The sequence below is a fragment of the Galbitalea sp. SE-J8 genome, assembly GCF_030345695.1.
Classification (GTDB): Bacteria; Actinomycetota; Actinomycetes; order Actinomycetales; family Microbacteriaceae; genus JAUASV01.
Window position 1 is genome coordinate 1 of record NZ_JAUASV010000007.1, and the last position, 56479, is coordinate 56479.

General features: G+C 72.2%; 55 protein-coding genes and 1 tRNA gene (1 of these 56 cut by a window edge). 18 read left to right on the top strand and 38 right to left on the bottom strand.

The window, feature by feature from the left end:
• Positions 1–410: 410 nt before the first annotated feature.
• Positions 411–818 carry a DUF5997 family protein gene (locus tag QT381_RS06470; protein ID WP_353889757.1) on the bottom strand — a complete coding sequence of 136 codons (408 nt, stop codon included), beginning with the start codon at positions 816–818 and terminating at the stop codon, positions 411–413.
• Positions 819–842: 24 nt separating this feature from the next.
• Between QT381_RS06470 and QT381_RS06475 the strand changes: the two genes are divergently transcribed.
• Positions 843–1376, top strand: coding sequence for a LysR family transcriptional regulator substrate-binding protein (locus tag QT381_RS06475; protein WP_289247998.1), 534 nt, complete (start codon positions 843–845; stop codon positions 1374–1376).
• Between the two features lie 64 nt (positions 1377–1440).
• Here QT381_RS06475 and QT381_RS06480 read toward each other — a convergent pair whose 3' ends face one another.
• A complete protein-coding gene (locus QT381_RS06480) occupies positions 1441–1662 on the bottom strand; it encodes a hypothetical protein (RefSeq protein ID WP_289247999.1) in 222 nt (73 codons plus the stop codon).
• Positions 1663–1817: 155 nt separating this feature from the next.
• On the opposite strand from QT381_RS06480, the gene QT381_RS06485 reads away from it, so the two are divergent.
• The 6 genes from QT381_RS06485 to QT381_RS06510 all read left to right on the top strand — a co-directional run bounded on the left by QT381_RS06485 (position 1818) and on the right by QT381_RS06510 (position 8826).
• A complete protein-coding gene (locus QT381_RS06485; RefSeq protein ID WP_289248001.1) occupies positions 1818–2582 on the top strand; it encodes a ribonuclease H family protein in 765 nt (254 codons plus the stop codon).
• Positions 2583–2759: 177 nt separating this feature from the next.
• A complete protein-coding gene (locus tag QT381_RS06490) occupies positions 2760–3191 on the top strand; it encodes a DoxX family protein (protein ID WP_289248002.1) in 432 nt (143 codons plus the stop codon).
• A gap of 81 nt (positions 3192–3272) precedes the next feature.
• Positions 3273–3683 carry a hypothetical protein gene (locus QT381_RS06495; RefSeq protein ID WP_289248003.1) on the top strand — a complete coding sequence of 137 codons (411 nt, stop codon included), beginning with the start codon at positions 3273–3275 and terminating at the stop codon, positions 3681–3683.
• Between the two features lie 749 nt (positions 3684–4432).
• Positions 4433–5305, top strand: a complete 873-nt coding sequence (locus QT381_RS06500; protein ID WP_289248005.1) for a 3-methyladenine DNA glycosylase — start codon at positions 4433–4435, stop codon at positions 5303–5305.
• Between the two features lie 66 nt (positions 5306–5371).
• Positions 5372–8329, top strand: coding sequence for a DEAD/DEAH box helicase (locus QT381_RS06505; RefSeq protein WP_289248006.1), 2958 nt, complete (start codon positions 5372–5374; stop codon positions 8327–8329).
• A gap of 95 nt (positions 8330–8424) precedes the next feature.
• Positions 8425–8826, top strand: a complete 402-nt coding sequence (locus QT381_RS06510; protein ID WP_289248007.1) for a four-helix bundle copper-binding protein — start codon at positions 8425–8427, stop codon at positions 8824–8826.
• A 56-nt stretch (positions 8827–8882) separates the two neighbouring features.
• Here QT381_RS06510 and QT381_RS06515 read toward each other — a convergent pair whose 3' ends face one another.
• On the bottom strand, positions 8883–9164 hold the full coding sequence (locus tag QT381_RS06515; protein ID WP_289248008.1) for a hypothetical protein: 282 nt from the start codon (positions 9162–9164) through the stop codon (positions 8883–8885).
• Positions 9165–9303: 139 nt separating this feature from the next.
• Between QT381_RS06515 and QT381_RS06520 the strand changes: the two genes are divergently transcribed.
• Positions 9304–10287 carry a glycoside hydrolase family 6 protein gene (locus tag QT381_RS06520; RefSeq protein WP_289248009.1) on the top strand — a complete coding sequence of 328 codons (984 nt, stop codon included), beginning with the start codon at positions 9304–9306 and terminating at the stop codon, positions 10285–10287.
• Positions 10288–10572: 285 nt separating this feature from the next.
• The gene (locus QT381_RS06525) at positions 10573–10812 is read left to right on the top strand and encodes a hypothetical protein (protein ID WP_289248010.1); all 240 of its coding nucleotides are present in this window, start codon (positions 10573–10575) and stop codon (positions 10810–10812) included.
• 251 nt (positions 10813–11063) lie between these two features.
• Here the strand turns inward: QT381_RS06525 and QT381_RS06530 are convergent, their stop codons facing one another.
• From QT381_RS06530 to QT381_RS06560, 7 genes are all read right to left on the bottom strand, one after another.
• Positions 11064–11393, bottom strand: a complete 330-nt coding sequence (locus QT381_RS06530) for a hypothetical protein (RefSeq protein WP_289248011.1) — start codon at positions 11391–11393, stop codon at positions 11064–11066.
• 304 nt (positions 11394–11697) lie between these two features.
• Entirely contained in the window at positions 11698–12723 is a 1026-nt protein-coding gene (gene ilvC, locus QT381_RS06535; protein WP_289248012.1) for a ketol-acid reductoisomerase, read from the bottom strand.
• An 88-nt stretch (positions 12724–12811) separates the two neighbouring features.
• Complete coding sequence (gene ilvN / locus QT381_RS06540; RefSeq protein WP_289248013.1) at positions 12812–13321, bottom strand: acetolactate synthase small subunit; 510 nt, start codon at positions 13319–13321, stop codon at positions 12812–12814.
• Positions 13318–15108 (bottom strand): acetolactate synthase large subunit, encoded by a 1791-nt coding sequence (locus tag QT381_RS06545; RefSeq protein WP_289248014.1) that lies wholly within the window; start codon positions 15106–15108, stop codon positions 13318–13320. Before QT381_RS06545 ends, ilvN begins: the two co-directional genes overlap by 4 nt.
• Positions 15109–15149: 41 nt before the next feature.
• Positions 15150–16790 (bottom strand): dihydroxy-acid dehydratase, encoded by a 1641-nt coding sequence (ilvD, locus tag QT381_RS06550; RefSeq protein WP_502877468.1) that lies wholly within the window; start codon positions 16788–16790, stop codon positions 15150–15152.
• A 459-nt stretch (positions 16791–17249) separates the two neighbouring features.
• The gene (otsB, locus tag QT381_RS06555) at positions 17250–18062 is read right to left on the bottom strand and encodes a trehalose-phosphatase (protein ID WP_289248016.1); all 813 of its coding nucleotides are present in this window, start codon (positions 18060–18062) and stop codon (positions 17250–17252) included.
• Positions 18062–19588, bottom strand: a complete 1527-nt coding sequence (locus tag QT381_RS06560) for an alpha,alpha-trehalose-phosphate synthase (UDP-forming) (protein ID WP_289248017.1) — start codon at positions 19586–19588, stop codon at positions 18062–18064. Before QT381_RS06560 ends, otsB begins: the two co-directional genes overlap by 1 nt.
• 78 nt (positions 19589–19666) lie before the next feature.
• Here QT381_RS06560 and QT381_RS06565 point away from each other — a divergent pair, with 78 nt between their 5' ends.
• On the top strand, positions 19667–20635 hold the full coding sequence (locus QT381_RS06565) for a magnesium transporter CorA family protein (RefSeq protein ID WP_289248018.1): 969 nt from the start codon (positions 19667–19669) through the stop codon (positions 20633–20635).
• A gap of 25 nt (positions 20636–20660) precedes the next feature.
• On the opposite strand, the gene QT381_RS06570 is transcribed toward QT381_RS06565, so the two are convergent.
• The 3 genes from QT381_RS06570 to QT381_RS06580 are packed head-to-tail and all read right to left on the bottom strand — an operon-like array spanning position 20661 to position 26185.
• Positions 20661–22667, bottom strand: a complete 2007-nt coding sequence (locus QT381_RS06570; protein WP_289248019.1) for a YhgE/Pip family protein — start codon at positions 22665–22667, stop codon at positions 20661–20663.
• A complete protein-coding gene (locus QT381_RS06575; protein WP_289248020.1) occupies positions 22664–25600 on the bottom strand; it encodes an MMPL family transporter in 2937 nt (978 codons plus the stop codon). The genes QT381_RS06570 and QT381_RS06575 overlap by 4 nt, the downstream gene beginning before the upstream one ends.
• A 3-nt stretch (positions 25601–25603) precedes the next feature.
• Positions 25604–26185 (bottom strand): TetR/AcrR family transcriptional regulator, encoded by a 582-nt coding sequence (locus QT381_RS06580; RefSeq protein ID WP_289248021.1) that lies wholly within the window; start codon positions 26183–26185, stop codon positions 25604–25606.
• Between the two features lie 108 nt (positions 26186–26293).
• Between QT381_RS06580 and QT381_RS06585 the strand changes: the two genes are divergently transcribed.
• From QT381_RS06585 to QT381_RS06595, 3 genes are read left to right on the top strand one after another with little or no spacing between them, the layout of a single operon-like run.
• Positions 26294–26509 (top strand): hypothetical protein, encoded by a 216-nt coding sequence (locus QT381_RS06585; RefSeq protein ID WP_289248022.1) that lies wholly within the window; start codon positions 26294–26296, stop codon positions 26507–26509.
• A gap of 35 nt (positions 26510–26544) precedes the next feature.
• Positions 26545–27165 (top strand): hypothetical protein, encoded by a 621-nt coding sequence (locus QT381_RS06590; protein WP_289248023.1) that lies wholly within the window; start codon positions 26545–26547, stop codon positions 27163–27165.
• Positions 27165–27782, top strand: a complete 618-nt coding sequence (locus QT381_RS06595; protein WP_289248024.1) for an FHA domain-containing protein — start codon at positions 27165–27167, stop codon at positions 27780–27782. The genes QT381_RS06590 and QT381_RS06595 overlap by 1 nt, the downstream gene beginning before the upstream one ends.
• Here the strand turns inward: QT381_RS06595 and QT381_RS06600 are convergent.
• From QT381_RS06600 to QT381_RS06665, 14 genes are all read right to left on the bottom strand, one after another.
• The gene (locus QT381_RS06600) at positions 27745–32142 is read right to left on the bottom strand and encodes an FtsK/SpoIIIE domain-containing protein (protein WP_289248026.1); all 4398 of its coding nucleotides are present in this window, start codon (positions 32140–32142) and stop codon (positions 27745–27747) included. The genes QT381_RS06595 and QT381_RS06600 overlap by 38 nt on opposite strands.
• A 9-nt stretch (positions 32143–32151) precedes the next feature.
• Positions 32152–32763: a hypothetical protein gene (locus QT381_RS06605; RefSeq protein WP_289248027.1), complete on the bottom strand. Its 612-nt coding sequence runs from the start codon at positions 32761–32763 to the stop codon at positions 32152–32154.
• Between the two features lie 129 nt (positions 32764–32892).
• Complete coding sequence (locus QT381_RS06610; RefSeq protein ID WP_289248029.1) at positions 32893–33507, bottom strand: hypothetical protein; 615 nt, start codon at positions 33505–33507, stop codon at positions 32893–32895.
• Positions 33508–33545: 38 nt separating this feature from the next.
• Entirely contained in the window at positions 33546–35003 is a 1458-nt protein-coding gene (locus QT381_RS06615; protein ID WP_289248030.1) for a putative T7SS-secreted protein, read from the bottom strand.
• A 131-nt stretch (positions 35004–35134) separates the two neighbouring features.
• Positions 35135–35467, bottom strand: a complete 333-nt coding sequence (locus tag QT381_RS06620) for a hypothetical protein (RefSeq protein ID WP_289248031.1) — start codon at positions 35465–35467, stop codon at positions 35135–35137.
• Positions 35468–35541: 74 nt separating this feature from the next.
• A complete protein-coding gene (locus tag QT381_RS06625) occupies positions 35542–35883 on the bottom strand; it encodes a hypothetical protein (RefSeq protein WP_289248032.1) in 342 nt (113 codons plus the stop codon).
• A gap of 86 nt (positions 35884–35969) precedes the next feature.
• Entirely contained in the window at positions 35970–36263 is a 294-nt protein-coding gene (locus tag QT381_RS06630; RefSeq protein ID WP_289248033.1) for a WXG100 family type VII secretion target, read from the bottom strand.
• Positions 36264–36386: 123 nt separating this feature from the next.
• On the bottom strand, positions 36387–37190 hold the full coding sequence (locus QT381_RS06635) for an ABC transporter permease (RefSeq protein ID WP_289248034.1): 804 nt from the start codon (positions 37188–37190) through the stop codon (positions 36387–36389).
• Positions 37187–38083, bottom strand: a complete 897-nt coding sequence (locus QT381_RS06640) for an ATP-binding cassette domain-containing protein (RefSeq protein ID WP_289248035.1) — start codon at positions 38081–38083, stop codon at positions 37187–37189. Before QT381_RS06640 ends, QT381_RS06635 begins: the two co-directional genes overlap by 4 nt.
• Before the next feature lie 89 nt (positions 38084–38172).
• Positions 38173–38940, bottom strand: a complete 768-nt coding sequence (locus QT381_RS06645; RefSeq protein WP_289248036.1) for a FadR/GntR family transcriptional regulator — start codon at positions 38938–38940, stop codon at positions 38173–38175.
• A gap of 11 nt (positions 38941–38951) precedes the next feature.
• On the bottom strand, positions 38952–39740 hold the full coding sequence (locus tag QT381_RS06650) for a 3-oxoacyl-ACP reductase (protein ID WP_289248037.1): 789 nt from the start codon (positions 39738–39740) through the stop codon (positions 38952–38954).
• A gap of 4 nt (positions 39741–39744) precedes the next feature.
• The gene (locus QT381_RS06655) at positions 39745–41106 is read right to left on the bottom strand and encodes an aldehyde dehydrogenase family protein (RefSeq protein WP_289248038.1); all 1362 of its coding nucleotides are present in this window, start codon (positions 41104–41106) and stop codon (positions 39745–39747) included.
• Complete coding sequence (locus tag QT381_RS06660) at positions 41103–41903, bottom strand: gamma-glutamyl-gamma-aminobutyrate hydrolase family protein (protein WP_289248123.1); 801 nt, start codon at positions 41901–41903, stop codon at positions 41103–41105. Before QT381_RS06660 ends, QT381_RS06655 begins: the two co-directional genes overlap by 4 nt.
• A 28-nt stretch (positions 41904–41931) precedes the next feature.
• Positions 41932–43311, bottom strand: coding sequence for a glutamine synthetase family protein (locus tag QT381_RS06665; protein ID WP_289248039.1), 1380 nt, complete (start codon positions 43309–43311; stop codon positions 41932–41934).
• A 182-nt stretch (positions 43312–43493) separates the two neighbouring features.
• Between QT381_RS06665 and QT381_RS06670 the strand changes: the two genes are divergently transcribed.
• Complete coding sequence (locus QT381_RS06670; protein ID WP_289248040.1) at positions 43494–45026, top strand: amino acid permease; 1533 nt, start codon at positions 43494–43496, stop codon at positions 45024–45026.
• Positions 45027–45089: 63 nt separating this feature from the next.
• On the opposite strand, the gene QT381_RS06675 is transcribed toward QT381_RS06670, so the two are convergent.
• From QT381_RS06675 to QT381_RS06695, 5 genes are all read right to left on the bottom strand, one after another.
• On the bottom strand, positions 45090–45629 hold the full coding sequence (locus QT381_RS06675) for a Dps family protein (protein WP_289248041.1): 540 nt from the start codon (positions 45627–45629) through the stop codon (positions 45090–45092).
• A 265-nt stretch (positions 45630–45894) separates the two neighbouring features.
• Positions 45895–46017, bottom strand: coding sequence for a hypothetical protein (locus QT381_RS06680; protein ID WP_289248042.1), 123 nt, complete (start codon positions 46015–46017; stop codon positions 45895–45897).
• A gap of 56 nt (positions 46018–46073) precedes the next feature.
• Positions 46074–46919: an MT-A70 family methyltransferase gene (locus QT381_RS06685; RefSeq protein WP_289248043.1), complete on the bottom strand. Its 846-nt coding sequence runs from the start codon at positions 46917–46919 to the stop codon at positions 46074–46076.
• Positions 46920–46929: 10 nt separating this feature from the next.
• On the bottom strand, positions 46930–47574 hold the full coding sequence (locus tag QT381_RS06690; protein WP_289248045.1) for a BglII/BstYI family type II restriction endonuclease: 645 nt from the start codon (positions 47572–47574) through the stop codon (positions 46930–46932).
• A gap of 129 nt (positions 47575–47703) precedes the next feature.
• Positions 47704–47776 (bottom strand) — tRNA-Lys (locus QT381_RS06695).
• A 46-nt stretch (positions 47777–47822) separates the two neighbouring features.
• Between QT381_RS06695 and bcp the strand changes: the two genes are divergently transcribed.
• The gene (bcp, locus tag QT381_RS06700) at positions 47823–48329 is read left to right on the top strand and encodes a thioredoxin-dependent thiol peroxidase (protein WP_289248046.1); all 507 of its coding nucleotides are present in this window, start codon (positions 47823–47825) and stop codon (positions 48327–48329) included.
• A 6-nt stretch (positions 48330–48335) separates the two neighbouring features.
• Here the strand turns inward: bcp and QT381_RS06705 are convergent, their stop codons facing one another.
• Entirely contained in the window at positions 48336–48767 is a 432-nt protein-coding gene (locus QT381_RS06705) for a hypothetical protein (RefSeq protein ID WP_289248047.1), read from the bottom strand.
• Between the two features lie 172 nt (positions 48768–48939).
• Between QT381_RS06705 and QT381_RS06710 the strand changes: the two genes are divergently transcribed.
• A complete protein-coding gene (locus QT381_RS06710) occupies positions 48940–49188 on the top strand; it encodes a WhiB family transcriptional regulator (RefSeq protein ID WP_289248048.1) in 249 nt (82 codons plus the stop codon).
• A 73-nt stretch (positions 49189–49261) separates the two neighbouring features.
• On the opposite strand, the gene QT381_RS06715 is transcribed toward QT381_RS06710, so the two are convergent.
• The 3 genes from QT381_RS06715 to QT381_RS06725 are packed head-to-tail and all read right to left on the bottom strand — an operon-like array spanning position 49262 to position 52620.
• Positions 49262–50755 carry a sensor histidine kinase gene (locus tag QT381_RS06715; RefSeq protein WP_289248049.1) on the bottom strand — a complete coding sequence of 498 codons (1494 nt, stop codon included), beginning with the start codon at positions 50753–50755 and terminating at the stop codon, positions 49262–49264.
• 22 nt (positions 50756–50777) lie between these two features.
• Entirely contained in the window at positions 50778–51956 is a 1179-nt protein-coding gene (locus QT381_RS06720; RefSeq protein WP_289248050.1) for a CpaE/TadZ family protein, read from the bottom strand.
• A 1-nt stretch (position 51957) separates the two neighbouring features.
• Complete coding sequence (locus QT381_RS06725) at positions 51958–52620, bottom strand: SAF domain-containing protein (protein ID WP_289248051.1); 663 nt, start codon at positions 52618–52620, stop codon at positions 51958–51960.
• A 117-nt stretch (positions 52621–52737) separates the two neighbouring features.
• Here QT381_RS06725 and QT381_RS06730 point away from each other — a divergent pair, with 117 nt between their 5' ends.
• The gene (locus QT381_RS06730) at positions 52738–53016 is read left to right on the top strand and encodes a helix-turn-helix domain-containing protein (RefSeq protein ID WP_289248052.1); all 279 of its coding nucleotides are present in this window, start codon (positions 52738–52740) and stop codon (positions 53014–53016) included.
• A 50-nt stretch (positions 53017–53066) separates the two neighbouring features.
• On the opposite strand, the gene QT381_RS06735 is transcribed toward QT381_RS06730, so the two are convergent.
• Positions 53067–53660 (bottom strand): hypothetical protein, encoded by a 594-nt coding sequence (locus QT381_RS06735; protein WP_289248053.1) that lies wholly within the window; start codon positions 53658–53660, stop codon positions 53067–53069.
• Positions 53661–53890: 230 nt separating this feature from the next.
• Between QT381_RS06735 and QT381_RS06740 the strand changes: the two genes are divergently transcribed.
• On the top strand, positions 53891–54385 hold the full coding sequence (locus QT381_RS06740) for an Rv3235 family protein (RefSeq protein WP_289248054.1): 495 nt from the start codon (positions 53891–53893) through the stop codon (positions 54383–54385).
• A gap of 119 nt (positions 54386–54504) precedes the next feature.
• On the opposite strand, the gene secA is transcribed toward QT381_RS06740, so the two are convergent.
• Positions 54505–56479, bottom strand: the 3' portion of a protein-coding gene (gene secA / locus QT381_RS06745; RefSeq protein ID WP_289248055.1) for a preprotein translocase subunit SecA. The gene runs 848 nt beyond the window's last position; 1975 of the gene's 2823 nt are visible here — the last part of the coding sequence; the start codon falls outside the window, past its right edge; the stop codon is at positions 54505–54507.

The following is a 56479-nucleotide window of genomic DNA, read 5'->3' on the forward strand; positions in this document are numbered from 1 at the left end:
TCAACGACTCCGAAGAGCCGACGAGGATAATTTGGCATATGACATAGTGCACGCTGTTGAGTTCTCAAGGATCGGACACACCCGCCCCCACACGTCACCGCGCAGGCCCTCGGGGCTGATCTCACATCTCACGATGGACCGTGGGGCATCCGTCCTCGCCGAAGCGTGCGGGATGCCCACGGATTTTCATCGTGTTCGTCGCAGGGTCTCGACCGGGGGCTCGGCTTGGTCTTCCACAGAAGTGGGAGCGCTTGGCGTTCCTGATCGATCCGCTTGAGGCTCGGCCCGCTTCTTCTGCGTTCCGCACCGTTTGGGCGACGGGTGATTACATTACGCGGAGGTTTCGGCTCGTGCAAATCGGCGCGTGCAGCCCGGGCGTGTCGCCCGCCCGAGGCCCGGATTCGCGCGGCTCAGTCGTCGTGACGGGCCTGGGCTGCGCGACGACGCTCCTCCATGAGCCAGGCCGGCGGCGCCTCGAGCAGCGCGCGGATCTCATCCGTCGTCATGACGTCCGGCTGACCGTGACGCGCGAGGCCCGAGTTCGAGATGCCGAGTCGGCGCGAGACCTCGGACCGGGGATGGGGTCCGTCGGCGCGTAGCGCGACGAGCCACTGGGGCGGGTTCGCGGTCAGAGTGTTGAGCTCGTCGCGGGAGACGGGCCCGGCACGGAACGACTCCGGTGCCGCCGGCAGGTAGATGCCGAGCTTCTTCGCCGCCGTCTCGGGCTTCATGGTCTGCGTCTTCGGCGGCTTGGGCTGCTGGCGGCGGTCTTCGCGCGGGGCGATGCCCTCGGTCGCTGCGCCGGACTGGTCGGTCATGCGGCCCAGGCTAGCCTGACAGCCATGTCCGCCCCCCTCGTCGTCGCCTTCGTGCCCGGCGTCACCCCCGACAAGTGGGAGCGAGTCTGGCGGGAGCGGATGCGGCGGCATCCGCTCGAGCTGCGCGCGCTGGAGCAGCCGGCGGCGCTCGACGCGCTGCGCGACGGGTCGGCGCACCTCGCCTTCTTGCGCGACGTCGGGCGCGACGACGAGTTCCACGCGATCCCCCTCTACCGGGAGCAGCCGGTCGTCGTGGCGCCGAAGGACTCGCCGGTCGCCGCATTCGACGAGCTGGTGCTCGCGGATCTCGCGGGCGAGCCGCTGGTCGAGGGTTACGAGCCGGCGATGACGCTCGAGCTCGTCGCCGCGGGCACGGGACTCGCCGTGCTCCCGATGTCCCTCGCGCGCCTGCACGCCCGCAAGGACGTCGTGGCGCGCCCGGTCGCCGACGCGGCCGACACGGGCATCGCACTCGTGTGGCCGGTCGAGCGCGCACACGAGCTCGCCGACGCGTTCATCGGCGTGGTTCGCGGCCGTACCCCGAACTCCTCGCGCTGAGCGACGCAGAGCTGAGCTGAGCTGAGCTGAGCCGAGCAGCGCTGCGCAGTGCCGAGAACGGGGCTCAGAGCGGATTCGCGCCGCCCTCGGGCCCGTGACCGACGCGCTGCTCGGCCTGGGTCTGCGCCTCCGGAGAGGCGATCGCGGCCTCCGTCTCGGCGAACGGCGGCACGCCGTTCAGGGCGGCACCGGCCTGCGCCTCGCGACGCCGGCGTCGCTCCTCGGCGCGCTCGTCCGTGGTGGCGAAGGTGGTCTCGTGCTCTCGTTCGCGCTTGTCGTGCGCCATGGGCGGTCCTTCCGACCGTCGCGACGCTACGCGCGCCGGCGGCACGCGGCATCCGTTCGCACCCGACGCTCAGGGCGTTGGGTGCCGGCGGACAACGACGGCGGCGGGCGACGGATGCCGGCGGGCGACGCCGGCGGCATCCGTACGATGGGCGGGTGACGATCACCGCCGCGGCCGACGGGTCCGCCCTGGGCAACCCCGGACCGGCCGGCTGGGCCTGGTACATCGACGAGGAGCACTGGGCCGCGGGCGGGTGGCCGCACGCGACCAACAACCGCGGCGAGCTGACGGCGGTGCTCGAGCTGTTCCGCGCGACGGCCCACACCGGCGAGGATCTGCACGTGCTGTGCGACAGTCAGTACGTCATCAACTGCATCACGAAGTGGATGCCGGGCTGGAAGCGCAAGGGCTGGCGCAAGGCCGACGGCGCACCGGTGCTCAACGTCGACCTGCTGCGGGAGCTCGACGCCGCGATCGAGGGCCGCGAGTACCGCTTCGAGTGGGTCAAGGGACACGTCGGCCACGTGCTCAATGAGGCAGCGGATGCGCGCGCCCGCGCGGTCGCGGAGGCGTACCGGGCGAAACGCGACATCCCGACCGGCCCGGGCTTCGGCGCCGGCGCCCCGGAGCCCCCGGAGCTCGCGGCGGCGGAGCTCGACGCGGTCACGGGCGACGACAACGGGTCGCCGACGGCGGATGAGAGCGGCGCGGATGAGAGCGGCGCGGAGGAGGGCGGCGCGGAGGAGACCGATCCGACGGACGCCGTCCTCGACGCGGACGACGCGCTGTTCACCCTCGAGCCGGACCTGCACGAGGTGACCGTGCTGCTCACCGACGAGGAGTGGGCGCGGCTCACCGCGCAGGCGCGCAGCGCGGGCGTGAGCGTCGAGGAGCTCGTGCGCTCCCGCATCGGCGCGTAGCCGGTCCGCGCGCGGGTGCCGCGTGTAGCCGGTCCCCGCGCGGGTGCCGCGTGTAGCCGGTCCCCGCGCGGGTGCCGCGTGGCGCCGCGCGCGGGTGCCGCGCGGCGCCGCGCCCCGCGGCTGACTGTTGTTCCGGAGCGGTTCCGTCGCGCCCGGTGCCGGCCGCACACTGAACGCATGCCGCTGCTCGACGAGGCCCCGCCCACATCCGTCGCCCGCACCCTCGGCCGCCTCGCCGCCGGCGGGGTGCTCGTGCTCGCCGGGATCACGCACCTCACGGTGGCGCGTCGCGCGTTCCGCGCCCAGGTGCCCGACTGGGTGCCGATCGACCCGGATGCCACGGTGCTGCTCTCCGGCGTCGCCGAGATCGCGCTCGGCTCGGCGCTCGTCGGGTTGCCGACGCGGCGCGTGCCCGTCGGCTGGGCGGCCGCGGCGTTCTTCACGGCGATCTTCCCCGGCAACGTCTCGCAGTTCGTGCACGGTCGCGACGCGTTCGGACTCGACACCGACGCGAAGCGGCTCGCCCGGCTGCCGTTGCAGGCGGTGCTCGTCGCGGGCGTGCTGTGGGCGACCGGCGCGTGGCGGGATCGGCCTCGCCGGTCGCGCTGACCACTCCTCCCCAGCCACCGGGGCGCGCGGAGTGCACCCCGGCGCACGCGGAGGCGTCCGGCGGCGCGCACGCTGGCGCGCATGACGATCCCCCGCTACGACGACACCATCGACTCCCCGTTGCGCACCGGCGAGAACATCCTCGACCGCGTGCACGACCTCATCGGACCGGCCTGCCGGGCGCAGACCTGGTTCCTCTTCGTCGACGACGACGACGTGCAGCTGCCGCTGCTCATCCCCATCGACGACGTGCCCGAGGACGCCGCGGTCGACGCGACCGGCGCGGCCATGGCCTCGCTCTGCGATGCGGCGGGCGCTGCGGCGATGATCGTGGTGATCGAGAGTCCCGGCACGCACGAGCTGACGGATGCCGACCGGGCCTGGGCGCGCGTCGTGCGCGATGCGGCGCTCGCCGTCGACGTCGAGCTGCGCGCCCTGCTGCTCAGCCACGACCACGGCGTGCGGGCGCTCGCGCCCGACGACCTGTTGTAGCCGGCGACCCTTCGCCGCCCGAGCGACTCCCCGCGCTCCGCTGGTCGACGAGCGCGCGACCCCCGCCGGTCGGGAGCGCGCAACCCCCGCCGGTCGAGGAGCGCGCAACCCGCCGGTCGAGCAGCGCGCAACGAAGTCGCCCGCGTCTCGAGACCAACACCGATCCCCCACGGCAGGCGAAAGGTCTCGAGACGCCCGAATGGTCTCGAGACGCCGGCTCGCTGCGCTCGCAGGCTCCTCGACCAACGGCCGCAGCGCACGACCCCCGCTGGTCGAGGAGCGCACAACCCCCGCCGGTCGAGGAGCGCGCGACGCAGTCGCCCGCGTCTCGAGACCACCACCGACCCCCACCGACAGACGAATGGTCTCGAGACGCCGGCTCGCTGCGCTCGCAGGCTCCTCGACCAACGGCGGAGGCGCACGACCCCCGCTGGTCGAGGAGCGCGCGACGCAGTCGCCCGCGTCTCGAGACCACCACGGACCCTCACCGACAGACGAATGGTCTCGAGACGCCGGCTCGCTGCGCTCGCAGGCTCCTCGACCAACGGCGGAGGCGCACAACCCCCGCTGGTCGAGGAGCGCGCGACGAAGTCGCCCGCGTCTCGAGACCACCACGGACCCCCACCGACAGATGAATGGTCTCGAGACGCCGGCTCGCTGCGCTCGCAGGCTCCTCGACCAACGGCGGGCGGGGGCGCACGACCAACGGAGCTGCAGGAGCGCACGACGCGGGTGCGTACGCTCGTAGCGTGCCCACCGCATCCGCGCCGTTCGCGATCCGCGAGACGCTCGACGCCGCCGCGTGGCGTGCCCGGGCGGCGTCGCACGCCGAGCGCGCGGACGCGATGACCGCGGGCTGGCGCGCCCGCGCCGGCACCGGCCGCACGCATCCGGTCGAGGACTTCCTGTTCACCTACTACCCGTACAAGCCCGCGCAGCTGCGGAAGTGGCATCCGGGAGCGGGCGTCGCGCTCGCCGACGCCGCCGAACGCGCCCAGTGGGCGTTCTACGCGGTCGACGACGACGACGTCGCCCACGTCGACGGGGCCGCGTTCGTCGAGCGCCACGGCCGCAACGTCGGCTTCATCGCGTCGCTGCTCGAGCGCACGGCCGGGCGCACCGCCAACCTCGCGTGCTTCGGGCTGCACGAGTGGGCGATGGTGTACCGCGCCGAGGAGCACCGGCACGCCGTGCCGCTGCGGCTCGGCCAGACCGGAACGGATGCCGTGGTCCAGCAGCACCGCATCGCGTGCTCGCACGTCGACGCGTTCCGGTTCTTCACCGCCGCCGCGGTGCCGCTCAACCGCCTGCAGCCGACGCGGGAGAACCAGCCCGACCTCGAGCAGCCCGGCTGCCTGCACGCCGGCATGGACCTGTACAAGTGGGCGACGAAGCTCGGCCCGCTCGTGCCCGGGGAGCTGCTGCTCGACTGCTTCGAGCTCGCCCGCGACATCCGGGACCTCGACATGCGCGCCTCGCCGTACGACCTGGCCGACCTCGGCTACGCGCCCGTGCCGATCGAGACGCCCGCGGGCAGGGCCGCCTACTCGCGCGCCCAGCGCGGGTTCGCCGAGCGCGGCGCCGCGCTGCGCGCCCGGCTGATCGCTGCCGCGCGAGCCTGACCGGCCGGTTGCCCGGTCGGCCGGTTGCCCGGTCGGCCGGTCGGCGGTGCGTGACAGCATGAGGACATGCCCGTCGAGTCGTCACGCGCCGCCCGCGCGGAAGGCGAGGCGACGGCATCCGGTCCCGGCTGGCGGGAGCGCGTGCGCGCGCTGAGCGCCGACGAGCCCGACGCGGTCGAGCGCCCCCGGGTGGGCCTGCAGCTCACCGTCCGCGAGCTGGTACGCCCGGCGGACTCACCGTGGAGCGCACCGAAGGGCACGCGCGCCGACGGCATCCGCAGCACCGGCTCGTACCGGCTCGGAGCACGGCCCGTGACGCTCAGCCCGGCCGGCCAGTGGGTCTCGTCGGGCACCGGATGGACGCAGTACAGCTACGTCAGCCACCGCCTCCCGCTGGATCCGCGGCACGTGCGCTGGCTCACCGAGTTCGCGTCGCTCCACCGCTCCACCCGGCCGGCATCGACCCCGCAGGAGAGCGCCTTCCTCTACCTCGACGACTTCGGCTCGCCCCTGCTCTGGGCGCTGCTCGAGAGCGCCGCCGCCCTCGACATCGCGCTCGTGACGGGCGCGCGCACAGCCGACGTGGCGACGATCCGCTCGGGCCGCGTGCGGCTCGACGCGCGGCGCGCGCACGGCCGGCTCGCGCTGTCCCCCGCCCTCGAGATCGTCGGCGGCCCGGCGGATGAGGCACCGCCCCGGCCGGAACCTCTCGTCCTCGGCGCGCACGACGGCATCCTCACAGGCCCCATCGGGGACCACGGCCTCTACCGGGCCACGCTCGATCCGCCACGGGTCGAGCTGATCCGGCTCGACCGCGCCCTCTCGCCCGAGCTCGCCGGCCTGCTGAGCATCGGCGAGCCGCTCGCCGTGCCGGAGGCCGAGGCCGACGAGTTCGTGCGCGACTACTACCCGCGGCTCGCGAGCGCCGTCCCGGTCGCGAGCGCCGACGCATCCGTGCCGCTGCCGGCCGTGCGTCCGCCGTCACTGCTGCTCACGGTCGAGACGAAGCCCGACGACGTCATCGAGCTGACCTGGGAGTGGGAGCAGGGCGTGCACCGCATGCCGGCGCCCGACGAGGGCCCGAGCGGCGTGCTGCGCGGCATCGACGCCGCGCTGTTCGCGGCCGAGCGGTTGCCCGGGCTCGAGGCGCGGCCCGACGTGCGCGTCGTGTTCGTCGGCGGGCGTCCCGACTACCGCGAGCTCACGGCCACCCCGAGCCTCACGATCACGACGGTGCCGACCGACGACCCGGACTGGTTCGACCTCGGCGTGCTCGTGCGGGTGAATGGCCGCGAGGTCTCGTTCCGGCAGATCTTCACGGCGATCGCGCGCGGCAGATCGCGGCTGCTGCTCATCGACAAGACGTATCTCAACGTCGAACAGCCGGTCTTCGACGGGCTGCGTCGGCTCATCGAGGAGGCCGGGGAGCTCGGCGAGTGGGAGCCGCGGCCGCGCATCAGCCGCTACCAGGTGGAGCTGTGGAGCGCGTTCGAGGAGCTCGCCGACGAGACCGTCGAGGCGACCGAGTGGCGCGCGGCGGTCGACGCGCTGCGGTCGTCCGCCGCGCCCGCCGAGGTGCCGGTGCCCGCCGGGCTCGTCGCCGAGCTGCGACCGTACCAGCGCGAGGGCTTCGCGTGGCTCGCGACGCTGTGGCAGCACCGGCTCGGCGGCCTGCTCGCCGACGACATGGGCCTCGGCAAGACGCTGCAGGCGATCGCCCTCATGCTGCACGCGCGCTGGAGCTATGAGCCACGCGCCAGCGTCGCCGCGACGCCAGCGCCGAGGGAGCCTGCGACCGAGGATGGTCTGCCTCCGTTCCTCGTCGTCGCGCCGACATCCGTGCTGCCGTCCTGGGCCGCCGAGCTCGCGCGGTTCGCGCCCGGCCTCGACGTGCAGCTGATCGAGAACCGGCGCACGGCGGCGCGACCGGACGCGGATGTCGTCGTCACGTCCTACGCGCTCCTGCGGCTCGAGGCACGCCGCTTCGCCGCCGGGCGCTGGGCCGCGCTCGTGCTCGACGAGGCGCAGGCGGTGAAGAACCCGCGCTCGCGCGTGCACGAGGCGGTCGCGGGCGTCGGCGCCCCGCTCGTCTACGCCCTCACCGGCACGCCGATGGAGAACTCGCTCGGCGACCTGTGGACGCTGCTGCGCCTCACCTCCCCCGGACTGTTCGCGTCGCACCACCGGTTCACCGAGTCGTTCCGGGTACCGATCGAGGCGGGATCGCCGTCGCGGCTCGCCGAGCTGCGACGGCGGATGCGCCCCTTCGTGCTGCGGCGCACGAAGGAGCTCGTCGCGCCCGAGCTGCCCGCGCGCCAGGAGCAGGTGCTCGCGGTCGACCTCGATCCGCGGCACCGGGCGATCTACGACCGCGTGCTGCAGACCGAGCGCAAGAAGGTGCTCGGCCTCATCGACGACCTCGACCGGCAGCGGTTCATCGTGTTCCGCTCGATCACCCTGCTGCGGCTGCTCGCGCTCGACCCGGCGCTCATCGACGACGAGGACTACGGCGACGTCATCGCGGCCAAGGCGGATGCGCTGCTCGAGCGGGTGCGCGAGCTCGTCGCCGAGGGGCACCGCGCGCTCGTGTTCAGCCAGTTCACGTCGTACCTCGCGCGGATCGGTGCGCGGCTCGACGCGGAGGGGATCGGCTACGAGTACCTCGACGGGTCGACGCTCAGGCGCGGCGAGGTCGTGGACCGGTTCCGCGAGGGCGACGCGCCGCTATTCCTCATCAGCCTCAAGGCGGGGGGCGTCGGCCTCACCCTCACCGAGGCGGACTACGTCTTCCTGCTCGACCCGTGGTGGAATCCGGCCGCCGAGCGTCAGGCGATCGACCGGACTCACCGGATCGGGCAGACGAGGCCGGTCACGATATACCGGCTCGTCGCACGCGACACGGTCGAGGAGAAGGTCATGGCCCTGCGCGACCGCAAAGCCGGGCTCACGGATGCGGTGCTCGACGCCGACGCGGCGTTCGCGTCCGCGCTCGACGCCGACGACATCCGTGCCCTGCTGAGCTGACCATTCCGGCTCGGGCGCTTCCCTCGCGTCGGCCCGATTATTACGCTGTGTTACGTCGGGCGGCGCTCGCCCGCGGCGCGGACGAAGGAGCAGCCATGAGCACGATGACCGAGATGATGGGCGCGATGCGCGCGGGCATGCCGATGCCGATGGACATGTCGACGATGGACGACTGCATGGAGGCGTGCGACGCCGCGATGCAGGCGGCCACGATGTGCGCCGACGCGTGCGGCGGCATGGAGGGCATGGGCGCGTGCGCGAGCATGTGCATGAACACCGCGGATGTCGCGATGACGATGATGCGCATGATGATGCGGCCGATGGGCATGTCGATGGCCGCCATGACGACGATGCTCGAGGCGACCGCGACGATGGGCGCCGCGTGCGCCATGGAGTGTCACGCGCACGAGAGCATGCACGACCACTGCCGCATCTGCGCCGCCGCCTGCGACCGGATGGTCGAGTGCTGCCGCATGATGCTCGCGGCGATGGCCTGACGCGCAGACCCGCCTTGTCGTCCGAGGAGGCGCGCCAGCGCCGTCTCGACGCGCGCTCAGCGCGAGACGCTGACCCGCGCCCCGCCGATCGCGAGCAGCCCGGCGATCGGGTGCACCGCGACCGGCTCGCCCACGGCGAAGACGTGCGCGTGGTGCCAGACGATCTCGGCCGATCCGTCGAGGTGGGCGAGTTCGGCGGTGCCGTCTGCGTGCACCGCGGCGACGATCGCGTCGCGCCACGCGCTCGGGCTCGCGCTCGCCACGCGCTCCTGGATCGCCATCACGCCGTGCCCAGCGCGGCCGCTGCGGCAATCGGTGCACGTGATGGTGGTGTTCATGCCGACGACGTTACGTCGGGGTCCCGCGCCGGTCGATCGCGGCCGTAACGGTTCGACACACTGGCCCCCGAACCGGGACGCGCCCCGCGCGCCCGGCCCGTGATGGGGTGGACGGGTAGGTCGAGGCGGGGAGAGTGACGTGACGCGCACGTTCACCCTGCTCGCGATCGGCGCGCTCACGGCCGGCCTGCTCGCGGTGCTGGGCACGGCATCCGTTGCTGTTCCGGCGGACGCGGCGTCGAGCATCCGGGTCGCGAGGGCGACCACGATCTTCCGCGGGGGGCTGTACGTGCAGCCGGACAGCGTCGCCGCGCTCGCGGTCGACGGGCTGTCGGGCCGCGAGAAGCGGGCCGCGCGGTACATCGCGAGGCGCAGCGTGGCGATCTGGCTCGGCGAGTGGGCCACGGGCGCGAGCCTGAAGGCGTACCTGAGACGCAATCTCGCGGACGCCGACGAGCAGCAGCGCACCGCGGTCTTCGTGGCCTACGCGCTGCCGAATCGCGACTGCGGCGGGCACTCGGCGGGAGGGCTGAGCCCGGCGGGGTACGCGTCATGGACGAGGACCATCGCGAAGACGCTCGCCGGGCGCCGGGCGGTCGTGCTCGTGGAGCCGGACTCGCTCTCGCAGCTCAACGTGTGCCCGCCCGGCACGGCCGAGCAGCGCCTGCCGCTGCTGAAACGCGCCGTCGCGCTCTACGCGAAGGCGAAGGTGCCCGCGTACCTCGACGGCGGCATCTCCGGGCACGAGGCGCTCGACGCCGCCGCCGCGAACCTGCGGGTGGCGGGGGTCGCCTCCGCGCGCGGCTTCTTCACGAACGTCGCGAACTACCGGCCGACCGCCGATGAGCGCGGCTGGGCGGAGGCGCTCTCCCGCGCGACCGGCAACAGCCACTACGTCGTCGACGTGTCGCGCAACGGCCGCGGGTACAGCGGCGAGTGGTGCAACGCCCCCGGCGCGGGGCTCGGCGCCGACCCCAGGGTGGTGCGCTCGACTCCCCGGCTCGACGCGCTGCTCTGGGTGAAGCCCCCGGGCGCGAGCGACGGCGAGTGCAACGGCGGACCGGCCGCGGGGCAGTGGTTCCCGGCCTACGCCGCGGCCCTCGTGGCGAACCGCGCGCGCTGAGCCGCGCGGCGGCGGCATGGCGCGGCCGGCGGGAGGACCGAAAACGAAGGAGTTCCACGCGGATCGGACCTCCTGCGGGCGAATCGGGGCGGCATCCGTCGGTTCCTCCTTCGTTTTCGGCGCGGGCGCTCGGGTGTTCGCGGCGCGGGCGCCCGGGTGTTCGCGGCGCGGGCGCTCGGGTGCTCTCGGCGCGGGCGCTCGGGTGCGGTCCAGGCTCGACCGGCCCCCTTGCGACGGATGCCGAAGCGGCGTGGTCTGGACGCTCCGAACGGAAGGACCGATGCCATGAGCGACATCAGCGGAGCCAGCGATGCGACCTCGAAGCGCGTGGAGGAGAACGCGGACGTGTTCACCGACCCGGCGACGCCGAACCAGACCGTGACGAACGACGCGGTCGCGGGCGAGCCGGTGATCCCGACCGGGCACTACGCCGGTCCCGAGAGATCGGAGCCGCTCGAGGCCACGCCGGTGTACGACGAGAACGACCTCGCAGACGAGGCGATCGACCTGGGCGAGCAGCCCTGACGCGCCGACCCCGACCCGGACCCCGGCCCCGACCCGCAAGCCGGTTCCGACCCGCAAGCCCGACCCCGACCCGCAAGCCGGTTCCGACCCGCAAGCCGGTTCCGAAAACGAAGGAGTTCGCGGCCGTTCGGGCCGGAAATCACCCCCGGCGCTGCCGGACGGCCCCGAACTCCTTCGTTTTCGGCACCGGTCGGTCGGCACCGGTCGGTCGGCACCGGTCGGTCGGCGCGGCCGTCGCCCGGCGCGACCGGTCAGCCGGCGAGCTCGCTCGCGGCCGTGGTCGCGATGACGAGCACGCACACGAGGCCGATGGCGGCCATGGCCAGGAGGGCGCCTGCGAGCAGGCCGAGCCGCAGTCGACGTCGTCGCGCCGGCACGGCGAGACGGATGACGACCATCGCCGCATAGAGCGCGATCACCGCGATCCCGCCCCCGAGTCCGACCCCGGCGGGCGGCGCGCCCGCTAGTGCGAACAGCACGCCCGCGGCGATCACGGCGAACAGGGCGCCGACGATGAGCCACGAACGGCCCGAGGAGGTCGTCAGCGCCGGCTGGTTGCGCAGGAAGGTCGGGTCGGTCATCCCTCCATCGTGCGCCGCACCGCGCATCCCGTCGACGACCGCCCGAAAACGAAGGAGAATCCCCGGATTCGGCCCTCGGGCCGGGCCACTCGCGCCGGATGCTGCCGGTTCTCCTTCGTTTTCGGGCGACGTCGCAGCACACGACGCCGACGACGAGAACGGCCCGCGCCTTGTGGGCGCGGGCCGTCGTCTCGAACGTCGGATCGACGCGAGCGGGGAGCGCGTCGAGCGGGCCGCAACCCGGGCCGACGCGAGCGGGGAGCGCGTCGAGCGGGCAGCAACCCGGGCCGACGCGCGGGGTGGATCAGCGCGCGGCGCTGCCCTCGACGTAGTCGGCGTCGGTCTGCTTCCACGCGAACAGGGCGCGGAGCTCCTTGCCGGTGACCTCGATGGGGTGCTGCGCCTCCTTCTCGCGCAGCGCGAGGAACTCGGGCGCGCCCGCGTCCTGGTCGGCGATGAAGCGCGTCGCGAACGCACCGGACTGGATGTCGGCGAGCACGTCCTTCATCCGCTCCTTGACCGACGGGTCGATGACGCGCGGGCCGGACACGTAGTCGCCGAACTCGGCCGTGTCGCTGATCGACCAGCGCTGCTTGGCGATGCCGCCCTCCCACATGAGGTCGACGATGAGCTTGAGCTCGTGCAGCACCTCGAAGTACGCGATCTGCGGCTGGTAGCCCGCCTCGACGAGGGTCTCGAAGCCGTACTGCACGAGGTGCGAGGTGCCGCCGCACAGCACCGCCTGCTCGCCGAACAGGTCGGTCTCGGTCTCCTCGGTGAACGTCGTCTTGATGACGCCCGCGCGCGTGCCGCCGATCGCCTTCGCGTACGACAGCGCCACGTCCCAGGCCTGACCCGACTCGTCGCGCTCGACGGCGATGATGTCCGGGATGCCGCGGCCCGCGACGAACTCGCGGCGCACGGTGTGGCCGGGCGCCTTCGGCGCGATGAGGATGACGTCGACGCCCTCCGGGGTGTCGATGTAGCCGAAACGGATGTTGAAGCCGTGCGCGAAGGCGAGCGTCTTGCCCGGCGTGAGCTTGTCCTTGATGCTCTCCGCGAAGATGCCGCGCTGGTGCTGGTCGGGCGCGAGGATCATGATCAGATCGGCCCACTCGGTCGCGTCGGCGACGCTCCTGACCTCGAAGCCGTCCTCCTGCGCCTTCGCGGTCGACTTCGAGCCGCCCTTGAGCGCGATGACGACCTCGACGCCCGAGTCGCGCAGGTTCTGCGCGTGCGCGTGGCCCTGCGAGCCGTAGCCGACGATCGCGACCTTCTTGCTCTGGATGAGCGAGAGGTCGGCATCGTTGTCGTAGTAGATCTCAGCCACTTGTGGGCTCCTTTCAGAATGGTCCTGGGTTTCGAGACGCGGGCCGCTTCGCGGCGCGCTCCTCAACCTTCGTGGGCGGCTCCGCCGCTCACGAATTCTTGAAGACGCGGTCGGTGATGCTCTTCGAGCCGCGTCCGATCGCGAGGAGTCCGCTCTGCGCGATCTCCTTGATGCCGTAGGGCTCGAGCATCCGCAGCAGCGCCTGCACCTTGCCGCTGTCGCCGGTGACCTCGATGACGAGCGCGTCGGGCGCGACGTCGACGATGTGGGCGCGAAACAGCGTCACGGCCTCCAGCACCTGCGATCGCGTGGTGTTGTCGACGCGCACCTTGACGAGCATGTGCTCGCGCTGCACGGACTGCGCCGGGTCGAGCTCGACGATCTTGATGACGTTGATGAGCTTGTTGAGCTGCTTCGTCACCTGCTCGAGCGGCAGCTCGTCGACGTCCACGACGACCGTGATGCGGCTGAGTCCCTCGATCTCGGTCTTGCCGACCGCGAGCGACTCGATGTTGAAGCCGCGCCGGGCGAAGAGCCCAGCGACGCGGGTGAGCAGGCCGGGCTTGTCCTCGACGAGGAGGGAGAGGACGTGACTCATTCGTCTCCCCAATCCGGCGCGTGCTCGCGCGCGTACTGCACCTGCGAGTTGCCGACGCCCTGCGGCACCATCGGCCACACCATCGCGTCGCGCGAGACGACGAAGTCGATCACCACGGGACGGTCGTTCGTCTGAAGGGCGAGCTGGATGGCGGCATCCACCTCGTCCTCGGTGGTGACCCGGATGCCGAGCGCGCCGTACGCCTCCGCGAGCTTCACGAAGTCGGGGATGCGCACGGTGTCGTGGCCCGTGTTGAGGTCGGTGAACGAGTGGCGCCCGTCGTAGAACAGGGTCTGCCACTGCCGCACCATGCCGAGCGACGAGTTGTTGATGATCGCGACCTTGATCGGGATGTCGTTGATCGTGCAGGTCGCGAGCTCCTGATTGGTCATCTGGAAGCATCCGTCGCCGTCGATCGCCCACACCACGCGGTCGGGGTTCGCGACCTTCGCGCCCATCGCCGCGGGCACGGAGTAGCCCATCGTGCCGGCGCCGCCGGAGTTGAGCCACGCCTTGGGGCGCTCGTAGTCGATGAACTGCGCCGCCCACATCTGGTGCTGGCCGACGCCCGCCGCATAGATCGCCTCCGGGCCGGACAGCTCGCCGATGCGCCGGATGATCGCCTGCGGCGAGAGCAGCCCGTCGTCGGTGGGCGTGAAGCCGAGCGGGTACTGGGCCTTCAGTCCGTTCAGCCGCTCCCACCACGCGGTGAGGTCGGCCGCCTGGCCCAGGTCGCGCCACGCGGCGATGAGGTCGCCGAGCACGTCCTTCGCGTCGCCCACGATCGGCACGTCCGCGTGCCGGATCTTGCCGATCTCGGCCGGATCGATGTCGACGTGCACGACCTTCGCGTCGGGCGCGAACTCGCTCACCTTGCCGGTCACCCGGTCGTCGAAGCGCGCCCCCAGGGCGACGATCAGGTCGCTCTCCTGCAGGCCGAGCACCGCGGGCACGGCGCCGTGCATGCCGGGCATGCCGAGGTGCTGCGGGTGCGAGTCGGGGAACGCCCCGCGCGCCATGAGCGTCGTCACGACCGCGGCCCCGGTGAGCTCGGCGAACTCGCGCAGCTCGCCCGACGCCTCGGCCCGGATGACGCCGCCGCCCACGTAGAGCACCGGGCGCTTCGAGTCCGCGAGCAGCTGGGCCGCCGCGACGATCTGCTTGCCGTGCGCCTTCGTCACCGGGCGGTAGCCGGGCAGCTCGACCTTCGGCGGCCAGATGAACGGCGCCGAGTTCTGCTGGGTGTCCTTCGTGATGTCGACGAGCACCGGTCCCGGACGCCCCGTCGAGGCGATGTGGTATGCGGATGCGATGGCCGCCGGCACGTCCTCGGGTCGCTTCACGAGGATGGAGTGCTTCGTGATCGGCATGGTGATGCCGACGATGTCGACCTCCTGGAACGCATCCGTTCCCATCAGGGTGGAGAACACCTGGCCGGTGATCGCGAGCAGCGGCACGGAGTCCATGTAGGCGTCCGCGATCGCGGTGACGAGGTTCGTGGCGCCGGGGCCGGAGGTGGCGATCGCGACCCCGACCTTCCCGGTCGACGAGGCGTAGCCCTCGGCGGCGTGGCCGGCGCCCTGCTCGTGGCGCACCAGGATGTGGCGGATGGCGGTCTGCGCCATGAGCTCGTCGTAGAAGGGCATGATCGCGCCGCCGGGCAGGCCGAACACGTCGGTCACGCCGAGCAGCTCGAGGCTCTTGAGCACGGCACCCGACCCGGTCAGCACGGGGGGTGCACCCTGGGGAGCCCGCGGGACGGCGGGCACAGGGGTTTCCGTAGGCATGGGGTTCCTTGGAGTTGCGGAGGTGAAGGGGAGCGCGGAGCTCAGCCGGTGACCGCGCCGCGGGACGCGGACGACACGAGCTTGGAGAACTTCGCGAGCACGCCACGGGTATAGCGCGGAGGAAGGGGCGCCCAGCCGTCACGGCGGGCTGCGAGCTCCTCCGCGTCGACGAGTAGGTCGAGGGAGCGAGCCGCGATATCGACCCGAATCAGATCACCATCGCGCACGAGGGCGATGGGACCTGCGTCCACCGCTTCCGGTGCTATGTGGCCGACGCACAGGCCGGTTGTGCCGCCTGAGAATCGTCCGTCGGTCAACAGTAGTACATCGCTGCCGAGCCCGGCGCCCTTGATGGCCGCGGTGATCGCGAGCATCTCCCGCATGCCGGGTCCGCCCTTGGGTCCCTCGTAGCGGATGACGACGACCTCGCCCTTCGCGATCTCGCCCGCGGCGAGCGCGTCGAGCGCGGCGCGCTCGCGCTCGAACACGTGCGCGGGCCCGGTGAACACCTCGGCGTCGAAGCCGGCGGTCTTGACGACCGCGCCCTCGGGCGCGAGCGAGCCCTTGAGGATGGTGAGGCCGCCCGTCGCGTGGATCGGGTTGTCGAGGGTGCGCAGCACCTCGCCGTCGAGCGGCGGGATGTAGCCGTAGTCCTCGAGGTTCTCGGCGACGGTCCGGCCCGTGATGGTGAGGCAGTCGCCGTGGATGAGGCCCGCCTCGAGGAGCGCCTTCATGAGCACGGGGATGCCGCCGTGGCGGTCGACGTCGTTCATGACGTACTGGCCGAAGGGCTTCAGGTCGCCGATGTGCGGCACCCGGTCGCCGATGCGGTTGAAGTCGTCGATCGTGAGGTCGACGCCGGCCTCGTGCGCGATCGCGAGCAGGTGGAGCACGATGTTCGTCGAGCCGCCGAGCGCCATGCCGACCGCGATCGCGTTCTCGAACGCCTTCTTGGTCAGGATGTCGCGCGTGCGGATGCCCTGCCGCAGCATCCCGACGACGGCCTCGCCGGAGCGGTGCGCGTAGTAGTCGCGGCGGCGGTCGGCGGATGCGGGGCTCGCGGAGCCCGGCAGCGAGAGCCCGAGCGCCTCGGCGACGCTCGCCATCGTGTTCGCCGTGTACATGCCGCCGCACGAGCCCTCGCCGGGGGCGAACGCGCACTCGATCCGCCTGGCGTCGTCCTCGCTCATCAGGCCCGCCTGCACGGCGCCGACGGCCGCGAACGAGTCGATGATGGTGATGTCCTTCTCGGTGCCGTCGGACAGCTTCACCCAGCCGGGCGCGATCGATCCGGCGTAGAGGAAGACGGATGCCAGGTCCAGCCGCGCGGCCGCCATGAGCATGCCGGGGATCGACTTGTCGCAGCCGGCGAGCAGCACGGAGCCGTCGAGGCGCTCGGCCATCATGACCGTCTCGACGCTGTCCGCGATGACCTCGCGGCTCACGAGCGAGAAGTGCATGCCCTCGTGGCCCATGGAGATGCCGTCGGAGACCGACACGGTGCCGAACTGCAGCGGGTAGCCGCCCCCGCCGTGCACGCCCTCCTTGGCCGCCTGCGCGAGCCGGTCGAGGCTCAGGTTGCACGGGGTGATCTCGTTCCACGAGCTCGCGATGCCGATCTGCGGCTTGTCCCAGTCGGCGTCGCCCATCCCGACCGCGCGCAGCATCCCGCGGCTCGTCATCGCCTCGATGCCGTCGGTGACGGTGCGCGAGCGCGGCTTGATGTCGTGCGCTCCGTCGCGCAGGGGCAGATCTTCGCGGACCAGTTCGGGCACAGCGCTGCCCTCGGACGACGTTTCCGGCATGTTTCTCAGTGTAGGGCCGCGCGGATGGGCGCTGCCGCGCCGTGGGACGTCGCGACCGATGTCGACTCGGTCGATGCAGGCGCGCCGCTGTGCACGGCGCACAAGGTGGTGCGGGCCAAGAAGACGCAGTATGCGTCGTACACCTTCACGACCCTGCCGTCGGAGGACTCGCCCGAGGTCGCCGAGATCGTGAAGTCAGTCGGCATCGGCAAGGCGCAGTGTTGCAGGAAGCTCCTCCCCGCATATCGGCCCGGGTTCACGGCGTCCGAGCGGGAGGCGATCCTGCTGGATGAGGGGGAAGAGCTGTGCGCGCGCCTCGCTCGCCGTGATCGCCAGCTACTGCTCGTGGACGTCGCCCTCGCGGAAGTCCGCGAGGAGGGCGAGCACGCGCGCGACATCCGCGGGACCCGCGACGCGGTGGGAAGCGGATGTCGCCCCCGCGCCCGCCTTGACGCCCACGTCATCCGGAGCGAGCGCCGCGAAGCCGTCCTCGTCGGTGACATCGTCGCCCGCGAAGAACACGCCGGTGGCGCGCGTGTACTCGCGCAGGTGCTCGATCGCCTCGCCCTTCGTGGTGGAGCGCACGGCGAACTCGAGCACGTTCTTGCCCCGCCGGATCTTAAGGTCGTCGTCCTCGGCGACCGCCTCGGACAGCGCAACGAGGTGGGCGACGCGCGAGTCGTGCTCGGTCGCCAGTCGCGTGTGCAGGGCGAAGCCCGCGGGCTTCTGCTCGACCCAGACCTGGTCGATGGCCTCGGCGACCGAGCCGAGCACCGTGCGCAGCACGTCGACGCGCTTCAGCTCGCTCTCGTTGAGCGCGAGCCCGTCGCCGGGATTGTCGAGGCGGAGCTCGATGCCGTGGCTGCCGACGAGAAGCGCCTCGTCGGGCATCTCCGACACCCGCTCGAGCGAGCCGAGCGAGCGGCCCGAGACGAGGGCGACGCGCGTGTTCGGCATCGCGAGCAGTCGCAGCACGGCCGTGCGCGCATCCGGGAGCGCCCTGGCCTGCTCGGGGTCGTCGACCTCGGGCGCGAGCGTGCCGTCGAAGTCGAGCGCGACGAGCAGGCGTCGCGTGCGCGCGAGCTCGCGGAGGGCGCCGACGAGCCCCTCGGGCACGCGGGACGACAGCAGGGGCGGATGCACGTCCATCAGGCGCGGAATCCCCCGGGCGGACGCTCGACCGTCCACTCCAGGTCGTCGATGTCATCCGTGGCCGCCGGGCGCACCGTGCGCTGCGCGGCCGCCTCGACGAGGGTCTCGAGGAACCGGGACGACCACGCGGCGACGTCGTTCTCGCGCACCCGCTTGCGCAGCGACCGCATCCGCGCCTGGCGCTCGCGCTTGGGCATGCTGATCGCCTGCAGGATGGCGTCCTTGAGCCCGTCGATGTCGTGCGGGTTGATGCGCACCGCGCGCTTGAGCTCGTCCCACGCGCCCGTGAACTCGCTCAGCACGAGCACGCCGTCGTCGTCGATGCGGCTCGCGACGTACTCCTTCGCGACGAGATTCATGCCGTCGCGCAGCGCGGTGACGAGCATGACGTCGGCGGCGAGGTAGAGCGCGACCATCTCCTCGCGCGGGTAGCCGTGGTGCAGATAGTTGATGGCCGAGTGGCTGATCGTGCCGTAGTCGCCGTTGATCCGGCCCACGGTGAGCTCGATCTCGTCGCGCAGCTGCATGTAGGCCTGCACGCGCTCCCGGGAGGGCGACGCCACCTGCACGAGGGTGACGTCCTCGACGGCGAGCCCGCCGTCGGCGAGCAGCTCGCCGAACGCCTTGAGCCGGTGGCCGATGCCCTTCGTGTAGTCGAGGCGGTCGACTCCGAGCATGATCGTCTTCGGGTTGCCGAGGTCCTCGCGGATCTGCCGCGCACGCTCCTGGATGTCGGGCCGGCGCGCCATCTCCTCGTAGCTGGCCGAGTCGATCGAGATCGGGAACGCGCGCGCGACGACGCGACGGATGCCGCCCGCGTGCGGCACCTCGATGACGGGGTTCTTCGTGACGAACGGCGTGAGCCGGCGCACCGCCCGCGAGAAGTTGCCGGCGTCCGCGACGCGCTGGAATCCGATGACGTCGGCGCCGAGCAGTCCCCGCACGATCTGGGTGCGCCACGGCAGCTGCGAGTAGATGCCGTACGCCGGGAACGGGATGTGGTTGAAGAACCCGATGGTCAGGTCGGGGCGCAGCGCGCGCAGCATCGACGGCACGAGCTGCAGCTGGTAGTCCTGCACCCAGACGATCGCGTCCGGGGCGCTCTGGCGCGCGGCCTCCTCGGCGAACCGGCGGTTCACCTGCACGTAGCGCTCCCACCACACCCGGTGGTAGGTCGGCGGCGAGATGACGTCGTGGTAGAGCGGCCACAGCGTGTCGTTGCTGAAGCCCTCGTAGTACTTCTCGATGTCCTCGGCGCTGAGCGCCACCGGCACGATGTGGATGCCGTCGTTGTCGAACGGCGCGAGCTCGAGGTCGGGCGCGCCCGCCCAGCCGATCCAGGCGCCGTCGCGCTCGCGCATGACGGGCTCGAGCGCGGTGACGAGGCCGCCCGGCGACTGCTTCCAGCCGGCCTCGCCCTCGGGGAACGTGCCGTCGGGGTTCTGCACGCGGTCCACCGGGAGCCGGTTCGAGACGACGACGAAGGCGTACTCGCCCGGCTCTGTCGTCGTCTGCTCGCTCATGCTGTGATCCGGCGCCTCGGCCGGTGCTGCGAGCCTACCGCGCCGCGCCGCGCCGGCGGCGGCAGTAGCATCCGCTTCATGGCGACCACTCGGCTCTACCGCGACGGCACCCTCGTGGCGGAGGACTTCCCGGTCGCGCAGATCTCCGACCACCTCGGCGAGCCCGGCGCGACCGTGTGGGCCGACTTCGTGTCGCCCACCGAGCAGGATCTCTCCGCGATCCAGCGCGAGCTCGGGCTGCACCGGCTCGCCGTCGAGGACGCGACGCACGAGCACCAGCGCCCGAAGCTCGACATCTACGACTCGCACTGGTTCCTCGCGGCGTACGACATGCGCTTCGAGGAGCAGACCGGGCGCGTCGCGAAGCACGAGGTGACGGCGTTCATCACGGAGCACGCGCTCGTGACCGTGCACGACGAGAGCTTCGACGTTCGGCGGGTGACGGACCGCTGGGACAGCGTCGCCGATCTGGCGGGCGCGGGCAGCGCGTTCCTGCTCTGGGGGCTGCTCGACGTCATCGTGGACGCGCAGTTCGACGCCGTGCGCCAGCTCGACCAGGCCGCGGACGACATCGAGGACCTGCTCTTCGACGACGGGCCGCACGACCGCGAGATCGGCCGGCGATCGTTCGCGCTGCGCAAGTCGATCGTGTTCGTGCGCCGCGCCGTGCTGCCGATGCGCGACGTCGTCTCGGGCGTCATGCGGCACGACCTCACCCGGGCGCAGGCGGCCATCGCGCCGTACTACCAGGACGTGTTCGACCACGTGCTCCGCACGATCGAGTGGACGGACACGGTGCGCGACCTGCTCGCGACGATCGTCGACACGCACGAGGGCGTGCGCGCCAACCGGATGAACCTCGTGATGAAGAAGGTCACGTCGTGGGCGGCGATCATCGCCGTGCCGACCGCGATCACGGGGTTCTTCGGGCAGAACCTGCTGTTCCCGGGGTACGGCACGGGCTGGGGCGTCGCGCTCTCGACGCTGCTCATCGTCGCGACGGGCGTTGGCCTCTTCGCGGCGTTCAAGCGCAACGACTGGCTCTAGCCCCGCGGCGCCGAGCGCCGGGGGCTCAGGGCGTCGCCGAGAGCAGCCCGAGCGCCGCCGCCCGCCGCGACCGGCCGAGCACCGCGAGCGACAGCAGCACGCTCACCGCCCCGAGAACGGCGAGGTAGACGGATGCCGTCCCGACGGGCGCGAGCGACCCTCCCGAGATGATCGCCTGCATCCCGTCCACGGCTCGCGTGATCGGCAGCAGCGGGCTGATCGCCTGGAAGAGGGGCGCGACGATCTGGATCGGGTACGCGCCGCCGGTCGCGACGAGCTGCACGGCGAACAGCATGAGCGAGAGCACGAGCCCGCGGTGGCTGAGCACGAGCGCGAGCAGCGCGTGGAACGCCGTGAACGAGAGCGCCGTCAGCACCGCGAACGGCAGGGACAGGCCGAGCCTCGACCACGGCACGTCGAGCGCGCCGTGCAGCAGCGCCACGAGCACGACCGCCTGCACGACGGTCACGCCCGACGCCCGGCCGAGCGCCGCGAACAGGATGCGGCGGCCGGGCGCCGACGAGGCGAGCGTGCGACGGGTGGTCGGGCGCAGCACCAGGAACACGGCGAGCGCACCGATCCACAGGCCGAGCGGCACGAGCACGGTCGCGAGCGCCTGCCCGATCGAGGTCACCGCGTGGTCGGTGCCGGTCGTGTAGGTCACCGGGTCGGTCACCGTCGCGGCGCGGGCGTCGGCCTCCGCGGCGGTGTACGACGGCGCCTTCGCCGCGCCGTCGCCGAGCCCGTCGGCGAGCTTCCGCGCCCCGTCGCCGAGCCTGGTCGCGCCGTCGGACAGCCGCGGGATGCCGTCGGCGAGCGTGCGCGCCCCGGCCGCCGACCGCGACGCGCCGTCCGCGAGGTCGTCGAGGCCGGTCGCGAGCGAGCCGCCGCCGGTCGCGAGCGTCGCGCCGCCCGAGGTGAGTGCGTCGCCCGCCGTCGCGAGGGACGCCGCGCCCGTCGCACTCAGGTGCACGCCCGACCGGATGCCGTCGATGCCGGAGGCGGCACCGCTCGCGAGCGTCGACCCGCTCGTGGCGAGCGCGGCGAGTCCGTCCGCGAGCTGCTGCGCCGCGGCCCTGGTCTGCGCGTCGACGGTCGGGTCGGCCTGGATCAGCTGGTTGAGCTGCGCGAGCCCGGCGGACGTCTGTGCGACGCCGGCGGTGTACTGGGCGATCCCGGTCTCGAGGTCGTCGAGCCGGGCCGCCCCGGCGTCGAGCCGGCCGAGGCCAGCCGAGAGCTGCCGGACACCGCCCGCGTACCGCGCGACGCCCTTCGTATAGGTCCGCACGCCGGCCGCGTACTCGTGCGCTCCGTCGGCGGCGGTCGCGGCGCCGGAGGCGAGCGTGCCGAGCCCGGTGGCGAGCTGATCCGCGCCGTCGCCGAGGCGCTCGGTGCCGGCGGCGAGGTCGCCCGCGCCGCCCGCGAGCGTGCGCGCGCCGTCGGCCGCGTCGCCGAGCGAGGCGCCGACGTCCGAGAGTCCGCTGAACAGCCCGGAGACATACTTCTCGGTGATCTGCGACCCGAGCTCGGTGCGCACGGTCTCGGCGACGGTCTGCGCGACCGCGCCGCCGAGGTAGTCGTGGGCGGCATCCGTGCGGATCGAGAACGACGCCTGCCGCGGGTCGTCGCCCTGCAGCGACGTGATCGAGGCGGAGAAGTCGCGCGGGATCGTCAGCACGGCGTAGACCTGGCCGGCCGCGAGCTTCCTGCGGGCGTCGTCGCCGTTGGTGATCTGCCAGTCGAAGCCGCCGGCCGCGCCCGTGAGCTGCGACACGATCAGGCGGCCCGCGAGCACCGGCGTCTCGGTGCCGTCGGCGGCCGTCTGCGTCACCATCTCGTCGTCGTTGACGACCGCCGCCGGGATGTGCTCGATGCGCTCGGTCGCGCTCGACAGCGCTCCGACGACGACCCCCGTGAACACGGCGGGCACGAGGGCGACGACGGCGAGGGCGAGCCAGCGCCGCGCGGTCCGCGCGCGCGGCGACGACCCGGCGGGCGACGGCCCGGCCGGAACGGTCTCGGGCGACGTCATGAGCGTGCTCCTTCCACGAGCGCGGGGGTATGGGCGAGCCCGGCCCGGCGCTCGGCGAGGGCGTACAGGTCGATGGGCACGACGGGCCGGACGACCTCGGTCGCATCGCGCAGCACGAGCGGCGTGCCGATCACGACCGTCGTCGCGGCCGCAGCGAGGCGGTCGACGGCGGCGAGGTAGGCGCGCTCGTCCGGCTCCTGGAACGCGTCGAGCTGGTCGAGCATCACGACCGGGGCGCGCTCGGCGAGGGCGACGATCGTGAGCGCGAGCGCGCGCTCGAACTGCGGCAGCGCCTCGAGCGTGCTCGCGAGCGTGATCGGCGTGAGCGGCCGGCCCGCGACATCCGCCGCCACCCGGTTGACCTCGGCGAGGCGGGCCCGGATGACGCGCCGCGTCGCGAACGCGCGGTACCAGGGCAGGGTGAGCTCCAGGCGCTCGCGCAGCAGCTGCCCGACGGTGACCGTGACCTCGGGCCGCGTCGACCCGCCGACGTCGGCGAGCGCCACGCGGCGCCGCACCTTCGCGGCCTCCGACGGCAGGGGAGCCCCGGCGACCTGGGCGCGGCCGGCGACGAGGTCCATCCGGCCGGAGAGCGTCGCGGCGAGCACCCGGCGGTCGGCCGCGGTGCCGCTCGCGATGACGATCGAGCCGACCGCCACCCGCACGTCGATCGGGCCGACGCCGTGCTCGCCGCGGCCGGCGACGACGCCCTCGGCGGAGACCGCGAACGCGCGCTCGTCCGCGGCCCAGTCCACGGCCTCGCGGTGCTTGCTGAGCGCCTCGCCCTCGACGTCGACATCGGGCAGGATGCGGCCCAGCCAGCGCGGCATCCACCAGGCGACGCGGCCGAGCAGCGTCATGATCGCGGGCACGAGGGTCATCCGCACGAGGAACGCGTCGATCGCGATGCCGACCGCGAGCCCGAGCGCGATCGGCTTGATGGCGCCCGATCCGTCCGGGAAGAAGGATGCGAAGACGAAGAACATGATGAGCGCGGCCGCCGTGACGACCCGGGCGCCGTTCGCGAACCCGCGTTCGACGGCGCGCCGCGGGTCGCCGCCGTGCACGAACTCCTCCCGCATGCCCGAGACGAGGAACACCTCGTAGTCCATGGCGAGCCCGAACAGCACGGCCATGATGATGATCGGCAGGAAGCTGATGATCGGGCCGGTGTGCTCGACGCCGAGCGCGTCGGCGAGCCAGCCCCACTGGAACACCGCGACGACGACGCCGAACGAGGCGCCGATCGAGAGCACGAAGCCGAGCGCCGCCTTGAGCGGCACGAGCACGCTGCGGAACACCATCATGAGCAGGATGACGCTGAGCCCCACGACGATGACGAGGAACGGCACGAGCGCGTTGGTGAGCCGGGTCGAGATGTCGATCGCGATCGCGGTCGTGCCCGTGACGCTGATCGGCGTGTCGTAGCGCTTCTCGATCGACGGCTCGAGGTCGCGGATCGCCCGCACCAGGTCCTTCGTCTCGGGGGCGTCGGGGGCGCTCGACGGCGTGACCTGGATGATCGCGGTGTCGACGGTCGCATCCGGGATGCCGTCGGCGACGTAGGCGACGTCGGGCAGCTCGCGCAGGCGGTCGGCGATGCGGTCCAGGTCGTCGAGCACGTCGGTGGTCTGGGTGATGTCGACCATGACGATGAGCGGACCGTTGAAGCCCGCGCCGAAGCCGCGCGACGTCAGGTCGTACGCCTCGCGCTGCGTCGTGCCGGCGGGCTCCGAGCCGTTGTTCGGCAGGTTGAGGTCGATGCTGAACGTCGGGATCGCGACCGTGCCGAGGAGGCCGACGACGAGCACGAGGAACACGATCGGCGCGCGCATGACGAGCCGCACCCAGCGCCGTCCGAGCGAGCCGCCCCGGGTCGCATCGCTCGCGGCGGCGAGCGCCCGCCGGGCCGCGCGCGAGCCCGGTCTCGGCGCCAGGCGATGGCCGGCGAGGCCGAACAGCGCCGGCAGCAGCGTGGTCGCGATCGCGATCGCGATGAGCACCGCGAAGGCCGCGCCGATGCCCATCACGGTCAGGAACGGGATGTCGACGACGAGCAGTCCGACGAGCGCGATGATCACGGTGAGGCCCGCGAACACGACGGCGCTGCCGGCCGTGCCCACCGCGAGGCCCGCCGACTCGCGCGGCTCGACGCCGTGTGCGAGCTGGCTGCGGTGGCGCGACAGGATGAACAGCGCGTAGTCGATGCCGACCGCGAGGCCGATCATGAGGGCGAGCATGGGTGCCGTGCTCGACACGTCGGCGAACGCCGCGACCCCGAGGATGCCGCCCATGGCGATGCCGACGCCGATGAGCGAGCCGAGCAGCGGCATCCCGGCGCTCAGCAGCGATCCGAACGTGATGACGAGCACGACGGCCGCGAAGATCACGCCGAACAGCTCGACGATCGAGACGCCGAAGGACTGGTCCTGGAACACCTGCCCGCCGAACGCGACGGTCATGCCGGCGCGCTCGGTGATGGATGCCGTCCTCTCGAGGTCGGCGATCGTCGCGGCCGTGACATCCGCGACGGCGCCGTCGAACTGCACCTTGATGATCGCCATGGTGCGGTCGTCGTTCACGGCCTTGCCCGCGTACTCGTCGAACGGGCCGACGACCGCCTCGACCTGCTCAAGGCTCTCGATCGCGTCGACCTGGTCGGCGATGGCGTCGCGGTAGTCGTCGACCGTGCGGTCCGCCGCCGCCTCGACGACGACCTGCACGGAGGCACCGCCCACCTGCGGGAACACCGCGCCGAGCGTGTCGAGCGCGTTCTGCGACTCGGTGCCGGGGATGGAGAACGCGTCGGAGAGCTGGCCGCCGAGCGCGAGGCCGCCGCCGAGCGCACCGCCGAGGATGAGCACCCAGGCGGCGAGCACGTACCAGGCCCGGCGGAACGCGAACCGACCGAGTCGGTAGAGGATGGTGGCCACGGGCTACTCCGGGGGTGGTGTCGGGCGGTCGAGGACGCGGATGGGCGAGAGCAGCTCCGTCATCACGGCGGTGATCGCGCGCCGGAGCTCGTGCTCGTCGGCGTGCAGCCCCTCGTGCCCGTCTCCGGCGACGAGCATGTAGGCGGAGCCCGCGAGGGCGATCCCGAACCGTGCCTTGTCCTCGGCCCCGATGCCGACGGACGCGAAGTAGCCGCCGAGGCGGTCGATGATGCCGAACGCCCGGGCGATGACGGGCACGTCGACGAGACCGCGACCGTGGTTGACGAAGACGCTCACCGCGAGGCGGTGCTCGAACAGCAGGTCGACGAAGCCCGCGATGAACCCGGGCCGCGCCTCGGGGCTGTCGATGGCCGAGGCGATGTCGTCGAGCAGGGTGCCGAGCGCGTCGACCGCCGGCACGACGGATGCCTCGAGCAGCGCCTGCTTGGAGGCGAAGTGGTAGAGCACGGCCGATTTCGACAGGCCCGCGGCATCCGCGATCGCCTGGAGCGACGTGCCCGCGTAGCCGTCGCGGGCGAACTCGACGAGTGCGACGGCGATGATCTCGTCCCGGCTCGTGTTCATGCGTCGAGCCTAGCTGACCGATCGGTCAGTTTCCTGTCCGATCGGTCAGACCACCGATCCCTCCCCAGGCGGCTCGAAGCCGCCGGACGCGCGCGCTACCGTGGCCGCATGCGCAAATACCTGTTCAACACCCAGCTGCTCGGCGCCGTCGTCGGCGGATGGACGACACTGCAGGCCACGCGCAAGGGACCGCGCGACTGGCGGCTCGCGCTGATGTGGGCCGGCTGGGGCATCGGGGTCGCCGTCGCCATCGGCACGATCATCATCGACGCCCGCGGCCGCGAGCTCGAGGAAGCCACGTCCGGGCCCGACCGGGACGAGTGAACCGGACGCCGGCGTTCGACCGATGGGGGCGCGCGATGGCTGAGCACCTCAGCATCACCACACCGCGATCGTGGTTCGAGCTCGAGCTGCGGCCGCAGCGCCGCGACGTCGCGATCAAGGATCTCGTCAACGAGCGGGTCAGGGAGATCCCCGCGCTGCGCGACCACCGGGCCGACGTCATCCGGATGCTGCGCCGCTACGCGCGCTGGGCCTGGAACGTGGGCGCGCGCTACTCGGCCGCGTTCGCGACGCCCGCCGAGGACACCGTCATCACGGGCAGCCTGATGATCACCGACCTCCCGTACCCGCCCGACGCCGGAGACGACCCGCTGGGCGCGGTCGCCGAGCACCTCTCCCGCGCGAGCGCCGGACCGGGCGACGAGACCTGGTCGAGCGTCGAGATCGCCGAGATCGAGGGCCTCGGCCGCTGCCCGCGCTCCTTCGGCGTCGAGGACGTCGACCTGCCCAAGGGCGCCGGAACGGTGCGCGTGGTCACCATGCAGACCTTCGTCCCGCTCCGTGCCGGCCGTCTGCTGCTGGTCGCCTGCTCCTCCCCCGACCTCGACCTCGCCGCCGACCTGCTCGAGCTGTTCGCGGCGGTCACGGCGACGCTGCGCGTGCGCGCGGACGAGGCGGCCCCGGCGGCGGCGCGCTGATGGCCCGGTCCCGTCGACGACCGAGCACCGCGCCCGACGCGACGATGCCGACCGTCTCGGTCGCCGACGTCGAGGCGTGGCGGGCGTCCGGCGCACTCGCCGCCGTCCACCGCACCCCGGTCCCGGCGCCGCGCACCGTCGACTCGGTCGTCGCCGCCGCCGGGCGGGTCGGCCAGGACGGCCAGTTCGGCTACTACCGGCCGACGGACCTGCCGGCGCGGGCCGTCGCGCGCTTCACCTTCGAGGACGGCCGGTTCCTCGACGTCATCGGGGACGGCCTCGTCGGTCGCGACCCGGGCGACCCGGGCGACCCGGGCGACCCGCGCATCCGGCACGTGATCTCGCTCGACGACTCGCGCCGCGAGCTGAGCCGCGTGCACCTGACCTTCGGCGTCACGCCCGAGCGCGAGCTCTGGATCGCCGACCAGCACTCCACCAACGGCGTGCAGATCACGCGCCGCGACCGCGGCACCGTGCCGTGCGCGCCCGGCGTGCGCACCACGATCGACCAGGGCGACATCGTGACCTTCGCCGGTCACGCGATGTCGGTCACCCGGCTGCTGCCGATCGAGCCGGCGATCAGTCGGCGGACGGCAGCCGAATCTCCCGCAGGGTGAGGTCTGCGCCGTGATGCAGGCCGAGCCCCGGCCGCGTGCCGCGCCCCACGAGCCCGCGGTGCAGCTTCGCGCCGATGAGCTCCCCGTCGCTGACCGACTGCGGGTCGAGCAGCACGCCCCGGCGGCTCTTCTTGAGCTCGAGCTGCCAGCCGCGGAACCCGCTCGCCACCTCGTCGAGGGCTCCCGCGACGACGACGCCCTGCCCGTGTTCCCGGCCCGTGGACAGGATGTCGCGGAACACCGCCTCCGCCGGTGACTCCCGCAGCAGCTCGGCGTCGTCGACGAGCACGACCACGTGCTCGTCGCTCGCGGGCACCAGGGCGCGCAGCTCGTCCTCGCCGATCGCGGCATCCGTGACCACCGCGAGCACGCCCGGCTCGCCCCCGAGGTCCCGGACGACGGATGGGCGCGGCGCGATGATCACGAGCCGGGTGCCGTGGGCGATGAGCGAGCGCCCCATGGTCGCGAGCAGCGTGCTGCGGCCCGACCGGGCGGGACCGGCGATCACGAACCCGTTCTGGTCTCCCGAGAGGTCCGCGACGAGGCCGGTGAGCTCATCCCCGCCGACGCCGACGAGCGCCACGGACGGTCCGCGGGACTCCTCGGGCACGAGGGCGAGCGCGTCGGCGAGGGTCACGCTCGCCGGCAGCGGGTCGATGCGGAACGGTCGCGGACCCCGTGCGCTGCCGTGCGCGGTTCGCGCCGCCGCCCCGATCTCGCGCAGCGCCCGCGCCTGACCCTGGCCGGAGTTCTCGCCGGGCAGCACCGCGAACTGCAGCTCGGTGCCGCTCTGGTTCCAGAATCCGCGGCCGGGCCCGATCTCGTCCGGGAGGTCGCGCGCCCTGATGCCCTCGTTCGAGTATTCGCCGCGGTCGGCGAGGTTGAGCAGGATCTTGCGGTCGACGAGGCTCGACATGCGCGAGGAGAACAGCGTCCGGTCGCCCGAGACGACCAGGTGCACGCCCACCGTCGCGCCCTCGCGCAGCAGGAAGGCGACCCGGTCGACGAGCGCGCCGTTGTCGATGTCGGCGAGCACGTTGACGAAGCCCTCCCACTGGTCGATGAGCACGACGACGTGCGGGAGCCGGGCCTCGGGTGTGCCCGCGCGCTGCTCGGTGAGGCTCGCGACCCCGCTCGCCGAGAACGCGCTCTGCCGGTGCGCGACCTCGTCGACGAGGCCCTGCAGCAGGCGGCCGACGCGCTCCGGCTCGTGCCGCTGCACGACGACCCCGCAGTGCGGCAGCGCGCTCAGTGGCAGCAGCGCGCCGGTACCGCAGTCGATGGCGTAGAGGTGCAGATCCCCCACGGCGGCCGCGCTCGCGCCCGATCCCGCGATCGTACGCAGTGCCTGGCTGCGCCCGCTCCGCGCCGATCCGATCACGAACAGGTGACCGAGCTCGTCGAGGTCGAGCGCGGTCGTGACCTGCCGCTGCAGCGCCGGGTGATCCTCGAGCCCCACCGGGATGACGACGCCCACGCTCCGGCCGGACGGCACCGCCGGGAGCGCGTCGAGGCTCACGACGTCGCCGAGAGGCGGCAGCCAGGGCCGTCGCGGCGCCGGGATGCCGAGCGCGTCGGTAGCGCGGCGCACGGAGTCCACGAGCACCGTGAGGTCGGTGATCTCGACGTCTCCGGCGTCCCCGGTGGCCGCCTTCGGCACCGGCACGGGCTCGCTCCAGTCCGCGAAGCCGAGGTCCTCGACGAGCGGATCGGCGACGCCCACGACGGTCTGCGCCCCGGGGAACCGCCCGCCGACGCGACCGGCCTGGAACGGCATGAGCGACGCCGCGCCGAGGCGCACGTAGGCACGCCCGGGGGTCGCCTTCGAGATGCTCGCCGACTCGGGCGAGTCGATGACGTCGGTGCTCTCCGACGCATCCGTCATCCGCAGCGCGATGCGCAGGTTGGTGTTCGCGCGGATCTCGGGCGAGACCACGCCGCCCGGGCGCTGGGTGGCGAGGATGAGGTGGATGCCGAGCGAGCGACCGCGCTGGGCGATGCCCACGAGGCCGCGCACGAAGTCGGGCAGCTCCCGCGCCATCGACGCGAACTCGTCGATGACGATGAGCAGCCGCGGCAGCGAGGCGAGCTCCGGGCGCTTGGCCTGCAGGTCCTGGTAGTCCTCGAGATCCTTCGCCCCCGCCCCGGCGAACACGTGCTCGCGGGTGCGCAGCTCGGCGCCGAGCGAGTCGAGCGCGCGCTCGACCTGGTGGGCGTCGAGGTCGGTCACCATGCCGACGGTGTGGGGCAGGTCGACGCAGTCCTTGAACGCCGCGCCGCCCTTGTAGTCGACGAGCACGAAGTTCATCTCGGTGGGGGTGTTCGCGACGGCGAGCGAGGCGACGAGCGTCTGCAGCAGCTCGGACTTGCCGGACCCGGTCGTGCCCGCCACGAGACCGTGCGGCCCGTCGAGGCGCAGGTCGAGCGAGAACTCGCCGTCGATCGACTCGCCGAGCACGGCGCGCGTCGACCGGCCGCCGACGAGCCAGCGCGCCTGCACCGCCTCGGGCGTCGGCGGGTCGAGGGCGAGCACCGACAGCAGCCGGCTCGAGGTCGGGATGGCGCCGTCCGTGACGTCGGGGCTCGCGTCGCGGATCGGCCCGAGCGACCGGCCGATCCACTCGAGCCAGTCGTCGCCCACGATGTCGGGACGGATGCGGTCCACGAGGCTCACGCGCTGCTGGCGGATGAGCACCCCGTCGCCGTCCGCGATCACGACGGCGCCGCACTCCTCGGGCAGCAGCCGCTCGTCGGCGTCGACGCAGATCGAGTAGACGCCGACCTCGGGGCCCTCGCGCAGGATGCGCACGAGCGAGGGCATCGCGCGCAGCCGGCGCGCGCCGTCCATGACGACGACGATGTCGTCGGGCGTGGACCGGATGCGCTCGCGCCCGCTCGACCGCGTCGACGCCCGGGCCTCGATGATCGCGATGAGCTCGGCCACGCAGCGCGCCGTCGACGTGGTCGTCGTGCCGATGTTCGTCATCGACGAGCCGGGGTGCTCGCCCGCCGCGTGCGGCAGCCAGCCCAGCCACTCCCAGTCGGCACCGCGGCGGGACTCGGTGAGCAGGTAGAAGCGCACGTCCTTCGGGCTCTGCAGCACGCCGAGCTGCGCGAGCGCCCACTTCGCGATCGGGCGAGCCACCGCATCCGGTCCCGCGATGCCGACGACGCCGCGTTCGACGAGACTGACGATCGCGGGCACGTCGCGCGCATCCCAGACCACGGTGCGTTTGTGGGCGAGCTCCTCGGGGTCGTCGAGGGTGACGCGGCTCGGCTGCGTGGCCGTGCCGACGCGCAGCGTGAGGTGGTCGGGATCGGCCCGACGCCGGGCCCAGAGCAGCGGGAGGGGCGTCGTCGCGATCTCGTACACGAGGGCCGGGTCGGGAGCGCTCGCGAGCCACTCCTCGCGCTCGACCGCGAGCGCCTGCTGGGCGTCGGCCTCGATGCGGCGGCGCAGCTCCCAGTACTCGTCGACCTGCTGCCGGTAGGTCTTGCGGCCCGAGCGCTTCTGCTGCAGCTGCTGCACGATCATGATCACGGGTGAGAGCGCGGCGATGAGCAGGAACGCGTAGTTCTGGAAGGCGATCGCCGACACCCCCGCGGCCGCGATCGGCGTCAGCGCCGCCAGCAGGTTGAGCCCGCGACCCTGGGGTTCGGCGGGCGGCGACGGCAGCGTGAACGTCGCCGTGCGCTCGGGGGGCAGCAGCCGCGGCGGCCGGTTGTACTCGAACACGCTCGGGTCGTCGCCGACGACGAGGTGCGCACCGTTGTCGGCGAAGCGGGCGAGGCCGAGCAGCACGCCGCCGACCTCGAGCTGCGCGCCGTCGTTCCACTGCACGGCGGAGGCGACCGGCTCGCCGTCGAGCGCGGCGCCGCGGTACTCGTTGACCGGCTGCAGCCACACCGTGCCGTCGGCGCCGACCGTCGCGAGCAGCGCCACGTCGGGCACCGCCGCGCCCGAGGCATCCACCCCGTCGACCACGAGCTGCATCGACGGGTGCGCGCCGATCGCGACGACTCCCGCGCCGCAGCGCAGGATGCGGCCCGCCCCCGGCCCGGAGAGCACCCGGAGCTCGGCGATCGAGTCCGCGCGCAGCGGCGGCGGCGCGTAGCCCGCGTGCGCCATCGTCACCACGGTGCCGTCGCGTATGCCCGAGTCCCGCAGGGCGACCCGGGGGTCGAGCGGGCCGGCGCCGATGTACATCGTGAGCGGACCGCCCGGGTCCTCGGCGTCGACGCCGAGGCGCCGCTGGGCGAGCTCCACGACCTCCCCCGTCGGGATCGACGGGTCGGCGTCCACGTGGATGTTGCCGGCGCGCCGGGTCTGCGAGTTCTCCAGGGTGAAGGTGAACCTCATCCGTCCGCCTCAGTCGAGCGTGCTGTCGACGCGCGTTCCCGGCGCGAGCGGGACGGTGGACGCCCGCAGCGCGCCGACGACCTCCCAGTACACCGCGGTGTCGGTCACGGCCATGTTCGCGACGCTGTCGGCGCCGCCGAGGAAGAGCGGGTGGGTGTACTCGACGCACTCGTCGAACGCGAGCACCGCATCCCCCGCGCCGTTGGCCTCCCGGAAGTCGTCGTACTGCGCCTGGCCGAACAGCTGCCCCACGAGGTCGTTCTGCAGGATCGCCCCGAACTCGGGCAGGGTGCACAGCTCCTGCACGGCTCCGCCCGCGAGGTCGGCGACGCGCAGCTCCTGCTCGCCCCACGCTCCGCCCGCGAGCGGCTGGCGCACGGTCAGGATCTGACGGCCCTGCCAGTCGAAGGCGAGCACATCGACCTGCGGATCCGGGATCTCCGGGAACGCGGCGCGCACGTAGGCGCGGAACTCCGGGCCGCTGACCGCGTCGTGGAAGCGCAGCACGCCCTCCTCGAACGAACGACCGCAGTAGCCGGCATCGGCGAACGCGCTCGGAGCGCCCTCGGGCACGTACGGTCCGCCCGCGTGATCGATGCCGGGATCGACGGTGAGTGCCATGGGATCCTCCTGGGGGCAGAGCTGCTGGCGGTGGTGCGGAGGCACGCGCGGGCGCCCCTGTCACACGCTACCGGCGCCGTCTGCGACGGTTGCGCGTCATCCTCAGGGCGTCCGCCGCCGCTCCGGGTGTCAGGCCCGGGCGAACCCGGGCACCGAGTCGAGCAGGTCGATCGACGCGTCGATCTGCTCGAGGATGCGCGCGGGCGGCCAGGCCGACGACCCGCCGAACGTCGCCATGGTCGCGAGCTCCGTGACGTCGTAGAGCAGTGCGCTCGCCCGGTCGACGTCGCGCGCCCGCTCCCAGCGCTCCGGCTGCTCCTGCAGCCGCTTGAGCAGCGCGCCGTCGAGCCGGTTGGGCAGCGGCGACCAGCCGGCCGGGATGCTCACGCTCGCGTCCAGGACCGCGACGGCTGCCGCATCCCCGGCGCGCTGGGCGAACAGCCGGGCGACGTGCACCGACTGCCGGATCGGCTCGTACAGCGTGACGTTCCCGGTGAACGGAACGGCCGCGACGGTGCGGGCGAGCGCGACCGCGAGGTCGATGCGGCCGTAGACGGACAGTCGCACGGTCGCCTCGGACAGCCGCTGCACGGCGGCCGACTTCGTGAACGACACGTCGCGGGCGGCCTTCGCGAGCGCCGCCGCGACCGGCTTCGGGACGTCGATCGAGGCATCCGTGAGGATCGCCACCACCGCGGGCGCGAGCTCGGTCGTCGCCGCGACGAGCTCCGGACTGGCCGCCACGCACTCCCCCTCCGTCGGATCCACGCTAGCCGAGCCGGCTATTCGATCGTGATGAGCCTGATGATCGTGCCGAAGTCGAGGTCGGCGATCTGCGCGCGGATCTGCGCACCGAGACTGCGGTTGACGCTCGGGTCGAGCGCCTTCAGGTTCAGGATGTCGTCGGCCGCGCCGCCGAGCTGCAGCTCGTGGATGTGGTCCACGTCGAGCCCCCTGAGCGCGTCCTTGCCCGTGACGCTCGCGAGCAGCTTCCGGGCGTCGAACGAGCGCGACGCGTCGTCGACGACGGTCTTCACGAGCCTGCCCTCGTCGGCGAGGTCCTGCAGGGCCGTCACCTTCTCGATCGCCGCGACCTTCTGGGTGTCGTTCCAGCCGTCCTTGAACCTGAGCGCGATCGACGGCACATCGAGGTGCGTGGCCGTCTCGACGACGGTCTTCATCTCGGTGACCGCGACGTCGGCGGTCTTCAGCGCGGTTCTCGCGGTGGTCACCGTCGTCGTGAGCGCCCCGAGGGCGCGCGTGCCGGTCTTCGCGAGCGTGCTCAGACCCTTCATGACTCCCGCGGCCGTCGTCAGCCCCTTCGCGCCGGGGATGCAGTCGAGCAGGGCGAACACGACGTCGCCCCAGCCGGCGCGACCCTGCGCCATCTCATACAGGGTGTCCGCGAGCACCAGCAACGCCGCCGCGAGCACCACCCACGCCAGCGGACCGCCGATGATCAGCACGATGACGCCCGCGATCGCCACCACGACCTTGCAGATCGTGATGAGGGTGTCCCACAGCTCGGACTGGAAGACCCTGTCCCACCAGTGCTCCTTGCCCAGCCCCGCATCCCCGGCATCCTTGATGCCCCGCTCCGTCGCCGACTCTCCATCCGCCCAGTCGCCGCGCGCCTCATCGACGAGTCTCTTCGCGGCGTCGATGCGGCTCTGCGCCGAGGAGATGTCCGCCTTCGCGCTCGCCACGCGCCCCGCCGCGACATCGCGGTTGTTCCTCGCGGCCGTCACCTGCGCATCCGTCGGCGTCCCCGCCGGGGACTCGTCGTCGTCCTGGTGCGCATCGTGCCGCGACTTCGCGGAGGTGTACGAGCTGTTGTAGGTGTCGTAGTCCGCACTCGCGTCGTCGAGCCTGCCCTGCGCCGACAGCAGATCGCTGTGCGCGGACTTGGCCTGGGTGAGCGCCCGATCGGCGCGGTACTGCGTGTCGTCGATCGTCTCCGACCAGCCCTGCAGCACGTCGCCGACGCCGGAGTAGGACGTCACGGCCTTGTCGAGGTCGGAGGGCATGTCCTCGACCTTGTCGACGAAGCTGTCCGCCGCATCCGAGTTCCAGATCCGCGACAGGTCGGCGCCCTGCACCCTGCGCAGCATGTCGGCCGCCTCCCGCGCGGTCTCGCCGATCGTCGCGTACTCGCGAGCGAGCAGATGGACCTCGAACCGATCGCCCGGCACCGGATCGGACCCGTAGCCGACCACATCCCAGCCCTCGGGACGAGACATCGCTCCACCTCCGCACCTCGACGCGTTCCGTCAGGCTAGGCGAGCCGCGCCAGCCCGGGATTGCGTGATGCACAGGCTTCTCGGAGAGGCGGCCGCGCTCGTGCCGATCGGTCGCTGTCCCGCTGCGCCCGTCATGCGCTCTCCACGTCAGAGCGTCCGTTGCCCGGCGTCTCCAACGGCCGGGTCCACAACCGGTGCGGCAGGTCCCAGGCCGGATCGTTGTCGGGGTCGCCGATGTTCACGGTGTTCTCGCTCCGGCGACGGAACACGAGGTCGCTCGGGGCGGGCAGACGATGTTCGATGTCGGCGGGAGTGACCGGCCCGTAGACCTTGACCGTGCGGCGGGCGATGTCGTTGCGCAGCCCGGTGCACGTGGACTCCCGCACCGTGTAGCGCTTGTCCGCGTGGATGACGCGCGTCAGCGGCGTGAGGCGCGCGTACCGCTCGTGGTGCTCCCTGGTCACGGTCCGTCCCGCCCCTGGACGCCCGGAGTGAGCCGGCCGGAGTCGGTCGGCTGCCCGACCCGGCGTCACCAGCATCACGAGATGGAGACCTGCTGACCGCCCGATCCGGAGATCGTCTTCTCCTCGCTCGACTGGGTGAGCGAGTCGGCGAGATTCTGGTCGACGTCCCGGTACTGCTCCATGCTCTGGTCCAGCATGTCGATGAGAGCCCCCGCGTTCTCGTCGATCTTCTTGCGGTTGTCCTTCCAGCGGTGCTCGAAGTGCTCGAGGGCGCCGTGCACCTTGCCCGAGCCGAGGCTGCCCTCGTTCGAGTCGATCTTGTCGGCCGTGTCGGCCATGAGGTCGCGCACCTGCTTGAGGTCCGACGACAGCCCGGAGAGACCGTCGATGTCGACGATCAGACGATCCTTCGCCACAGCGATCCCCTCCCCGCGATGCGCGCCACGCGGTCCGTCACGCGGTGCCCGCCCCGAACGGCGGGCACCGCGTGAGAGCCGTCGGGCTACTTGAGGCCCTTGGCGAGCTTGTCGTCGACGTCGGCGAGGGTCTCGGCCGCCGTGGTCAGGTACCCGGCCATGCCCTCGAGTCCGCCGAGGGTCTTCTTGACGCCCTCGTTGAACTCGTCGTAGGACAGGTCGAACTGCACGGACGCCTTGTCGGTCTTGAAGCCCGTGTCGACCAGGTTGCGCACGAGCTTGCGCAGGCCGTCCATCAGCACCTCCGCGTCGTGCTGCCCGGACTTGAGCTTGCCCGCCACGTCTTGCAGGTCCTGATAGGAGACGTCGAGATTGGCCATGGTGTTTCCCCTTCCGCCGGTCGATTCACCGATGCTTCGCCCAGGGTAAGAACATTTCGCGGATGCCCGCGCCGGGCTGTGCACAGCGACCAGATCGGGTGCGGCCGTTCCGCTCGCGCCGGCTCAGGTGACGTCGCGGCGCCAGCTGACGAGGTGGCCGATCGCGAGCAGCACGACCGCGAGGCCGAGCAGCACGAGGCCGCCCTGCCACCACTCGAGCGTCACCGACGACCCGCCGCCGAACGCCGTGTAGATGCTCGAGCCGACGAGCGCGTCGCTCGCCGCGCCCGGGAGGAACCGGCCGAGCTGCGCCGTCCAGTCCCACACGCCCGACCCCAGCCGAAGGATCGGCTCCACGAACTGCGTGAACGCGAGCACGACGACGATCGACGCGATCTGGTTCGGGATGAGGGTGCCGATCCCGACGCCGACGACCGCCCAGAGCGCCATCGCGACGACCACGCGGGCGATGAGCGCCCAGGTGTCGCTCTCGCCGAGCTCGGCATCCGTTCCGGTGGCCGCGAGCACCGAGGCGCCGAGGCCGACGGATGCCACGAGCCCGGCGACGCCGAACACCGCGCCCGTGCCGGCCATAACGACCGTCTTCGCGGCGAGCACCGTCGCCCGGCGCGGGGTCGCCAGGAAGGTCGGGGTGAGCGTCTGATGGCGGTACTCGCTCGTGACCGCGAGCGCGCCGATGATGAGCGGGAACACGTAGCCGATCGCCGTGGCCGTGCTGTAGACGAGGGCCGGCACGCCGTCGATGGCCGGGCCGCCCTGCTCGCGCATCCGGTCGCCGAGCGCGCCGAACAGGAACGCGAGCAGGCCCGCCGTGAAGCCGATGTAGCCGACCAGCACGATGAGCAGGATCCACCACAGCCGCGTTGTGGTGAGCTTGAGCGTCTCGGCCCGGATCGCGGCGATCATGCCGACGCTCCGTTCTCGCCGGTGAGCTGCAGGAAGAGCTCTTCGAGCCCCGCGTGCTCCTCCGACACGTGCGTGAGCGGCACCCCGGCGGCGAGCGCGACGCGGCCGATCGCGTCGGCCGTGGCGCCGCGCACGACGAGGCCGCCGGCATCCGTCCGCACGTCGAGACCCGCCGACGCGAGCGCGCTGCCGAGCGAGGCGCGGTCGAGGGCGTCGACCCGCACGGATGCCCCCGTGCCGAGCCCGTCGAGGTCGCCCTGGTAGACGGCACGGCCGCGCGCCACGATGACGACGCGGTCGACGCTCTGCTGCACCTCGGCGAGCAGGTGCGACGACACGAGCACCGTGCGGCCCTCCACGGCGAGGTGGCGCAGCAGGCCGCGGATCCAGCGGATGCCCTCCGGGTCGAGCCCGTTCGTCGGCTCGTCGAGCACGAGCACCCCGGGGTCGCCGAGCAGGGCGAACGCGAGGCCGAGCCGCTGGCGCATGCCGAGCGAGAACCCGCCGACCCGGCGGTGGGCGACGGATGCCAGGCCGACGAGCTCGAGCACGGCGTCGACGCGAGCCGCGGGCACCCGGGCCGCCGCTGCGTACACGACGAGGTGGCCGCGTGCCGTGCGGCCCGGGTGGAAGCTCGATGCCTCCAGGGCCGTGCCGACGCGGGTGAACGGCCGGTCGAGGGCGCGGTACTCGCGTCCGCCGATCGTCGCCGTGCCGCTCGTCGGGGTGACGAGGCCGAGCAGCATCCGCAGGCTCGTGGTCTTTCCGGCGCCGTTCGGGCCGAGGAATCCCGTCACCGTGCCCGGCTCGACCGTGAAGCTCAGGTCGCTCACCGCGCGAACCGGGCCGAAGGACTTGCTGAGCCCTCGGAACTCGATCGTCGATCCGGTCATAGCCCGAGGCTAGAGGGCGCGGGGCCGCGACCACATCGGCCATGCGGCGGAGCGCGCCGCTCCCCCGCGCGGCGGATGCGCCGCACTGGTCAGCTCAGGAAGCCGCGCAGCAGCGCCGCCGTGCCCGCGAGGTGCTCGCGCGCTGCGTCCTCCGCGCCGGACGCGTCGCCCGTGAGGATCGCGACGACGAGAGTCTCGTGCTGCTGGTTCGAGTGCTCGATGTTGGGCGCGAGCAGCGGAATGCGGTCGAGCAGGTCGTTCACGGCCGTGCGGTTGTCGGCGAGGAGCGGCACGAGCGTCGGGATGCCCGCGAGCTCGGCGATGGTGAGGTGCAGCCGCGAGTCGACGCGGCGGTAGTCGGCGGCATCCGCTGCCCGCGTCTCGCGCAGCCGCGCATAGAGCGTCTCGCGCTCGGCGGCCGTGAGCGCGCGGCTCGCGGCCGCGCGCGCCGCGCCCGGCTCGAGGATGTCGCGCAGCCCGAGCACGTCGTCGAGCTCGGCCGCGGTCGGCGCGGCGGCGGATGCGGACGGCGCCGTCGCGTCGTCCGGCAGCGTCTCGGCGACGAAGGTGCCGCCGTAGCGCCCGCGCCGCGACACGAGGTAGCCCGCGTCGGCCAGCGCGCGGATCGCGTCACGCACCGTGTCGCGGCTCACCGAGAAGCGCAGCGCGAGCTCGCGCTCGCTCGGCAGTGCCTCCCCGGTGGGCACGACGCCGAGGCGCACCGTCTGCAGCAGGCGCTGCACGGTGTCCTCGAACGCGTTGCCCGACCGCACCGGCCGGAACAGCGCCTCGGTGACGACGTCGCCGGCCGGCTCCGCGGCGCCGGACGCGGGACTGGGCGGAACGGATGCGGCCACGGCTGCCCCGATCAGAGCGGCGTCACGTAGGCGGAGGCGATGCCGCCGTCGACGAGGAACGTCGACGCCGTGATGAAGCTCGCGTCGTCGCTCGCGAGGAACGCGACGGCCGCGGCGATCTCCTCGGGCTCGGCGAACCGTCCCGTCGGCACGTGCACGAGGCGGCGCTGGGCGCGCTCGGGGTCCTTCGCGAACAGCTCCTGCAGCAGCGGCGTGTTCACCGGTCCCGGGCACAGCGCGTTGACGCGGATGCCCTGCCGCGCGAACTGCACGCCGAGCTCTCGCGTCATCGCGAGCACGCCGCCCTTCGACGCCGTGTAGGAGATCTGGCTCGTCGCCGAGCCGAGCACCGCCACGAACGAGGCGGTGTTGATGATCGATCCGCTGCCCTGCGCGGTCATGTGCCGCAGCGCCGCGCGCGAGCACAGGTAGACGCTCGTGAGGTTCACGTCCTGCACCCGCTCCCACGCGGCCAGCTCGGTGGTCTCGATCGAGTCGTCGTCGGGCGGCGAGATGCCGGCGTTGTTGAACGCGATGTCGAGCGAGCCGTACTCGGCGACCGCCGCGTCGAACAGCGTGTTCACGCCGGCCTCGTCCGTCACGTCGACGGGCACGAACATGCCGTCGACCTCGTCCGCCGCGGCGGTCCCGGTCTCGGGGTTGAAGTCGCCGATGACGACCTTCGCGCCCTCGGCGGCGAAGCGCCGTGCGGTCGCGAGCCCGATGCCGGAGGCGCCGCCCGTGATGACGGCGACCTTGCCCGCGAGGCGCTGGGTGAGGTCGAGCTGCTGTACTGCCATGGGTTCACTCCGTGCTGATGAAGACGTTCTTGGTCTCGGTGAAGGCGGCCGCGGCATCCGGTCCGAGCTCGCGGCCGATCCCCGATCGCTTGTAGCCGCCGAACGGGGTCGAGTAGCGCACGCTCGAGTGCGAGTTGACGCTGAGGTTGCCGCTCTCGACGCCCCGCGCGACCCGGAGGGCTCGGCCGAGGTCGCGCGTGAAGATCGAGCCGCTGAGGCCGTACACCGTGGCGTTGGCGAGCGCGATGGCATCCGCCTCGTCGTCGAACGGCAGCACAGCGACGACCGGCCCGAAGATCTCGTCGGTCACGAGCCGGTCGTCGCGCGAGTCGGGGATGACGACGGTCGGCGGGAACCAGAAGCCGCGCCCCGAGGGCGCGCTGCCGCGGAACGCCACCTGACGGTCGTCGGGAACGAAGGAGTCGACCCGCGCCCAGTGCTTGCGCGACACGAGCGGCCCCATCTGGGTTTCCTCGGCGCGCGGGTCGCCGACGCGGAACGCGGTCACGGCGGGCTCGAGCAGCTCGAGGAAGCGGTCGTAGACGCTGCGCTCGACGAGGATGCGGCTGCGGGCGCAGCAGTCCTGGCCGCTGTTGTCGAACACCGCACCCGGCGCCGTGGCGGCGGCGAGCTCGAGGTCGGCGTCGGCGAACACGACGTTGGCGCTCTTGCCGCCGAGCTCGAGCGTGACCGGTTTGACCCGGGCGGCAGCGCCGGCCATGACCTTCGCCCCCGCGGTCGTGGATCCGGTGAACACGATCTTGCGGATGCCGGGGTGGTCGACGATCGCCGTGCCGAGCACGGGTCCCTCCCCCGGGAGCACCTGGAGCAGCCCCGCGGGCAGCCCCGCGGCGAGCGCGAGCTCCGCGAGCCGCAGCGCCGTGAGCGGGGTCCACTCGGCGGGCTTGACGATGACGGCGTTGCCCGCGGCGAGCGCCGGCGCGAAACCCCAGGAGGCGATCGTCATCGGGAAGTTCCACGGCACGATGACGCCGACGACGCCGTACGGCTCGAGGAACGTCACGTCGATGCCGCCCGCGACCGGGATCTGCGCCCCGAGCAGCCGCTCGGGCGCCGCCGCGTAGTAGCCGAGCACGTCGGCGACGTGGTTCGCCTCCCACCGGGCGTTGCCGATCGGATGCCCGGAGTTGCGCACCTCGAGCTGCGCGAGCTCCTCGGCGTGCGCGCGCACCACGCCCGCGAACGCGCGCAGGTGCTCGGCGCGCGCCGCCGGGGCGAGCGCGGCCCACGCCCGCTGGGCGACGTGCGCGGCGGCGACCGCGTCGTCGAGCTGCTCGGTCGTCGTGTAGTCGAGCCGGCGGATGATGCTCTCGTCCCGCGGGTCGACGAGGTCGATGCCGGTCACGCGTTCCCCTTCGACAGGCTCAGGGAGCGGGCGGCGGGGCCCAGGGAGCGGGCGGAGCGGTGCGCCCGAGCGGCGTCGACGAGGCCCGCGAACAGCCGCAGATCGTCGAGCGTCTCCTCCGGGTGCCACTGCACGGCGACGCCGAACGGCACCGTCGTGAGCTCGACCGCCTGGATCGTGCCGTCATCCGTGCGCGCGCTCACGCGGAGCCCCTCGCCGACCCGGTCGACGGCCTGGTGGTGGTACGACTTCACGGCGAGACCGCCCGACCGCTCGAGCAGGTCCGCGAGCCGCGTGCCGTCGTCGACGCTCACCTCGTTCGTCGCGAACACGCCGCCGCCGAGGTTGTAGCGGTCGCTGCCGACGACGTCGGGCAGGTGCTGCAGCAGGGTGCCGCCGCGGGTGACGTTGAGCACCTGCAGGCCGCGGCAGATGCCGAGGAACGGCAGCTCGCGCTCGATGGCCGCGGCGAGCAGGGCGTCCTCCCACGCGTCGCGATCGAGCCGCGGGGCATCCGTCGTCGGATGCGGCTCCTGCCCGTAGCGAGCCGGGTCGACGTCCTTGCCGCCGGTCACGATGAGCCCGTCGATGGCGTCGAGAACGGATGCCGCCACCTCCGCGTCGACGGGCTGCGGCGGCAGCAGCACGGCGATGCCGCCGGCCCGGGTGACGGCGTCGAAGTACTGCCGCGGCAGGAACGACGCGGGCCCGTCCCAGACCCCCTGCTGCGCGCGCTCGAGGTAGGTCGTGAGACCGATCAGCGGCGCGGTGGAGCCGTGCCGGTCGCGGGGTCCCAGCGCCGACGGAGCCTGCGACGTCGGGTGGTTAGAAGCGCTCAAAGCCGCGCACCCGCTCCCAGTCGGTGATGGCGGCGTCGAACGCGGTCTGCTCGACGCGGGCGTTGTTGAGGTAGTGCTCGACGACCTCGTCGCCGAAGGCCTGGTGCGCGATGGCCGAGCCCTCGAACAGCTCGGCCGCCTCGCGCAGGGTCGTCGGCACGCGCGGCTTGCCGCTGCCGTAGGCGTTGCCCTCGAACAGCGGCTCGAGCTCGAGCTCGTTCTCGATGCCGTGCAGGCCGGCGGCGATGATCGCGGCCGTCGCGAGGTACTGGTTGACGTCGCCGCCCGGCACCCGGTTCTCCACCCGCAGCGACGCGCCGTGCCCCACGACGCGCAGCGCACAGGTGCGGTTGTCGAGTCCCCACGCGATCGCGGTCGGCGCGAACGAGCCGTCGACGTAGCGCTTGTACGAGTTGATGTTCGGCGCGAAGAACAGTGAGAGCTCGCGCATCGCGGCGAGCTGCCCGGCGATCCAGTGCTCCATGAGCGGCGAGAAGCCGTGCTCGCCGTCGCCCGCCATGACGGGCGAGCCGTCGGCGCCGCGCACCGAGAGGTGGATGTGGCAGCTGTTGCCCTCGCGCTCGTTGAACTTGGCCATGAACGTGAGCGACTGCCCGTGCTGGTCGGCGATCTCCTTCGCCCCGTTCTTGTAGATCGCGTGGTTGTCGCACGTGTTCAGCGCGTGCGCGTAGCGGAACGCGATCTCCTGCTGCCCGAGGTTGCACTCGCCCTTGACGCCCTCGCAGTACATCCCGGCGCCGTCCATGCCGAGACGGATGTCGCGCAGCAGCGGCTCCATCCGGCTCGACGCGAGCAGCGCGTAGTCGATGTTGTAGTCGGATGCCGGCGTGAGCCCGTCGTATCTCCTGGCCCAGGCATCCCGGTAGGTGTTCTCGAACACGATGAACTCGAGCTCCGTGCCGACGAAGGGCACGAGATCGCGCGCCGCAAGCCGGTCGAGCTGCGTCCGCAGGATCGCCCGCGGCGACTGCACGACGGGCTGGTCGTCGAGCCACTCGAGGTCGGCCATCACGAGCGCGGTGCCCGGCAGCCACGGGATGCGGCGCAGCGTCGACAGGTCGGGCCGCATCGCCATGTCGCCGTAGCCGCGCTCCCACGAGCTCATCGCGTAGCCCGCGACGGTGTTCATCTCGACGTCGACGGCGAGCAGGTAGTTGCACGTCTCGGCGCCGTGCTCCTGCACCTCCTCGCGGAACAGCCGAGCGCTCACGCGCTTGCCGACGAGCCGGCCCTGCATGTCGGCGAACGCCACGATCACGGTGTCGACGTCGCCCGCGTCGATGAGCAGCCCGAGCTGATCGACGGTGAGGTTGCCGGATGCCGGAACGGCGATCGATGCGGCCATCGGAGGTCCTCCTCACGTCGCCCGATGCGGGCTGACCCGACCATTACAGCACAGCGGGTAGACGACTCCTCCGTGGTTTGTAACGCGTTGTTTACGTCCAAAGGTAGACATCAGGTACCAATAGCCGACACGCTGACGGTCATCGCGCGCGCTCGTGCGCGCCCCAGTCCAGCGGAGGAACGATGACCGATTCGACGAAAGCCTCGGGCGCCACCTATCGGAAGGCCGAGGCCGGCTACTTCGAGAAGCGTCAGCTCAAGCGCTCGGCGGGCGTCTGGGGGCTGTGGGGCCTCGCGGTCGCCGCCGTCATCTCCGGCGACTTCTCGGGCTGGAACGCGGGCATCGGCTTCGCCGGCATGGGCGGCTATCTCATCGCCTTCGCTCTGCTCATCGTGATGTACTACGGCCTGATCTTCTCGATCGGCGAGATGGCGGCCGCCATGCCGCACACCGGTGGCGCGTACTCCTTCGCCCGATCCGCGATGGGCCCGTGGGGCGGGCTCGCGAACGGTCTCGCCGAGACGGTCGAGTACGTCGCGACGACGGGAGTCGTCGTCTACTTCACGGCGGCCTACGCCGATCAGATCACCGGTGACCTGTTCGGGGTGCACCTGCCCGCCCCGCTATGGTGGGCGATCCTGTACGCGCTGTTCATCGCGCTCAACGCCGCTGGCGCGGCGATCTCGTTCCGCTTCGCGATCGTCGTGTCGGTCATCTCGATCGCGATCCTCGTCGTGTTCGGCATCATGGCTCTCGCATCGGGTGCCTTCGACTGGGGCAGCCTGTGGAACATCCCCGTCGACGAGTCCGCTGTCGGGTCGAGCGGCTGGCTGCCGAACGGCATCCTCCCGCTGCTGTTCGCCCTTCCATTCGGCATGTGGCTGTTCCTCGGCATCGAGGAGCTGCCGCTCGCGGCCGAGGAGTCGCACAACCCGGCGAAGGACATCCCGCGCGCCGGCGTCTGGGCCCGCGGCACACTGCTCGTCACCGGTCTCATCGTCGTCTTCCTCAACACCGGCGTGCTCGGCGCGAAGGACACCGCGGACTCGGGCGAGCCGCTGCTCGACGGCTTCCGCGCCATCCTGCAGAACGATCAGCTCGCCGCGGTGCTCTCGCTGCTGGCCCTCATCGGCCTGCTGGCCTCGCTCATGGGCATCATGTTCGCCTACGGGCGGAACATGTACTCGCTTTCCCGCGCCGGGTACTACCCGAAGTTCCTGTCGTACACCGGCCGCGCGAAGACGCCCTGGGTCGCGCTCATCGTGGGCGCGGTCATCGGCTACCTCGCGCTCGTCATCGTGGATGCCGCGGGCGGCACCGACAGCTCGGCGGGCAGCATCGTGCTCAACATCGCCTGCTGGGGAGCGATCGTGTCGTACTGCCTGCAGTCGGTGTCGTTCATCATCCTGCGCCGCAAGTTCCCGAACGCGAGCCGGCCGTACCGCAGCCCGTGGGGGCTGTTCGGCGCCTGGTCCGCGCTCGTGATCGGCGCGGCGACGTTCATCGGCTTCCTGGTGAACCCGGACTTCCAGCTCGCGATCATCGCGATCATCGTCGTGTACGTGCTGATCTTCGTCGGCTTCGCGCTCTACGGCCGGCACCGCCTCGTGCTGAGCCCCGAGGAGGAGTACGCGCTGTCGGGCGGCCTGCACGGCGACCCGCAGGCGGAGGGCTACGACGCCATGGAGGCCGAGGTCTTCGACGGGACGAAGTAGGACAGGGCGTCCGATCGCGGATGAGGCGCCGCCGCCTGGCGGGGCCTCATCCGTGCCGTTCGTCTACTTCGCGGGCACGCGGTTCTCCGCGCTCACGAACCAGGAGAACTGCTCGAGCTTCTCGATGATCTCGTGGAAGATGTCCGACGTGGTCGGGTCCTCCTCGTCCACCTGATCGTGCACCTCGCGGATCGTCGCGACGGTCTGGTCCAGGCGCTGCACGATGAGGTCGACCGTGCGCGCGGTGTCGACCTCCCCCGACGGGTACTCCGGCAGCGTCGTGGTCGCGGCCACGGTGTCGCTGCGACCGTCCGGAACGCCGTGCAGCGCGCGCATCCGCTCGGCGATCTCGTCGCTGAACTCGCGAGCCGCCTCGACGATCTCGTCGAGCTGCAGGTGCAGGTCGCGGAAGTTCTTGCCGACGACGTTCCAGTGCGCCTGCTTGCCCTGGATGTGCAGCTCGATGAGGTCGACGAGCACCTTCTGGGTGTTCTCGAGCAGGGTCGTCGAGGCGAGGAAGCCGCGCTCCTTGTTCTCCCGGCGGCTCTTCTTCGCTCCGGCCCCGGCGGGGACGGTGGCGGTGTGGTCGGTGGTCGTGGTCATGGTTGTTCCTTTCCTCACCGGTGATCAGGTGGTCGCGACGGGTCCGGCGTCGACCCGGTGGCCGCTCTCGACCGCCCCGCCGACCGTCGCGTCCGAGACGAGCGCCGAGCGTCCCGCGATTCCGAGGTCCATGCGGTGTGGGTCCTTTCGCCGTCCTCGTACCGGTCTACGCGCCGCGTCGCCGAGCCCCAAACCGGCTCGTCGAAGCTGTGAGGCGCCCGACCGGACGCTGGCCGTAGGAGCGGATGCCGCGGGCCGGCATCCGTCACCGGGCGCGCAGGAGCGTGCGCAGTGAGGCCTCGGGCACCGCGTCGAGGTCGAGCAGCACCGCCCGCCAGGCGAGTCCGCCCTCGCCCGGGAAGCGCAGCTCGAGCTCCAAGCCGTGCACCCGGACGTGCGAGCACAGCAGGGTCGACAGGCCGCGCGAGTGGTTCGCCTCCAGCGTCAGCTGGCCGTAGCCACCTGGCGTTTGGCGCCGCGCGGGCGCATCTCGACGTCCGCGCGCTTCAGGAGCGAGCGCACGCGGCCGATCGAGTAACCGGTGTCTGCCTGGATATCCCGCACGCTCATACCGAGCTCCACGTACATATGACGGACCTCCGCCGCCATCTCGTCGGCCTCGAACTCCGGAACGCGCTGGAAAGGCTGGATGTCCCCGCCGGCGTATCCGTGGTGGACCATCCCGCGGGGCTCGATGTCGGGAGCCGACTCGTCGCCCCAGGCCGTCCAGCCGGGTTGCGCGTGCCGGGCAAACATCTCCAGCCGGGGCCCGGGAGAGCAGGCCTCGATGAGGGCGTACTGCTCATCCGGCTTCCGGCTGTGCTCACGCTTGCGCGTCTCCAGCATGTTGACCTGCGAGCGCGCTGGCGCAAGAGTGCGCATCGATCCCTTTACGCCGAACAGCAGGACCTCCGTCACGTTGCGGAAGTAGAAGCCGACGCCGCGGCCGTCCGGGCCACCGTCCTTGCGTCGCTTCGCCCACACGATGTTCGAGACGTACCGGAAGCCCCAGGCGCGCATGACGTCGAGGCCCTCTGGCAGAAGCGCGTTCGGCACCCACAGGTAAAGGTGTGCGTTCTTCGCCGCGTGGCGACCGACGGGCAGCGCCGTGATGTCCGCGAGGTCCATCGTCGAGTAGCGATCCAGGCGCCGGTGCTCCGGTGCGACCTTCCCAGTGCGGTTGGCGAATCGCCAAGGCGGGTCGGCGAGGACGGTTTGGAAGCCGCCCTCGACGGTGGGGAGGGGAGCAGGTGCTGCGTCCGCTCGAAGCGGCTCGGCGTGGATCTTCACATTCGGATCTTCACATGCCCTTCGCGGTGCCCGTCGCGATGCGCTGCTTCGTGGCGGTGATCACTGCGTCCGTGGTCCGCAACGCCTCTGCTGCCTCATCGTCCGGTGTGGCCATCAGTACGGAGGTGAGTTCCGCTTCGAGCTCACGCAGGTCAGCCTGCGTGCGCGTCACCAGCACGGCGGCGTCGATGTAGCCGGTCTCGTAAAGGCTTCGGTACGACGCCAAGTCGCGGTCCAAGTTGCCGTCTTTGGCGTTCCACTCGCAATCGCCGGCGACCCTGCCCTTCACCCAGTCGGCCTTGTACCCCTCGAAGGAGACCGGGTCGGAGCTCACGAGACGCTTCTCGCTCTCGTTGTGCGGAGCGTAGGGGAACACGACGAGGGTGGTCTGCGTCACAGTGTCAACACGCGCCTCACGCCATCCCAACTCACGGAAGGCGCCGTTGAGCTTTTTCGCAACCGATCCCTCGCTGCCGCCGGGGAGCAACAGGTCGCGAGCTTCTAGCGTGAACTCACTCAGTACATGGATGACGTCGCCGTACAGCTCAGCGTTCGAGCTGCGCAGGATCGCCGAAGCGTTCCGCGTCTCACGCATTCGATAGCGGAGCTGAAGCGTCTCTGGCATGTACTCGCGCCACGCTTCGGTCAGCTGCACGCAGTGAGCCTATGGGGCGACGGCAGAAACTACGTGGCGGCCGGCCGCCAGATAGCGCTCAGTCGTCGGACATTCGGTTCGGACGGTGATCAGGTGCGCGGAAACGGGCGGCCTGGCCAGCACTTCCGGTGCACCCCCTCGGACTTGAACCGAGAACCCACTGATTAAGAGTCAGTTGCTCTGCCAATTGAGCTAGAGGTGCGCGGCCCGAACTGACCGGGCCGAGCGACAACGTTAGCATGGCCGGGATGCCCGAGCGAACCACCCCCGAGCGAACCACCCCGGCGCCCCGGCGCCTCGAGGCCGGCGACCCCGCCCCGGCCTTCAGCCTTCCCGACCAGCACGGCGCCGCCGTCTCGCTCGCCGACTACGCGGGCGAGCGCGTCATCGTCTACTTCTACCCCGAGGCGCTCACACCGGCCTGCACGACGCAGGCGTGCGACCTGCGCGACGACGCCGGGTCGCTCGCCGCCTCGGGCTTCCGCATCCTCGGCATCTCGCGCGACGCCCCGGAGAAGCTCGCGCGATTCGACGAGCGGCACGGTCTGCGCTTCCCGCTGCTCAGCGACCCCGACCTCGTCGCGCACCGGGCCTACGGCGCGTGGGGCGAGAAGAGCTCCTACGGCCGGCTCATCACGGGCGTGCTGCGCTCCACGTTCGTCGTCGGCGAGGACGGCCGCATCGTCTTCGCCGGATACAACGTCAAGGCGACCGGCCACATCCGGATGCTGCGCAAGCGACTCGGCCTGACCTGACGCGGGTCAGTGTCCGCGCTCGCGACCGCCCAGGGCGGAGACCGCGGCGGGCGTGAAGACGAGCACGAGGGCCGCGATGGCGACGATCGCCAGCAGGATCGCGAGCAGCACCGCACCGGACTGCAGCGCGGTGATCGCGACGGCCGCGAGCAGCACCTGCACGACCACGGTCGCGCCGCGCACCCAGGCGCGACCGGCGACGACGGCGCGCGCCATGACGACGAGCCAGACCGCCGCGAGGGCGCAGAACGCGGCGAGCGCGACGGCGCTCGCGACGGACAGCGCGGGTGCCGCGATCAGGTCGACGACGAGCACGACCGTCGCCGCCAGGAGCCCGGCCGCCTCGACGAGCAGCACCCCGGCGAGGGCCGTGACGACGGCCGGGCGACGCCCCCCGTTCGCGGCAGGACCGTGCCCGAACCCCGAGTTCTCAGCCATGTCCCACCGACGAACCATTGATTTGCATGATTCAGTGTGCCACCCTGTGTGAGGTCGTTTTGGCGCCCCCGACGGTGTGAGCGCATTCCCCCGCGAACCTCCTCCCCTCTTGTTTCGCACCCGAATTCCGGGCGATCGTTCACGCCCGCGCAACACCGAAGGAGCACCACCTATGGATTGGCGCGACAATGCCGCCTGCCTGACCGCCGACCCCGAGCTGTTCTTCCCGGTCGGCAACACGGGCCCGGCCGTCGATCAGATCGACAAGGCCAAGTCGGTCTGCGCCCGCTGCTCCGTCACCGAGATGTGCCTGCAGTACGCCCTCGAGACCAGCCAGGACTCGGGCGTCTGGGGCGGTCTCTCCGAGGACGAGCGCCGCGCGCTCAAGCGCCGCGCCGCCCGCGCGCGCCGCGCCTCCTGACGCGACCGCGAAGCCACGCAAGAGCGCGGGACCTCCGGGTCCCGCGCTCTTGCGGTCTAACGGATGCGGTGGCTCACGCGTTCATCCAGGTCAGCGGCACGTCGATGGTGACCTCCGTGCCGCTGCCGACGAGCGTGTGCCAGTCGATCGCGCCGCCGAGCTCGCCCTGGATGAGCGTGCGCACGATCTGCGTGCCGAGCCCCGAACCGACCTTGCCCTCCGCGAGCCCGACGCCGTTGTCGCGCACCTTGACCGACAGCGTGTGGTCGGTGCGCTTCGCGACGATCTCGACCACCCCATCCGTGCGGCCGGCGAGCCCGTGCTCGACGGCGTTCGTGACGAGCTCGGTGAGCGCGAGGGCCAGCGGCGTCGCGTACGCGCTCGGCAGCACGCCGAAGCTCCCCTTGAGCCGCGGCCGCACCATGGTCGAGTGCGTGGACGCCACCTCGGCGATGAGCAGCAGCACGCGGTCGAACACGGCGTCGAAGTCGACGTTCTGACTGAGCCCCTCCGAGAGGGTGTCGTGAACGACGGCGATGGCCGCGACGCGGCGCATCGCCTGGGTCAGGGCGTCGCGCGCGACATCCGAGTGCGTGCGCCGGGCCTGGATGCGCAGCAGCGACGCCACCGTCTGCAGGTTGTTCTTCACCCGGTGGTGGATCTCGCGGATGGTCGCGTCCTTCGTGATGAGCTCCTGCTCCTGGTGACGCATCTCGCTCACGTCACGGCAGAGCAGGATCGCACCGACGCGCTCGCCCCTCGTGCGCAGCGGGATGGCGCGCAGCGTGATCGTGACGCCGCGCGCCTCGATGTCGGTGCGCCACGGCGCGCGCCCGGTCACGACGAGCGGGAGCGACTCGTCGACGACGCTGCGGCCGTGCAGCAGCTGCGTCGTCACCTCGGCGAGCGACTCGCCCTCGAGCTCGCCCGCGAAACCGATCCGGTTGAACGCGCTCAGCGCGTTCGGGCTCGCGAACGTCACGACGCCGTCGACATCGAGACGGATGAGGCCGTCCGACGCGCGCGGCGCACCCCGGCGCGGCCCGCTCGGAGCCCCGAGGTCGGGGAAGTCGCCCGCGGCGATCATCGCGAACAGGTCGTTCGCGCAGTCGTTCGAGGTGAGCTCCTGACGGCTGGGCGTGCGCGCCTCGCTGAGGTTCGTGTGCCGCGTGATGACGGCGAGCGGCACCTCGCTCACGGCCGAGCCGGACGGCGACAGGCGACGGATGACGGGCACCGCCCGCATCCGGGTCGGCGTCTCCTCGTACCAGGTCGGCGCCGCGGAGTCGACGATGCGCGCGGTCTCGTAGGCCTCCGTCACCTGCGCGCGCCACTCGGGCTTGATCGGCTGTCCGACGAAGTCGCGGTAGAACAGCGTCGCCGAGCTCGACGGCCGCGCGTGCGCGACCGCGACGAAGTCGTCGTCGTCGGTCGGCACCCACAGCACGATGTCCGCGAAGGCCAGATCGGCGAGCAGCTGCCAGTCGCCGACGAGCAGGTGGAGCCACTCGACGTCCGCCTCGGTCGAGCGACGCTGCGCGAGCACGAGATCACTGAGGGTCGACACGGCACCAGCGTAACCGCACGGATCAGGCGGCCCCCGCGGGCACCGGCACGAGCGCGAGCCCGCGCGCGAGCCGCTGCAGCTCGGCTCTCGCCGGGCTGCGCGGCGCGACCTCGGCCACCGTGCGCGCCGCGAGCAGCGCCGCGTCGAACGCCGCACGGTCGTAGGGCACGAGCGCGGCCGGCTCGATGCCGCCGAACCGGCCGAGCGTCTGCGTCACCTGGGCGCCGGGCGCCGCGCCGATCACGCTCGCGCGGAGCCGGTTCATCACGACGCTCACGCGCGCGTCGGTCGCGACCTCGAGCAGGTCGGCGTGGGTGCGGATGAGGCGAGCGATGCCGACCGGATCGGCCGAGCCGACCGCGACCAGGCGATCCGCCTCCGCCACGGCCGTGAGCGTCGCCGCGTTGCGTCGCGGGGCGAACAGGTCGCTCGCGATCTCCTCGTCGCTCTCCAGGCTCGCCGCCGTGTCGAGCACGGTCACGTCGACCCAGTCGCGACACGCCTCGAGCACGCCGCGCACCCGGTCCGCGGAGAGCTCCGGCCAGCGGCTCGGCCGGCCGAGCCCCGTGAGCGCCCAGAACCCCGTGCCGCCGAGCGAGTACCACTGCGCGATGCGCTCCAGCTCGCGGCGGTCGAGCGCATCGGTGGAGGCGAGCCGGCACGCGGCCGCGAAGCCGGGCGCCTCGTCGAGCAGGCCGAGCGCCGGCGCGACGGATGCGCCGTGCGTGTCGACGTCGGCGAGCGCCACCCGATGACCCGCGAGGGCGAGCTCGGCGGCGAGCGCGATCGCGATCGAGGTGCGCCCGGGCGCCCCCGTCGGACCCCACACCGCGATCACCGTGCCGCGACCGCTCGGCGCCACCGGCTCGCGCGGCGCGACGCCGCCCGCGATCGCCTCGAGCTCCGACCACCCGGATGCCGCATCCGCCGTCTCGAGGATGCCGAGCTCCGCGACGTGCCGCCGTTCCTCGTCGGAGCCGACGAGCGCGATCGTGCGCACGCCGCGCGCGTCGGCCGCCGCGACGATGCCGGGGGTCAGCTGCGCGGCCGCGGCGACGAGCGTCGCGGGCGCGGTCGCGGCGAGCGCGGACTCGACCGCGCGCGGCTCGTGCGGGCGCGCGACGACCGCGTGCCCCCAGCGCTCGGCGTCGCCGGCGAGCCGATCTCCGGCCGGACCGGGCACCGCGATGACGACCCGCACGTCACTTCCCCCCGCTCGCCGCGGCCACCGGGAGCGCGGCGGGCACGACGCGCAGCGCACCGCCCCCGGACATCGCCGCGATGAGCGCGGGCACGACGTCCCGCGGCACGAGCACCTCCACGGAGGTCGTCGCCGAGCCCGCGACGAGCACCGGCTCGTCCACGATGCGGGCCACCGCGACGTTCGGCGCGACGATCGCGGGCAGCGCAGCGGCATCCGCCTCGCCGCTCGCCGGAGGCACGGATGCCGTGCCCGACCCGTCCGACCACACGTCGACAACGGCACCCGGCTGCACGGCCGCGGCGAGCTCTCCGGCGAGCGGGACGACGATCGTCGTCGTGTCGACGCCCGCCGGGTCGCCCACGGCCGCCCGCGGCAGCAGCTCGCCGGTCCCGACGGTGCGCGTTACGACGACACCGTCCGCGAGCTCGCCGGGCGTGAGGTACAGCGACTCGGCGCCGTCCACCGAGACGCGCCGCACCACGACGTCGTCCGCGTCGATGCGGTCGCCGGGCACGACCGTCTGGCGGGCCGCGACCACCGCGACGGTGCGGTCGAGAGCGGTGACGAGCACCGTGACGCCGGCCACCGCGGCCACGATGAGAGCGACGCCGATCGCGAAGCGCGGGTCGAACCAGAACCGACGTCGGCCGGCGTGCGCCATGCTGTTCCTCCCCTGCGGTTGGACGGTGCGACCATGGTGGACGGTCGCGCTCCGCTCCCCCGCACTTATCCACATCGCGCGCGACGGCCGGGACCCGGCACGCGCATAATCGGGGGCATGAACCCGGAGGCGCTGGACGATCACGGCCGCTTCCTGACGCTCGCCGACACCGCCGAGGTGCTCAACATCTCGGTGCACCAGGCCTACGGGCTCGTGCGCAGCGGCGAGCTGCCGGCCATCAAGATCGGCAGCAGCGGGCAGTGGCGCATCGAGCGCAGCGTGCTCGAGTCGTACATCGAGTCCAAGTACGAGGAGACGCGCCGGATGAGCCTGTGGAACCAGGGCGGCTTCTCCGACGACCTGCCCGAGCTCACGATCGACCGCCGCAAGCACTGACCGCCGCAGGCACTGACCGTCGCCGGCGCTGACCGCGGCGGAGGGTCCGGCTAGAGGCGCACGAGCAGCAGCCGGGAGAGCGGCACCACGCGGTGCACCGCGACGACCGAGGCTCGTCTCGGCGTGCCCGCCTCGTGCACGGCGAGGTCGAGGTGGTCACGGGCGACGCGGTCGATCGTTCCCACCACCGGCCCGGTCGTCGTCTCGAGCTCGACCGTCACGCGGCGCCGCCCGAGGTCGCGCAGGGCGAACGCGAGCCCGAGCCGAGCCGCGAGCGGCTCCTCGGCGGGAGCGTCGGCGAGCGACGCGCGCACGAGCGGCGGATCGAGCAGCAGCGACCCGATCGAGGCCAACGGCACGATGCACTGCCGGCGGGCCGCCGATCCGTCGACGAGGTCGGCCGACATCCAGTCCTTGCCGATCGCGACCGGGCGCACCGCGACGATCGAGCCGTCGTCGAGCACGATCCGCACCCGGTACTCGTCCGAGCGCGAGTGGGACGAACGGATCGCGACGAGCCGGTCCCGCAGGGTCGCGCGCGCGATCCGCAAGCGCTCCTCCTGCGCGCGCAGGTCGAGCTCCTCGGCGTCGATGCCCTGCTCGAGCTGGCTCTCGAGGTCGTCGAACAGGTCGTCCCACCGCATCAGCGCACGATAAACGGCGACGCGGCCGGCCACGGGAGACCCTCCACAGCGACGCGGATCACCCGCGTGCGGCGCTCCCCGGTTTTCCCCAGCCGGCCGCGGCGACTGGACACGCACTCAGATTCTGTGGTTAGGTGCTGATCACCCCCGAACGGGGGGCCCCATGACGGGGGCCACCCGAACGAGGGCGTTCCACGAATCGCGACCATCTCGAGAAGACGGGATCCACCGTGAGCAGTGCCCTCGCCAGCATCGACGTCCCCACCGCACCGGCCCTCGGCGCCGCGCCCCAGGGCTGGCCCCACGAGCCACTGCCGTCGAAACCGATTCGCTCGCGGTTCGTGCCCGACGAGTTCTTCGGACACCAGCCGACCTCGACCGCCGATCTGCCCGAGCCGGAGCCGCTGCTCGAGAACCTCACGCGCTGCGTCATCGAGATCCTCGCCGGCGCACGCGACCTCGAGCAGATCGCCCGCTGGGTCACCGACGACGTCTACCGGCACCTGCTCAAGCGCGTGCTGCTCTCCCAGCGGGCCCGCCAGGCCAAGGGGCTCGTGCCCAACCGCCCGGCGTTCGCGATCGGGTCGACCACGATCTGCGAGCCGCGCGACGGCGTCGTCGAATCGGTCGTCATCGTGCACAACCGGGCGCGCACCCGCGCCGTCGCGATCCGCCTCGAGGGGCTCGACCGCCGCTGGCGTGCCACCGCGATCAACGTGCTCTGAATCCTTCGTGCACCGCCGCCCCTGCGGCGCATCATCCTCCCCCACCGACGCCGAGGCCCCGGGATCCATCGATCCCGGGGCCTCGTGCTCGAGCTTCGCGGTGGGCGTCGGCGGTCCGATCAGCGGCGGCGCTCCTGGGCCCGGCGCTGGGCGCGATTGGCCGCGGCCGGCGCGTCGCCGCCCTCGACCTTCTGACCGAAGGCGCCGCGCGACGCCGGCGCGCCCGCCGCCGGAGCGGTCGGGGCGGTCGTCGGGTTCGTGCGCGCGGCACGCTGGGCGCGGGCCGTGTCGGCGCGCTGCACCTGACCACGCTCGTTGCGCACCTCGACCTCCCCCGACGCGTCGTCGCTCGGCGCCGAGTAGCTCAGCCGCTCGACGGGAGCCGCCGTGCCGCCGAGCCCGCGGGCCGCGACCTGCGGCGCGCTCGCGCTGGCCTCTCCGCCGGTCACCTCGACCTCGAGGTTGAACAGGAAGCCGACCGACTCCTCGCGGATCTGCCCCATCATCGTCTGGTACAGCGAGAAGCCCTCGCGCTGGTACTCGACGAGCGGGTCGCGCTGCGCCATGGCGCGCAGGCCGATGCCGTCCTTGAGGTAGTCCATCTCGTACAGGTGGTCGCGCCAGCGGCGGTCGATCACCGAGAGCACGACGCGGCGCTCCAGCTCGCGCGTCGCGGCCTCGCCGAGCGACTCCTCGCGCTTCTGGTACGCGAGCCGCGCGTCGGACAGCACCTCGCGCTTGAGCAGCGCATCCGTCACCTTGCCCTTCGCGCCCGCCTCGGTGAGTACCTCGTCGACCGTGATCGAGATCGGGAAGATCGTCTTGAGCTCGGCCCACAGCGCGTCGAAGTCCCAGTCGTCGCTCGAGCCCTCGGCCGTGTGCTCGTCGATGATGCCGGTCACGACGTCGTCGATGAAGCGACCGACGCGGTCCTTGAGGTCGTCGCCCTCGAGGATGTGACGGCGGTCGGAGTAGATCGCCTCGCGCTGCCGGTTGAGCACGTCGTCGTACTTGAGCACGTTCTTGCGGATCTCGGCGTTGCGGCCCTCGACCTGCGACTGCGCCGAGCGGATGGCGCGGCTGACGACCTTGGACTCGATCGCCATGTCGTCCGGCACGTTGCCGCGCGACATGAGCGCCTCGGCCGCGCCCGAGTTGAACAGGCGCATGAGATCGTCCTGCAGCGAGAGGTAGAACCGGCTCTCGCCCGGATCGCCCTGGCGTCCGGAGCGGCCGCGCAGCTGATTGTCGATGCGGCGCGACTCGTGGCGCTCCGTGCCGAGCACGTACAGGCCGCCGGCCTCGACGACTTTCGTCGCCTCCGTCTCGACCTCGGCCTTGACCTCGCTGAACACGCTGTCCCACGCGGCCTCGTACTCGTCCGGTGTCTCGACCGGGCTCAGTCCCTGCGCGTTCAGCCGCGAGACCGCGAGGAACTCGGCGTTGCCGCCGAGCATGATGTCGGTGCCGCGGCCGGCCATGTTGGTGGCGACCGTGACCGCGCCGAGCCGGCCCGCCTGCGCGACGATCGCCGCCTCGCGCGCGTGGTTCTTCGCGTTGAGCACCTCGTGCTTCACGCCGCGCCGGGCGAGCATCCTCGACAGCAGCTCGCTCTTCTCGACGCTCGTCGTGCCGACGAGCACGGGCTGGCCCTTCTCGTGGCGCGCGACGATGTCCTCGACGACCTGCTCGAACTTGCCCTTCTCGTTCTTGTAGACGAGGTCGGCCTGGTCCCGGCGGATCATCGGCTTGTTCGTCGGGATGGGCACGACGCCGAGCTTGTAGGTCGACATGAACTCGGCGGCCTCGGTCTCGGCCGTTCCGGTCATGCCCGAGAGCTTCGCGTAGAGCCGGAAGTAGTTCTGCAGCGTGACGGTCGCGAGGGTCTGGTTCTCCGCCTTGACCTGCACGCCCTCCTTCGCCTCGATCGCCTGGTGGATGCCCTCGTTGTAGCGGCGGCCGACGAGGATGCGGCCGGTGTGCTCGTCGACGATGAGCACCTCGCCGTTCATGACGACGTAGTCCTTGTCCTTCTTGAACAGGGCGCTCGCCTTGATCGAGTTGTTGAGGAACGAGATCAGCGGCGTGTTCGCG

Excerpts from the sequence above, each read along its gene's own strand:
- QT381_RS06470 (WP_353889757.1), bottom strand. The coding sequence starts at position 818 with ATGACCGACCAGTCCGGCGCAGCGACCGAGGGCATCGCCCCGCGCGAA.
- QT381_RS06505 (WP_289248006.1), top strand. The coding sequence starts at position 5,372 with ATGCCCGTCGAGTCGTCACGCGCCGCCCGCGCGGAAGGCGAGGCGACG.
- ilvN (WP_289248013.1), bottom strand. The coding sequence starts at position 13,321 with ATGAGTCACGTCCTCTCCCTCCTCGTCGAGGACAAGCCCGGCCTGCTC.
- QT381_RS06675 (WP_289248041.1), bottom strand. The coding sequence starts at position 45,629 with ATGACCACGACCACCGACCACACCGCCACCGTCCCCGCCGGGGCCGGA.
- QT381_RS06640 (WP_289248035.1), bottom strand. The coding sequence starts at position 38,083 with ATGACCGGATCGACGATCGAGTTCCGAGGGCTCAGCAAGTCCTTCGGC.
- QT381_RS06495 (WP_289248003.1), top strand. The coding sequence starts at position 3,273 with ATGACGATCCCCCGCTACGACGACACCATCGACTCCCCGTTGCGCACC.
- QT381_RS06635 (WP_289248034.1), bottom strand. The coding sequence starts at position 37,190 with ATGATCGCCGCGATCCGGGCCGAGACGCTCAAGCTCACCACAACGCGG.
- QT381_RS06480 (WP_289247999.1), bottom strand. The coding sequence starts at position 1,662 with ATGGCGCACGACAAGCGCGAACGAGAGCACGAGACCACCTTCGCCACC.
- QT381_RS06570 (WP_289248019.1), bottom strand. The coding sequence starts at position 22,667 with ATGACGTCGCCCGAGACCGTTCCGGCCGGGCCGTCGCCCGCCGGGTCG.
- QT381_RS06490 (WP_289248002.1), top strand. The coding sequence starts at position 2,760 with ATGCCGCTGCTCGACGAGGCCCCGCCCACATCCGTCGCCCGCACCCTC.
- QT381_RS06585 (WP_289248022.1), top strand. The coding sequence starts at position 26,294 with ATGCGCAAATACCTGTTCAACACCCAGCTGCTCGGCGCCGTCGTCGGC.
- bcp (WP_289248046.1), top strand. The coding sequence starts at position 47,823 with ATGCCCGAGCGAACCACCCCCGAGCGAACCACCCCGGCGCCCCGGCGC.
- QT381_RS06530 (WP_289248011.1), bottom strand. The coding sequence starts at position 11,393 with ATGACCGACCCGACCTTCCTGCGCAACCAGCCGGCGCTGACGACCTCC.
- QT381_RS06665 (WP_289248039.1), bottom strand. The coding sequence starts at position 43,311 with ATGGCCGCATCGATCGCCGTTCCGGCATCCGGCAACCTCACCGTCGAT.
- ilvD (WP_502877468.1), bottom strand. The coding sequence starts at position 16,790 with ATGACGAGCCGCGGGATGCTGCGCGCGGTCGGGATGGGCGACGCCGAC.
- QT381_RS06730 (WP_289248052.1), top strand. The coding sequence starts at position 52,738 with ATGAACCCGGAGGCGCTGGACGATCACGGCCGCTTCCTGACGCTCGCC.
- QT381_RS06590 (WP_289248023.1), top strand. The coding sequence starts at position 26,545 with ATGGCTGAGCACCTCAGCATCACCACACCGCGATCGTGGTTCGAGCTC.
- QT381_RS06735 (WP_289248053.1), bottom strand. The coding sequence starts at position 53,660 with ATGCGGTGGGACGACCTGTTCGACGACCTCGAGAGCCAGCTCGAGCAG.
- QT381_RS06650 (WP_289248037.1), bottom strand. The coding sequence starts at position 39,740 with ATGGCAGTACAGCAGCTCGACCTCACCCAGCGCCTCGCGGGCAAGGTC.
- QT381_RS06580 (WP_289248021.1), bottom strand. The coding sequence starts at position 26,185 with ATGAACACGAGCCGGGACGAGATCATCGCCGTCGCACTCGTCGAGTTC.
- QT381_RS06705 (WP_289248047.1), bottom strand. The coding sequence starts at position 48,767 with ATGGCTGAGAACTCGGGGTTCGGGCACGGTCCTGCCGCGAACGGGGGG.
- QT381_RS06510 (WP_289248007.1), top strand. The coding sequence starts at position 8,425 with ATGAGCACGATGACCGAGATGATGGGCGCGATGCGCGCGGGCATGCCG.
- QT381_RS06670 (WP_289248040.1), top strand. The coding sequence starts at position 43,494 with ATGACCGATTCGACGAAAGCCTCGGGCGCCACCTATCGGAAGGCCGAG.
- QT381_RS06600 (WP_289248026.1), bottom strand. The coding sequence starts at position 32,142 with ATGAGGTTCACCTTCACCCTGGAGAACTCGCAGACCCGGCGCGCCGGC.
- QT381_RS06515 (WP_289248008.1), bottom strand. The coding sequence starts at position 9,164 with ATGAACACCACCATCACGTGCACCGATTGCCGCAGCGGCCGCGCTGGG.
- QT381_RS06545 (WP_289248014.1), bottom strand. The coding sequence starts at position 15,108 with ATGCCTACGGAAACCCCTGTGCCCGCCGTCCCGCGGGCTCCCCAGGGT.
- QT381_RS06475 (WP_289247998.1), top strand. The coding sequence starts at position 843 with ATGTCCGCCCCCCTCGTCGTCGCCTTCGTGCCCGGCGTCACCCCCGAC.
- QT381_RS06725 (WP_289248051.1), bottom strand. The coding sequence starts at position 52,620 with ATGGCGCACGCCGGCCGACGTCGGTTCTGGTTCGACCCGCGCTTCGCG.
- QT381_RS06560 (WP_289248017.1), bottom strand. The coding sequence starts at position 19,588 with ATGAGCGAGCAGACGACGACAGAGCCGGGCGAGTACGCCTTCGTCGTC.
- otsB (WP_289248016.1), bottom strand. The coding sequence starts at position 18,062 with ATGGACGTGCATCCGCCCCTGCTGTCGTCCCGCGTGCCCGAGGGGCTC.
- QT381_RS06595 (WP_289248024.1), top strand. The coding sequence starts at position 27,165 with ATGGCCCGGTCCCGTCGACGACCGAGCACCGCGCCCGACGCGACGATG.
- QT381_RS06525 (WP_289248010.1), top strand. The coding sequence starts at position 10,573 with ATGAGCGACATCAGCGGAGCCAGCGATGCGACCTCGAAGCGCGTGGAG.
- QT381_RS06565 (WP_289248018.1), top strand. The coding sequence starts at position 19,667 with ATGGCGACCACTCGGCTCTACCGCGACGGCACCCTCGTGGCGGAGGAC.
- QT381_RS06710 (WP_289248048.1), top strand. The coding sequence starts at position 48,940 with ATGGATTGGCGCGACAATGCCGCCTGCCTGACCGCCGACCCCGAGCTG.
- QT381_RS06615 (WP_289248030.1), bottom strand. The coding sequence starts at position 35,003 with ATGTCTCGTCCCGAGGGCTGGGATGTGGTCGGCTACGGGTCCGATCCG.
- QT381_RS06630 (WP_289248033.1), bottom strand. The coding sequence starts at position 36,263 with ATGGCCAATCTCGACGTCTCCTATCAGGACCTGCAAGACGTGGCGGGC.
- QT381_RS06605 (WP_289248027.1), bottom strand. The coding sequence starts at position 32,763 with ATGGCACTCACCGTCGATCCCGGCATCGATCACGCGGGCGGACCGTAC.